The sequence below is a fragment of the Isoptericola sp. NPDC056578 genome, from assembly GCF_042793275.1.
GTDB lineage: Bacteria > Actinomycetota > Actinomycetes > Actinomycetales > Cellulomonadaceae > Isoptericola.
The window spans coordinates 1-55,970 of sequence record NZ_JBHTVC010000020.1; the positions used below are offsets into that span (position 1 = coordinate 1).

Below are 55,970 nucleotides of genomic sequence, written 5' to 3' on the forward strand. Positions count from 1 at the left end.
CGCACGTTCTGAGCGTTCAGAACGTGCGCAACCGCATGGTCGGCGGGTCTTGGCGCCGGGGGTGACGGAATAGACGTCGACCCGGGCGACGGTCCCGTGCCACCATGGAGGGGCCGGTCGTGCCCTCGGGGGCGCGAGCGGACCACGACTTTTCACACGAGCGAGGAGACAGCGATGCCGGGCGTCGCAGGGAGCGGGGTGGGCCACCAGGCCTGCTCGGGCAGTCCCGCCTGCCCCGGCACCGCCTCCGTCTGAGCCCCCGCAGGGGCCGGCAGGTGAGGCGGTGCGGGGCTTTGTCCTGCCCACCCTCGCTCACCTGAAAGCCGATCCCTCATGACCCCGCTCACCGAGCAGCAGCTCCGTGCCTCCCTCGTCAACGCCACCCGCAGCGAGCGGCAGCGCATGATCGTCCCCGACCTCGCCGACGTCGACTGGGACCGCCTCGACTACCTGGGCTGGCGCGACCGCAAGCAGCCCCTGTCCGCGTACGTCGTCATGACGCTCGACGACGCGCCCGACGCCGAGCCCGTCGGCGTCCTCCTGCGTGCCGCCGAGCGCACCGGCCCGCGCCGCGCCGCCATGTGCGCGTGGTGCGAGGACGTCGTCGAGACCCGCGACGTGCAGCTCTTCGTCGCCAAGCGCGGCGGCGCCGCCGGCCGCAAGGGCGACACCATCGGCACGCTCGTCTGCGGCGACTTCCGCTGCTCCCGCAACGCGCGCCGTCGTCCCACCCTCGCCGAGGCGGGGCGCGACGACCCCGGCGTCCGCGAGGCGATCGTCGAGCGGCGCGTCGCCGCCCTGCGCGAGCACACCCGCAAGTTCCTCGACGAGGTGCGCCGCACCGTCTGACCGGTGCGGGCCCCGGCGTTCGCCGACGGCGATCACCAGGATCTGGCACTCTCCTTCGGCGAGTGCTAAAACACCAGGTGTAGCCACGGCGGACGCCGGAGGGCCCGGCCCGCCGTCTCGCGACCGAGGCCGCGGGCGCGGCCTCACGACGAGGAGGTGATGCGCGATGGCTACCTACCGAGACCCGTTCCAGGAGATGGACCGGCTGTTCGGTTCGCTCGCCCTGAACGGTCGGAGCGCTCCGGGCATGCCGATGGATCTGTTCCGCGAGGGCGACCACTACGTCCTGGCGGTCGACCTGCCCGGGATCGACCCCGGCAGCATCGACGTCTCGTGCGAGGACCGGACGCTGACCATCCGGGCAGAGCGCACGCCGCGCTCCGCCGAGGGGCAGTGGCTGCTGCGGGAGCGTGCCACCGGCACCGTCGCCCGGCAGCTCACGCTCGGGCGCGGGCTGGCGCTGGATCAGATCTCCGCGTCGTACGCCGACGGTGTGCTCACGCTGACCATCCCCGTCGCCGAGGACGCCAAGCCGCGCCGCATCGAGGTGACCCGCTCCGCCGCCCCCACGGCGATCGAGGCCGGCTCCTGACCGCACGCCGCGGGCCCGGCCCCTGGTGCGCCGGGCCCGCGGCGAGTCACCGGTAGAAGCCCTCGCGGAGATTGATGCCGTGCTCGACCCACGCCTTGAGCGCGGCGAGCATGCCGGTCCAGCCCTCGCAGTTGCCGAACGCGTTCTTCGCGCCGTCCGGCGTGAGGGCCCACGAGGACTCGGTGATGGTGACGAGGGTGCGGGTGTCGTCGTCGAGCGGCTCGAGCTCGAACGTGGTCGTGGTCTCGGCGGAGCCGTCGGCGGTGTCGGTGCCCTCCCACCGGACGACGATGCGGCGGGGCGGGGCGGCCTCGACGACGGTGACGGGGAAACGGCCGGGGAAGTCCGCGAAGTCCCAGGACACGTCGACCCCGGGCTCCAGGCGCCCTCGGGCGCCGCCGGTCGTGAAGTACTGGGACAGCTGTGCGGGGTCCGCGATGGCCTCGTAGACGTCACGACAGGGTCGCGAGACGCGGCCCGAGACCGTGAAGGTGAGCTCGGAGAGTGCCTGCTTCTCGTTCATGTTGTATTTTTATCACATGAACTCCTCGCCGCCCAGGGATGACGACGACCCGGCCGACGACGACGCCGTGTTCAAGGCCCTCGCGACGCCGGTGCGCCGGCGCATGCTGGACGCGCTCAAGGAGTCCACGCGCACCACCGGCGAGCTGTGCGCGCTGTTCCCCGAGCTCGACCGCACCACCGTGCTGCAGCACCTGCGCGTGCTCGAACGGGCCGAGCTCGTCACCGGCCGCAAGGTCGGGCGCGAGCGCCACCTCGCGCTCGCGCCCCTGCCCATCAAGCGCCTCCACGACCGGTGGATCGGCGAGTACGCCCGCGCCGCCGTCGACCTGCTCGGGCGGCTGGACGACGACGCCTGAACGCCGCCTCGCGCGTCAGGTGGCGGCAGGCAGCACCAGCGTCGCGGAGCTGACGACGCCCACGACCGCCGCCGCGACCGCACCGGCCGCCTCCCGCACCGTGCTCCCCCGCCACCACGTCGCCGCCAGCTCCCGCATCCGGGCGTCCGCCTCGCGACGGCGGTCGCGCGGCACGGGCGGCCGGAGCCAGCCGGAGCCCTCGGCGAGGGTGAGGAGCGCAGCGGTGCGGTCGCCGGGCACCGCGCCGTCGAGCAGGACGCCGTGCACGCGGCGGCGCAGGGCGGCGACCGCCGGCCCGTCGACCGTGCGCCACCGGGTGCTGCGGAGCACGCCCCAGACGGCACGGTCCTTGCGCCGGAGCAGGCCCTGCGCGACGAGCCCGTCCAGCAGCGGCCGCTCGACGCGGCGGGCCAGCACGTCGACGAGCTCCGTCGCGCGCCGGGGTGCCGAGGCGGCGAGGTCGAGGACGTCGTCGAGCTCCCGGCGCCCCGTCGGCGCGCGGTCGAGGACCACGACCGGCCCGTCGTCGCCGGGCACCGGGGGCAGGGCGGCCCGGCCCGCGATCACCAGCTCGACGAGCAGCGCACCGGCCAGCCGGTAGGGCGCGTCGTCGAACAGCGACGGACCGGTGCGCAGGTCGTCGTGGGCCAGGAGCAGCAGCTCTTCGGCGATGAGCACGTGGTCGGTCCTCCCGTGAAGCGCCTGGTCGTGGCCTCGCTGCCTACCAGTGCGCCGACTCTGCCACACCCGACCGCGCCTGCGGGACCCCCCACGGGTTACCGTCCTGCAACGGCGCGGGGAGCGCGGCCTGCGGGGCGTCCTGGAAGGCGATCCCGCGCAGGAACCGGCCGATCGCGGCGGTGCCCACGGACGTCGCGTCGCTCGTCGTGGCCGGCCACGGGCCGCCGTGCTGCATCGCCGGCGTGACGGCCACGCCGGTGGGCCAGCCGTCGACGAGCACCCGGCCGGCGTGCCGGCCCAGCGTCGCCAGGAGCCCGGCGACCTCGGCGTCCTCGTCCGGCCCGCGGTGCACGGTCGCGGTGAGCTCGCCGGGGAAGAGCTCCGCGACGACGGCCCCCAGGTCGGTCCCCTCCGGGTAGGTGACGAGCACGGCGAACGGCCCGAACACCTCCTCCAGCAGGGTCCCCCGGTGCTCGCGGAGCGAGGCCAGGTCCGTCTCGACGAACGTCGGCGTCGCGCTCACGACGCCGTCCTCCCCGGTCCGCGCGGACCCCTCGGCCAGGACGACGACGCCAGGGGCGCCCAGGACGGCTGACCGACCGGCGACGTACCCCGCGCCGACGCGGGGGTTGAGCAGCGCGTGCTCGGGCACCGCGGCCGCCGCCTCGGCGACGACCGGCCCGAGGTCGTGCCCCTCGGGGACGAGCAGGAAGCCGGGCTTGGTGCAGAGCTGACCGGCCGAGCCGCTCACGGACCCGACCCAGCCGCGGGCGATCTCCTCGCCGCGGTCGGCGAGGGCGGCGGGACGCACGAGCACCGGGTTGAGCGAGCCGAGCTCGCCGTAGAACGGGATCGGGTCGGGGCGGGCCGCCGCGGCGTCGGCGAGCAGCCGGCCCACGCGCGTGGAGCCGGTGAACGCGGCCGCCCGGACCGCGGGATGCTCCAGCAGGTCACGACCGGCCTCGTCGCCCTCCACCAGCGCGAACGTGCCGTCCGGCAGCCCGGTGCCGGCGAGGGCCTCGGCCATGAGGTCGGCGACGCGGCGGGACAGCCCGACGTGCCCGGGGTGCGCCTTGACGATCACGGGGCAGCCGGCGCCGAGCGCGGCCGCGGTGTCGCCGCCGGGCACGGAGAACGCGAACGGGAAGTTGCTCGCCGCGAAGACGAGCACGGGCCCGACCGGCCACAGCGTGCGGCGCAGGTCGGGGCGGGGGCCGAGCACGAAGTCCGGGTCGGCGGCGTCGAGCCGGACGTCGAGGTAGGCGCCGGACTCGACCACCCGGGCGAACAGCCGCAGCTGCACGCGGGTGCGCTTCAGCTCGCCGCGCAGCCGCGCCTCGGCCAGCCGGGTCTCGGCCGCGGCGAGCGCGACCAGCTCGTCGTCGTGCGCGCCGAGGACGTCGGCGACGGCGCGCAGCGCGTCGGCCCGCGTCGACGGCGGGAGGTCCGCGAGGAGGGGCGCGGCCGCGGCGGCGGCGCGGGCCGCCTCGTCCGCCTGCGCGGGAGCGGTCGTCGTCGGGGCACCTGTCGGGGTCGTCATCGTCTGCACCTCAGAACTGGAAGCCGGTGGGGAACGGGTCGCTCGGGTCGAGCAGGTAGGTGCCCAGGCCGGTGACCCAGGCGCGGCCGGTGATGATGGGCACCACGGCGGGGATCCCGGCGACCTCGGTCTCCCCCACCAACCGGCCCACGAAGCGCGAGCCGATGAAGGACTCGTTGACGAAGTCCGTGTCGAGGGCGAGCTCGCCCCGCGCCCACAGCTCCGCCATCCGGGCGGACGTGCCGGTGCCGCAGGGCGACCGGTCGAACCACCCGGGGTGGATCGCCATCGCGTGCCGGGAGTGCTCCGCGGTGGAGCCCGGCGCGATGAACTCGACGTGGTGGCAGTGGTCCACGCCCGCGATCGTGGGGTGCGACGGCGGGGCCGTCGTGTTGATCGCGTCCATGATCGCGAGCCCGGCGGCGAGGATGTCCTGCTGCCGGGCGCGGTCGAACGGGAGCTTCACGGCGTCGAGGTCGACCATCGCGTAGAAGTTGCCGCCGAACGCCAGCGAGTAGGGGACGGTGCCGATCCCGGGCACGTCGACCTCGTCGTCGAGCCGCACGACGAAGCTGGGCACGTTCTCGATCGTCACCGACTCGGCGTGCCCGTCGCGCACCTCCACCCGGCCGACGACCACCCCGGCCGGCGTGTCCAGCCGGATGGTGGTCGTCGGCTCGGTGACGGTCACCATGCCCGTCTCCACCAGCACGGTGGCGACGCCGATCGTGCCGTGCCCGCACATCGGCAGGCAGCCGGAGACCTCGATGTACACGACGCCCCAGTCGCAGTCGTCGCGCGTCGAGGGCTGCAGGATCGCGCCGCTCATCGCGGCGTGCCCCCGCGGCTCGTTGACGAGCAGCTTCCGCACGTCGTCGAGGTGCTCGATGAAGTGCAGCCGCTTGTCGTTCATCGTCGCGCCGGGGATGACCCCCAGCCCGGACGTGACGACGCGGGTGGGCATCCCCTCGGTGTGCGAGTCGACGGCGGTGAAGGTGCGGGACGATCGCATGGTCGGCCTCTCTGGGTGACGGGCCCGGTGCCGGGCTCAGGGCGATGTACAGGCTCAGCGCTGGGCGATGTACGCGAGGGCCTTCTCGGTGTCGGCGCGCACGGCGGCCTCCTGCTCCGGGGACAGCGGTCCGCGCGGCGGGCGGGTCTCGATGCCGAACGGGCGCCCCGCGATCTGCGTGGACAGCTTGATGGCCTGCACGAACTCGGTGCGCGAGTCCCAGCGGAACATGGCGACGACGTTCTCGTACAGGTCCCGCGCGTCGGTGATCTTCCCGGCCCGCACCAGCTCGTACAGCTCGACGGCGACCTCGGGGATCGCGTTCGGGTAGCCGGCGAACCAGCCCGTCGCGCCCATGACGAGCGACTCGAACAGCAGGTCGTCGGCGCCGGCGATGACGTCGATGTCGGCCACCTCGCGCAGCTCGGAGATCCGGCGCACGTCGCCCGAGAACTCCTTGATGGCCACCACGTTCTCGAGCTGCGCCAGCTCGGCCACGAGATCGGGCGTGAGGTCGACCTTGGTGTCGAACGGGTTGTTGTAGACCATGATCGGCAGGCCCACCTCGTTCACGCGGCTGTAGTGCTCGACGATCTCGCGCCGGTTGGCGCGGTAGATCGTGGGCGGCAGCAGCAGGACGGCGTCGGCGCCGTCCTCCTGGGCGAGCTCGGCCCAGTGCTGGGCCTGGTGCCAGCCCACACCGTGCACGCCCGCGATGACGATGCCCCGGCCCGCGACGGCCTCCACGGCGGTCTGCACGACCTTGCGGCGCTCCTCGTCCGTGAGGGACGAGTACTCCCCGAGCGAGCCGTTCGGCCCGACGCCGCGGCAGCCGGCGTTCATGAGGTGGTCGACGTGCGCGGCGTAGCCCGCGTAGTCGACGGCGAGCCCGGCGGGCGCCGCGTCGTCGGGGGTGAACGGGAGCGTCGTCGCGACGACGACGCCGCCCAGGTCGATCTTCTGGGAGCTCATGCGGTGTCCTCTCGGTTCACGCGCCTCCGGACTCGGGGCGCGAGGGTCGGTGTCGGGATGAGGTCGGTGTCGGGATGAGGGTCGGAGTCAGGGGGTGTCGGCCGCCGGGTCGTCGGGCAGGGTGGCGAGGTCGCCGAGCCGCACGGGCACGACGAGCGGCCGCCGGTCGGGCACCGCGGGCGCCGCCCCCGTGCCCTCGCCGGCCGCGGGATCCGCGACCCCGACGAGCTCCGCGACCGTGCGGCCGCAGATCCTCGCCTGGCAGGGGCCGAGCCCGGCGCGGCTCGTGAGGCGCACGGAGCGCAGGTCGGTCGACGCGGTGGCGCAGGCGGCCGCGCGCAGCGTGCCGGCGTCGACCTCCTCGCAGCGGCAGACGAGCGTGTCGTCGCGCAGCCACGACGTCCAGCCGCTGCGGATGCCGTGCGCGGCCTCGAGCCGGCGCGCGAAGTCGGCGGACCGGCCGCGACGGCGCACCGCGCGGGCGAGCGCAGCGTCCTCGGGCACGGCCTCGTCGGAGGGGGCGGACGGGCCGGTCGCGGCGTGGTGCCCGGCCACCCAGCCCTCGGCGAGCGCGGCCTCGGCCCCGCCGATGCCGGTCAGCTCGCCGGCGGCCCACACGCCGGGCGCCGTCGTGCGCTGCCGGTCGTCGACGACGACGAAGCGGTCGGGCGAGATCGCGCACGCGGCCGCGACCGCGAGCTCCAGCCGCGGCGTGAACCCGTGCGAGACGCACACCGCGTCCGCCGCGACGGTGCGCTCGGTGCCCGGCAGGGGTGCCCAGCGGTCGTCCACGCGCGCGACCGTCACCTCCTCGACCCGGCCGTCCCCGCGGGCGGCGACCACGGCCTCGCCGAGGCGGTAGGCCACCCGGTGGCGGGCGAGCGTCCCGACGTACCCGCCGAGCTCGCCGGTCTTGTGCGCCGCGCCCAGCAGCCCGGCCGGCCGCGCGCCCCAGCCGCGGGCCAGCGACGCCGGGGTCGCGGCCTCGTGCACCGACAGCACGCGGGCGCCGATGCGCAGCAGCGACGTGGCCACGGGCAGCAGGAACGGGCCCGCCCCCGCGACGACGACACGGTCCCCCACGGCCACACGCTCGGCCTTGGCGAGGGCCTGGGCCGCGCCGGCCGTCGTGACGCCGGGCAGCTGCCAGCCCGGGAAGGGCAGCGTGCGGTCGTGCGCGCCCGTCGCGAGCACCAGGGCGTCGGGGGTCAGGGTGAGGTGCTCGCGCCCGGCGGCGTCGGGGGGCCCGACCAGCACGCGCAGGCGTACTCCGTCGTCGAGCCGCTCGAGCGCCCACACCTGGGCCGAGGTCAGCAGCGCGATCCGCGGGTGCGACGCCACGACGTCGCGCAGGGCCGTGAACGTGCCCCAGCCGTGGTGGAAGGAGGCCTCGTCGGGCGCCGTGCCGCCGCCCGGGAGCACCCGGTGCCGCCAGAACTGGCCGCCCACCTGGTCCGACGCGTCGAGCAGCGTCACCTCCGCGCCCGCGCGGGCCGCGGCGCGCGCGGCGGACAGGCCCGCCGGCCCGGCGCCGACGACGACCACCGTCCGGCGGCTCACGACGCCACCCCCGGCAGCGGGTCGTGCTGCGTCTCGACGACGTCCCCGTCGGCCGCGCGGCGCAGGCACGCCCGCACGTCGCGCGCGCCGTTGACGGTGACGAGGCAGTCGAAGCACACCCCGATGCCGCAGAACACGCCGCGCGGGGCGGCCTCGACGCTGGTGGTGCGCCACGACCGCCGCCGGGCGGCCAGCAGCATCCCCGCGATCGTCTGCCCCTCGGTGCCCGCGAAGGGCTCGCCGTCGAGCGTGATGGTCAGCGCGCGCGGTCCGGCGTCCGGCCGGTGGGTGGTCATGAGGCCTCCCCTGAATTCTCGATGGACGAGCCGGCGGCGAGCACCGCCGGCCGGTCGACGCGGAACGGCGCGGGGTCGACCTCGGGCTCCGCGCCGGTGAACAGGTCGGCGAGCAGCTCGCCGCTGACAGGCCCCAGCCCGATGCCGGCGCCCTCGTGCCCGGTCGCGACCCAGAGGCCGGGGGTCCTGGGGTCCGGCCCGACGATCGGCAGGTGGTCGGGCACGTACGGGCGGAAGCCGAGATAGGTGCGCATGACGCTCGCGTCGGCGAGGAACGGGAACAGGCGCACGGCGCGGGCGGCCATCTCGCGCAGCACGACGGCGCGCAGCCGGTCGTCGAAGCCGACCTGCTCGCGGCTCGAGCCGATGAGGACGGTCCCGGCGGCGGTCGACTCGACCACGCTCGACGTCTGGAGCGCCGCGTCGCCGGACTGCGTGGCGCCCACGTAGTCGCCGTCGTAGACCTTGTGCCGCACGACGTGCGGCATCCGGGTGGTCACCAGCACCATCCCGCGGCGCGGGCGCACGGGCAGCGCGGCCCCGAGCCGGGCGGCGACGACGCCGGACCACGGTCCCGCGGCGAGCACGACGGCGCCCGCGGGCACGTCGCCGGCGGTGGTGCGGACCCCGACGAGACGGTCGCCGTCGCGCAGCGCCCCCACCACCTCGACACCGGTGCGCACCCGCGCCCCCGCGCGCCGGGCGGACGCGAGCAGCGCTTCCGCCGCCGCGACGGGCTGCACCTGCGCGTCCTCCGGGTACCAGACCGCGGCGGTGAGGCCGGGGTTGAGCGCCGGCTCGAGCTCGAGCGCGCGGGTGACGTCGACCTCCCGTGCGTCCACCCCGGCGCCCCGCTGCCGAGCGGCGAAGTCCCGCAACGGCTGGGCGCCCTCGGGGGTGGTCGCGGCGACGAGGCCGCCCTTCGGGTCGTACTCGACGGCGGGGAAGCGGGGGCCGAGCTCGTCGGACAGCTCCGCGACGAGGGACGGCCAGCGGCGGGCCGCGTGCTGCGCGAGCACCAGCTCGGGGCCGGGCTCTTTGTCGGAGACGAGCAGGTTGCCCTCGCCGTGGGCGGTGGTGCCCGACGCCGCGCCGCCGCGGTCGAGGACGGTCACGGCGAGCCCGCGCCGGGCGAGCGCGCGGGCGCACGCGGCGCCCACGATGCCCGCTCCCACGACCACGACGTCGTCGGTCATCGGCTGCTCCTTGGGTAGATGGCCAGTAATATGTCACATACCAAGACAGGTGAGGGGCCGGCCACGTCGCCCACCCCGGCGGGTCAGTCCTCCTCGGGGCGCCCCGCCCACCAGCCGGTGGTGTGGCCGATGTGGCGGCGCATGAGATCCCGTGCGCCGACGGCGTCGCCGGCGGCGAGCAGGTCGAGCAGCTCGTGGTGCTCGGCCGCCGACTGCTCCAGGTGGTCGGTGGCGACCATCTGGGACAGGCCGAGCAGCCGCGCACGGCTGCGCAGGTCGGCCACCACGTCCACCAGCAGGGGGTTGCCCGCCAGCGTCGTGAGCCGCAGGTGGAAGTCGCGGTCCGCCTCGAGGTAGGTCACCAGGTCGCCCGAGCGCGCGCCCGTGACGATGGCGTCGGCCTGCTCGCGCAGGGCCGGCAGCGCACCCTGCGGGAAGCGCCCCGCCAGCTTCTCCATCGCCGGCGGCTCGAGGAGCTGGCGCACCTCGGCGATGTGGCTCAGCATCTCCGGCGACACCTCGGTGACCCGGAAGCCCTTGTTGCGGACCGCCGTGACGAACCCGCGCTTCTCGAGGTCCAGCATCGCCTCGCGCACGGGCGTCGCCGACACGGCGAAGCGCGCGGTGAGCGACGGCACGGAGACCAGCGTGCCCGGGGCGAGATCGCCCGAGACGATCGCGGCGGTGAGGGCCCGCGACACGGTCTCGCGCAGGCTCACCGGCGCCTCGATGCGGCGGAACGACGCTACGGCTTCCGACATGAGCACTTCCTCACGGGGGCTGATCCGGGGGTGGTGGACATCACAGTAGTGCATGATATGTTACCGCCCACATCGGCTGGCAGGTCAAGGCGACCCGCCCGGCGACGGGCACAGGGACCGCGACCCGGCACCCGGCCCACCTGCAGGAACGGCGCGGTTCCGGGCATGATCCGGGGCCGAGGTCGACCCGCCGGACGCGAGGACGCGGACGGCGGCAGCGGTACCGGACGACGACGTCACGCCGGCTCGCCCTGGGCGACGTGGGCGTCCATGTGCAATGTGATATACCACCGAGGAGATTTCGTGGCCGTCACCCCGAACCTGGCTCCCCTCCCGACCCGCGCCCCCGCCGTCGCTGCGGCCGGCCGCGCCGGCACCCCGCTCGGCACGGACCGCGTGCGCCTGACCGGCGGCCTGCTCCACGACTGGCAGCGGCGCAACCGCCTCGTCACCGTGCCGCACGTCGTCCGCGAGGTCCGGCAGGCCGGGAACCTCGACAACTTCCGCCGGCTCCTCGACCCGACGGTCGGCGACTACCGCGGGCGCTACCCGTTCCTCGACACCGACGTGTACAAGACGCTCGAGGGGATCGCCTACGAGCTCGGCCGCGACCCGGCCGACGACGGCGAGGCGGCGGCGCTGGAGGCGGCCCGCGACTTCTTCGAGGAGGCCGTGGCGCTGATCGAGCGGGCCCAGCGCCCCGACGGCTACCTCGGCACCTTCTACCAGTCGCCGCAGAGCCCCAAGGAGCGCTGGCAGGACCTGTCGTGGGGGCACGAGATGTACAACCTCGGCCACCTCGCCCAGGCCGCCGTCGCCGCCACCCGCCAGCTCGGCGACCGCCGCCTGCTCGACGTCGCCACGCGGTTCGCGGACCTCGTCGTGGAGCGGTACGGCCCCGACGGCGAGGCGGCGTACTGCGGCCACCCCGAGGTGGAGATGGCCCTCGTGGAGCTCGCCCGCGAGACGGGCGACCGCCGCTACCTGGAGCAGGCCCGCCTGTTCGTCGAGCGCCGGGGCGCCGGCACGCTCGCGCACACGATCTTCGCGGCGGACTACTTCCAGGACGCCGTGCCGCTGCGCGAGCTGGGCTCCGTCACCGGGCACGCCGTGCGCATGGTCTACCTCGCGGCCGGGGCCACCGACGTCGCGCTCGAGACGGACGACGACGGGCTCCTCGCCCACCTCGAGCACCTGTGGGACGACATGGTCGCCCGCAAGTCCTACCTCACCGGCGGCATCGGCTCCCGGCACTCCGACGAGGCGTTCGGCGACCGGTTCGAGCTGCCCGCCGAGCGCGCGTACGCCGAGACGTGCGCTGCGATCGGGACGGCGCAGTGGGGCTGGCGGCTCTTCCTCGCCACGGGCCGCGCCGACGTCCTCGACCACGTCGAGCGGGTGCTGCACAACGCGTACGCCGTGGGGCTGTCGGAGGACGGCGCCGCCTTCTTCTACGACAACCCGTTGCAGCGCCGCCCGGACCACGAGCAGCGCAGCGGCGCGGAGAAGGACGGCGAGCTGCTGCGCCGGGCCTGGTTCGGCTGCCCCTGCTGCCCGCCCAACGTGGTCCGCTGGATGTCGGAGCTCCAGGACCACCTGGCCGTGGCCGACGACGACACCCTCACCCTGGCCCTGTACGCGAGCGCCGCGATCGACTCCCCCGCGCTCGACGTCGACGTGACGACGGACCTGCCGTGGGACGGCCGCGTCACCGTGCGGGTGCGCCGGGCCTCGGACGGCCCCGCGACCCTCGCGCTGCGCGTGCCCGCGTGGGCCGAGGGCGCCACCGCCGCGGTGGACGACGAACAGGTCGCCGAGCTCCCGGTCGACGGCTGGCTCCGCCTGACCCGCGCCTGGACGGCCGGGCAGACGGTCGTGCTCGACCTGCCGATGCCGGTGCGGGCGGTCACCGCCCACCCGCACCTGGACGCCGCGCGCGGCAGCGCCGCCGTCCTGCGCGGGCCGCTCGTGTACTGCGTCGAGCAGCAGGACTCGCCCGCCCCGGTGGACGACCTGCTCCTCGGGGCCGACGACGTGGCGCGCCTGGCCGTCGACGACGCCCACCCGTGGCGCGTGCTGCGCGGCGACCTCGCCGTCGCACCCCCGACGGACGACGACCCGTACCCCCCGCTGGGCGCCACGGCGCCCACCACGCACCGCGCGCCGGTGGCCTTCGTGCCCTACGCGCTCTGGGGCAACCGCGAGGTGGGCGCCATGCGCGTCTTCCTCCGGACGTCCTGACCCGCACCACCGCACCCGCACCACCGCACGTCCCGACCGACCCGTCGCACCATCCCCACCCTGGGAGGTTTTCCATGACACGACGAGTGACCAGACCAGCCCTCCGTGCCGCAGCGTTCGGCGTCGCGGCCCTCCTCGCGCTCGGCGCGTGCTCGTCCGGGGGCGGAGGCGGCGGCTCGACGGCGAGCACCGCCGGCGGCCTCGAGGGCCAGCCCGCCGAGGGCGGCGTCGTCCAGGTGCTGCAGAACGCCGACTTCTCCTACCTCGACCCGGCCAAGGGCTGGGACGGCGGCGTCAACAACTTCTACCGCCTCGTGTACCGCACCCTCACGACACCGGCGTCCGGCAGCGCCGAGGACCCGAACGAGATCGTGCCCGACCTCGCCACGGACACCGGCACGGTGTCGGACGACGGCCTCACCTGGACGTTCACGCTCAAGGACGGGCTGAAGTTCGACGACGGCACGCCCATCACGTCCGCCGAGGTGAAGTTCGGCGTCTCGCGGGCCTGGGACCCGGAGATCGGCATCGGCTCCCCGTACGCCAAGCAGGTCATCGACGCGCCGGAGGACTACGAGGGGCCGTACAAGTCCGGCGACCTGAAGACCATCGAGACGCCCGACGACACCACGATCGTCTTCCACCTCAAGGCGCCGTTCCCCGACTTCCCGGCCGTCGCGTCGCAGCCCAACTTCGCGCCGTTCCCCGTGGGCTCCGGCGCCGGCGACGAGTTCCTCAACGACCTCGTCGCGTCCGGCCCGTACACGCTCGACGAGTACACCCCCGGCAGCGTCATCAAGCTCGTGCGCAACGAGAACTGGGACGCGGCCACCGACGAGGTGCGCACCGCCAAGCCGGACGGCTGGAACTTCCAGCTCGGCCTGGACCCGGCCACCATCGACGAGCGCCTGCTCGCCGGCCAGGGCACCGACGTCAACGCCATCGGCGGCAACCTGCAGCCCGCCACGCTCGCGCGCCTGCAGGACCCCAAGTACAAGGACCGGCTGGTCGACTGGCCGGGCGTCTGCACGACCTACATGGGCCTGAACACCACCAAGAAGCCCTTCGACGACGTCAAGGTACGTCAGGCGATCTCGTACGCGGTGGACAAGGCGGCCGTGCAGAACGGCACCGGCGGCACGATGCTCGCCGACATCGCCAGCACGACGATCCCGCAGTCGGTGGCCGGGTTCAAGGACTTCGACCTGTACCCCAGCGAGGGGAACACCGGCGACGTCGACAAGGCCAAGGAGCTGCTCGCCGAGGCCGGCTACGCCGACGGGTTCGAGATGACGCTCGACATGCGCACGCAGCCCAAGCTGCAGGCGCAGGCCGAGGCCGTGCAGCAGTCGCTGTCCCGCGTGGGCATCAAGGTCACGTTCAACCCGATCGACACCTCGAAGTTCTACGAGACGATCGGCACGCCCAAGCTGCAGAACGATGCCGCGATCACGGGCTGGTGCCCGGACTGGGCGTCGTCGGCGAGCACCGTGATCCCGCCGCTGTTCGACGGGCGCCGCATCACGGACAAGGGCAACTCGAACCTCGCCCAGATCGACGACCCGGCGATCAACTCCGCCATCGACGACGCGCTCGCCGTCACGGACCCGACGGCGGCGAACGAGGCGTGGGGCAACCTCGACGAGCAGGTCCTCACCGAGGCGCCGATCGTGCCGCTGCTGGTGGAGAAGGTCGTGCTGCTGCCCGGGGAGAACGTCACCGGGGTGTACTCCAGCCCCGGCGTCGCGACCGGTGGGCTCGACTACACCGGCGTCGGGCTCAAGGACCCGAGCAAGGGCTGAGCCATGACCCTCAGCATGACCACGCTCGAGACCGAGGCCGGGGGCGCGCCGTCCGTCGGCGCCGCGCCCCCGGCGCGCCGGCAGGGGGTCTGGCACCACCTGCTCCGCCACCGCGGGGCGGTGCTCGCCCTGTCGTACATCGCGCTCGTCGCGCTCCTGGCCGTCGCCGCGCCGCTCGTCGTCCAGCTCTCGGGCTGGGGCCCGTACGAGTTCGACCAGACCGCCATCGACCCGAACCTCGGCGGCCTGCCGATCGGACCGCTCGGCGGGATCAGCGCCGAGCACTGGTTCGGCGTCGAGCCCGGCACGGGCCGCGACCTGTTCGCGCGCATCGTCTACGGCGCGCGCACCTCCATGCTCATCGCGCTGGCCGCCACCGCCCTCACCACCCTGCTCGGCGTCCTCTTCGGGCTCCTCGCCGGGTACCACGGGGGCAAGGTCGACCAGGTCGTCTCGCGCGTCATGGACTTCCTCATGGCGTTCCCCGCGCTGATCTTCATGATCGCGATCCTGTCGGCGCTCCCCGCGAGCAACCGGGCGCCGTTGCTGGTGCTGGTCATCTCCGTGTTCGGGTGGCCGTACCTGGCGCGCGTCGTACGGGGGCAGACGATGACGATCACCCAGCGCGAGTTCGTCGAGGCGGCCCGGGCGTCCGGGGCGTCGGGCTGGCGGATCGTGCTGCTGGAGATCCTGCCGAACCTGCGCTCCACGATCATCGTCATGACGACGCTCGCCGTGCCCGGGTACATCGGCACGGAGGCGGGGCTGAGCTTCCTCGGCGTGGGCGTGGTCCCGCCGACCCCGTCCTGGGGGCAGATGATCGCGCAGTCGATGAGCTGGTACGCCGTCGACCCCATGTACTTCCTGATCCCCGGAACCTTCCTGTTCCTGCTCGTGCTGTCCTTCACGGTCCTCGGCGACCGGCTCAAGGACGTCGTCGACGCGGGGGAGAGGCGCTGATGGTCCGCTTTCTCGTGACGAGGCTCGCCGGCATGGTGGGCGTGCTGTTCCTCGTCGTCCTGTTCACGTACGCGATCTTCTTCGCGCTCTCCCCCGACCCTGCCGTGCAGATCTGCGGCAAGAACTGCACGCCCGAGCTGATCGACCAGATCCGCACCAACCTGGGCCTCGACCGGCCGTTCTACGAGCAGTTCTTCGGCTTCCTGTCCGGGCTGTTCGTCGGCACCACCTACGGCACGGGCGCCAACGCGATCGACTGCGCCGCGCCCTGCCTGGGCTACTCCTTCCAGACCGGGCAGCCCGTGCTCGAGATGTTCGAGCAGCGCTTCGGCGTCTCGGCCACGCTCGCCGTGGGCGCCGCCGTGCTGTGGCTGCTCATGGGCGTCTCGGGCGGCATGATCGCGGCGATCAAGAAGGGCACCTGGTTCGACCGGGCGGCGACCGGCGCCGCGCTGGGCGGCGTCTCCATCCCCAACTACGTGCTCGCCCTGGTGCTCCAGTACGTGCTGGTGGTCAGGCTCGGGTGGCTGCCGTTCCCCCAGGCGGTGCCGTTCGCCGCCGACCCCGGGCAGTGGTTCCTCAACTTCGTCATGCCGTGGCTGGTGCTCGCGTTCACCTACGCGTCGATGTACCAGCGGCTCACGCGGGCGAACGTGCTCGACACCCTGGACGAGAACTTCGTGCGCACGGCGCGCGCCAAGGGGCTCGCGCCCCGGCTGGTGTGGCGGCGGCACGCGCTGCGGCCCGCGCTGACGCCGGTCGTGACGCTGTTCGGCATGGACTTCGCCGGCCTGCTGGGCGGCGCGATCATCATCGAGACCGTCTTCGGCCTCAACGGCATCGGCAAGATGGCGTCCGACTCGATCACCAAGAACGACCAGCCGGTCATCATGGGCGTCACGCTCGTCGCGGCGTTCCTGGTGATCGTCGGGAACGTGATCGTCGACATCGTCTACACCACCATCGACCCGCGCGTCCGGGTCGGGGCCAGGGCATGAGGGGGCCGGCATGAGCACGCTGCTCGAGGTCGAGGACCTCACCATCACCTTCCGGACGGCGCACGGGCCGGTCGACGTCGTGGACGGGCTCTCGTTCACGCTGGAGCAGGGCGCGTCGCTGGGGATCGTCGGCGAGTCGGGCTCCGGCAAGTCGATGACGTCGCTGGCCGTCATGGGGCTGCTGCCGCCCACGGCGAGCCTGCGCGGCCGGGTGTCCCTGGACGGCGCGGACCTGACGTCGCTGCCCGAGTCGAAGGTGCGGCGCCTGCGCGGCGACCGCATGTCGATGATCTTCCAGGACCCGCTGTCGTCCCTGAACCCGTACTACTCCGTGGGGATGCAGATCGAGGAGGCCTACCGGGCGCACCGGCCCGGGGTCACCCGGCGCCAGGCGCGCAAGGTCGCGGTCGAGGCGATGGAGCGCGTGCACATCGCGGACGCCGCCCGGCGGGTGGACCACTACCCGCACCAGTTCTCCGGCGGGATGCGCCAGCGCGTGATGATCGCGATGGCGCTGTCCACCGAGCCGGACCTGCTCATCGCCGACGAGCCCACCACGGCCCTTGACGTCACCGTGCAGGCCCAGATCCTCGACCTGCTCCAGGAGGTGCGGCGGGAGACGGGGACGGCGCTCATCCTCATCTCGCACGACCTCGCCGTCGTGTCCGAGATCGCCGAGGACGTCGTCGTCATGCGGCACGGCGTGGCCGTGGAGCAGGCACCGGCCGAGCGGCTGTTCTCCGACCCGCAGCACCCGTACACGCGGGCGCTGCTCGGCGCCGTCCCCCGGATCGACGACGAGATCGGCGAGCTGCGCGGCATCGACAGCACCGCCGGCACCGCCGGCGTGGGAGGGAAGCCATGAGCACGACGAGCACCGGGCAGAGCACCGGGGCCGACGCCGTCGCCCCCGCGAGCGCACCGGCGTCGGCGACGTCGCACGACGCCGGGCCGCTGCTGCGCGCCACCGACCTGGTCAAGGAGTTCGCGGTGCCCGGCACCGGCGGGCTGCTGGGCCGCGCGGACACGTTCCGGGCGGTCGACGGGGTGAGCCTCGAGGTGCACGCGCGGGAGACGCTGGCCCTGGTCGGCGAGTCGGGGTCCGGCAAGTCGACGACGGCGCGGATCGTCGCGCGGCTGACGGACGCGACGTCGGGCGAGGTCGTCTTCGACGGCGAGCCCGTGACGCACGCGAAGGGCGACCGGCTGCGGCGGTTCCGCAGCGACGTGCAGGTGGTCTTCCAGGACCCGTACTCGTCGCTCAACCCACGGCACACCGTGGAGCGCATCGTCACCGCGCCCCTGGTCTACCAGGGGCGCGAGGTGCCGGGCGGCGCGCGGGCGTTCACGCAGCAGCTCATGGAGCGGGTGGGCCTGGACCCCGACCACCACCGTCGCTACCCGTCGCAGTTCTCCGGCGGCCAGGCGCAGCGCATCGGCATCGCCCGCGCGCTCGCGGTGTCGCCGCGGCTGGTGGTCTGCGACGAGGCGGTCTCCGCGCTCGACGTGTCCGTGCAGGCGCAGATCATCAACCTGCTGCGCCGGCTGCAGCGCGAGGAGGGGTTCAGCTACCTCTTCATCGCGCACGACCTCGCGGTGGTGCGGCAGATCGCCGACCGCGTCGCGGTGATGTCGCAGGGCCGCATCGTCGAGCAGGGCGAGCGCGACGCCGTCTTCGACGACCCGCAGCACGAGTACACCCGGACCCTGCTGGCCGCCGTGCCGCGCATCCGGCCCGAGTGGGAGCGGGCGCGCCGCGAGGCGGCCGAGGCACGGGCCGCGGCGACGCCCGAGGCCACCGCCACCGCCACCGCCACCGAGGAGGAGACGACCGCGTGACCACCTATCACCTGCCGGGCCTGCACGTCACCGAGCACAGCGCCACCGTCCCTCTCGACTGGTCGCGGCTCGACGGCGAGCAGATCGAGGTCTTCTGGCGCGAGCTGGTCGACCCGGACCGGCGCGGCGACGACCTGCCCCTGCTCGTGTACCTGCAGGGCGGGCCGGGCGGTGCGTCGCCCCGCCCCCTCAAGCGCGACGGCTGGATCGACGAGGCCCTGACGACGTACCGCGTGATCCTGCCGGACCAGCGCGGCACCGGCCGCAGCACGCCGTTGGACGGCGAGGCCGTCGCGGCGCGCGGGGACGCCGTCGCGGCCGCCGACTACCTCGCGTGCTTCCGCGCCGACTCGATCGTGGCCGACCTCGAGCACGTGCGCCGCACGCACTACGACGGCCGCCGGTGGGCGAGCCTGGGCCAGTCGTTCGGCGGCTGGATCACGCTCGCCTACCTCTCGACCGCGCCGGAGGGTCTGGCGGCCTGCTACGTCACGGGCGGCATCCCCGGCACGCCCGCGAGCGCCGACGAGGTCTACCGGCGCACGTTCGCGCGCGCCGAGGCCAAGACGCGCCGCTACTACGACCTGTACCCGCAGGACGTCGACGCCGTGGCCGCGATCGCCGACCGGCTCGCCGAGGGCGACGTGCGCCTGCCCGACGGCGACACCCTCACGGTGCACCGGTTCCAGTCCCTGGGGATCGACCTGGGGATGAAGCCCGGCTCGGAGCGCCTGCACTGGCTGGTCGACGAGGCGTTCGTGCGCCCCGGCAGGCTGTCGCACGCGTTCCTGGAGCAGGTGCTGGTGCGCTCGTCCTCGGCGTCGAACCCCCTGTTCTGGACGCTCCAGGAGTCCATCTACGGCGACGGCGCGAACGGCCCGACGGCGTGGGCGGCGCAGCGCGCCCGCGACGAGCGGCCGCAGTTCGGGCCCGACGAGCGACCGCTGCTGCTCACGGGCGAGATGGCGTTCCCGTGGATGTTCGACGAGGTGCGGCTGCTGAGGCCCTTCGCACCGGCGGTGCACGAGCTCGCCGCGCGCCGGGAGTGGAGCCCGCTGTACGACGTCGAGCGGCTCGCCGCGAACGACGTGCCGCTGGCCGCCGCCGTGTACTTCGACGACATGTACGTGGACTCGGGCCTGCAGCTCGACACCCTGTCCAGGCTGGGGAGCTCCCACGCCTGGGTGACCAACGAGTACGAGCACGACGGACTCGGCGACCCCCGGGTGCTGCGGCGCCTGCGGGAGCTGGTCCGGGACGCAGGAGGAGAACGATGACGCAGCACCACGACCACCGCCCCCCGCACTCGGGGAACCGGACCCCGCGCCTCACGGAGGTGCCGGCCTTCACCGAGATGATCGCCCAGGGCTGGTCCGCCGACGTCGTGCCCGCCCGGGTGCCCGCCGGCGCCGCCGAGGCCGCGGCCGCCCATCGCGCCCGGCTGGCCGAGCGGCTCGCCGGGAGGACCGTCGTCGTCGGCGCAGGGCGAGCCCCGGTGCGCAGCAACGACACGTCGTACGACTTCCGCGCCGACAGCGACTTCGTGTGGCTCACCGGCTGCCAGCTCGAGGACGCCGTGGTCGTGCTGCACGGGGTGGACGCCGTGCTCTACGCGCCGCCGCCGGCCCGGCCGGGCGACCCGGCGTTCTTCTCCGACGCGATGCACGGCGAGCTGTGGGTGGGCGCCTCCCCCGGGCTCGGCGAGTGGGAGCAGGCGCTGGGCGTCCCGGTGCGCCCGCTGGCGGAGCTCGACGACGCGCTCGCGCACGGCTCCGGCTGGTGGGCCGGCCGCGCGGTCCCGGCCGACGTCGTGGCGCGGCACGGCCTCGAGCTCTCGCCCGAGCTCGCCCGCGCGTGCGCGGACCTGCGCATGGTCAAGGACGCGTGGGAGGTGGCGCAGCTGCGCGCCGCCGTCGACCACACGGTGACGGGCTTCGAGGCCGTGGCCCGGGAGATCCCCGCGGCGGTGCGGTCCGGCGGCGAGCGCTGGCTGCAGGGCACGTTCGACCGGCACGCCCGCACCACCGGCAACGGGCCGGGCTACGCCACGATCGTCGGCAGCGGCCCGCACGCGCCCACCCTGCACTGGGTGCGCTGCGACGGCCCCGTGCTGCCCGACGCGGCCCTGCTGCTCGACATGGGCGTCGAGACCGACACCCTGTACACCGCCGACGTCACGCGCACCGTGCCGCCGTCGGGCCGGTTCAGCGCCGAGCAGCGCGCCGTGCACGACCTGGTCGAGAAGAGCCATCGCGCGGGGATGGCGCACGTGAAGCCCGGGGTGAACTACCTCGACTTCCACTACGCGGCGATGGAGGTCATCGCCCAGGGCCTGCACGACTGGGGCCTGCTGCCCGTGTCCGTCGACGAGGCGCTGTCCCCGCAGGGCCAGCACCACCGCCGCTGGCTGGTGTGCGGGATCGGCCACCACCTGGGGCTCGACGTGCACGACTGCGCGCACAGCGACTGGAAGGACTACATGGGCGCCGACCTGGAGCCGGGCGTCGTCATGACCGTCGAGCCGGGCCTGTACTTCCACGCCCACGACCTCACCGTGCCGCCGGAGCTGCGCGGCATCGGCGTGCGGCTGGAGGACGACCTGCTCGTCACGGACGACGGGCACGAGGTGCTCTCCGACGCCCTGCCCATCGACGCCGCCGGCGTCGAGGCCTGGACGTCGGCCCTGCTGAGCCCCTGACCGCCCCCGCAGGACGACGAACAGGCGGTTGACACCGTGATCGAGCGAACTGGCGCTCGATCACGGTGCCAACCGCCTGTTCGGCAGTGCGGTGAGGCGGGGTCAGCCGCGCTCGTGCGCGCCGATCATCGGCAGGCCGAAGGCCAGCGAGACGGCGAGGATGCCGCCGACGACGAAGTAGGGGTCCAGGGTCGGGTTCCCGCCGGAGACGCCGGAGCCGAACAGCACGAGGCCGCCCAGGAAGAGCACGAACGCGCCGAGGAAGCGCCCGAGGACGGCACCGGTGGGCTCGGACTTGACGCGCGGGTTGACCTGGAAGTCGCTCATGCTCCGAGGATAGGCCGACCGCGGCGGGCGGGGCGAACGCCTGCCGCGGTCGGCGCCGGCGTGCTCAGCGGCGCACGCGGACCGTCAGCTCCTTGCTGCGGGTCTCGCCCGCGGCGTTGGTGAGCACGGCGACGTACCGGTAGGTGCCCGGCTCCCGGCCCGTCACGGCGGTGGTGGCGTGCTGCGCCTCTCCCCCGGCGCCGGGCACGAGCTCCTGTCGGTCGATCTCGACGCCGTCCTCGTACAGCACGTATCCGGTGGCCTGCGTGCCCCACCACTTGGTGGTGGTGACGGCGTAGTCCCCGTCCCCGTCGTGGTTGTCGTGGGAGAGCACCGGCGTGCCCGGGTTCGCGTCCACGACGCGCACGGTGTGCGGGCCGGCGCACGGCGTGGTCCCCGCGGCGTTGACCAGCTCGCACGTGTACACGTACTCGCCGTTCGGCCTGCCCGTCACCGGGACGGCGACCCGCTGCGCGTCGGTGCCGCCGTGCGTCAGCCTCTCCGTGTGGATGAGCTCGCCGTCCTCGTAGAGCCGGAGGCTCGTGGCGTTCTCGCCCCACCACAGGTCGACGAGCACGCGGTAGTCGCCGTCGCGCAGGCCGGTGTCCCAGCCGTTGTCGTCGCTGATCCGCGCCTGGCCGGGCGCCCCTGCGGGGACCAGCACCTCGCGCGTCCCGACGACGCCGTTCACCTCGACCTGGACGGTCGCGCGGCCGGGGGCGACGGCGGTCGCCTCGTGGGTGACCGGGTCGAGGGCGAGGACGGTGCCGCGAGGGGCGTCGTCGGCCGACCCGACGAACACCCGGTCACCGCCCCAGAGCGAGGAGACCGGCCACGCGACCGGCACCTCGCGGGTGCCGTCCTGCGTGAGCAGGGCGCTGACCTGGCCGGACGTACCGACCGCGAGCTCGTCGGGCCCGCTCACCGCGACGCTCGCGGCGCGGGCGTTGACCTCCCAGGAGAACCAGCCGCCGTCGCCGGTGCCCTCGGCCGCCGGGTCGATCCCGATCATCGACCAGCCGGTGAACCCGCCGTCCGCGGGCGTGCTGGCCGGGCTCTTGCCGGAGTTGCCGTTGACGACGTACGGGATGCCGTCGGCGGTGGCGGCGTGGAAGACGCCCACGTGCGACCCGACGGAGGCGACCTGCTTGCCCGACGTCTCGCGGAAGTCCTCGAACCAGCCGCGCAGCGTCTCGGCCTCCACACGGTCGACGAGCTGGCTGGCCTGGGTCGGCAGCGGGTCGTCGAGCGGGTGGTGGAAGAGGGTCACGACGCCGGTCACGGCGTCGTCCGTGGCCGCGCCGTCGAGCGCGTCCCGCAGGGCGCGGAGCTGGGCGAAGTCGCTGCCCAGCCGCCCGCTGGACGAGTCGAGCATGACGAGGCGGGTGGTGCCGCCGTCACCGCGCGGGTCGGGCACGTCGACGACGTGCGTCCGCTCGCCGAACTCGTCCTCGAAGTTCTCGATCGAGCCGCCCATGACCTCGTGGTTGCCCGGCAGGTAGTACCAGGGGAAGTCCGCGTCGGCGAGGCCCTCGTCGAGCACCTCCCGGGCCAGGTCGAAGTCGGCGGGCGACGCCTCGTCCACCAGGTCGCCGTTGATGACGAGCAGGTCCGGGTCGGCAGCGACGATCTCCGCCAGCGCCTGCCGCGCGCCCTGCACCGCCCCGGACTCCGGGTCGCGGGCGACGAACTGCGCGTCGGACAGGACGGCCACGCGCAGCGGCGCGTCGTCCGTGGCCCCCTCCGCAACCACCACGGGGTCCTCGACGCGCTCGGCCTGCGGCGCGTCGACGTCCGGCGGCACCTGCGCCCGCACGTCCGAGATCGTGAGCGCGCCCTTGTACTGCGTGGCCGCGCGGGTCTCCAGCACCCGCACGCGCTGCAGCGTGAGCGGGTACGCGACACCCTCCGGCACGGCGAGCTCGACCTGGCGCCACCCCTTCCAGGAGACGGTCGGGCCGTCCAGGTTGGTGACGACGCCGTCTCCCTGGCGCACCTGGAGGCGCAGCCAGGCGCCCTGCTCGTCGCCGTCGACCCACATCGTCACCGTGCGCGGCTGGCCCGTGACGACGACCCCGCCGTCCGGGGCCACGGCGTACTGGCCGCGCGTGGCGGTGGACTGCGTGAAGTCGTAGGTGAGCTTCAGCCCGGCCGCGCCGTCGTGCCCGGCGGCGGGGACGACCGAGCCTCCGGGGGCCCGGTCGTGCGCGGAGGTCCAGCGGGCGACGTCGGCCAGGTCGGCGACGACGACGTCCTCGAGCGAGACCGCGACGGCGACCTCCACCTGCTCGTCCCCGACGGCGAGCGTGAAGCTCGCGGCGCCGGAGTCCTGCAACGCCCGCACCGTGAACGACCCGTCGGCCGCGGGCTCCAGCGCGGCGACGCCGTCGCCGCCCGAGACCTCGACGTCGCGCGCCTCGATCGGCGCGGAGTACCCGTCGGCGTCGTGCCCGACGACGATGAGGGACGCCGTCGCCTCGTCGTCGGGGAGCGTCACCACGGGTTCGGGGACGGTGAGCCGCACCGGCGCGCCCAGCACCGTGAGGTCGGCGGAGCCCGTCGCGACGCCGTCCGACGCGGGGGTCGCGGCGCGGACGGTCGTCGTGCCGGCCGCGACGCCGGTGACGACGCCCGCGCCGTCCTCGCCGGTCGCGACGGTGGCCGCGCCGGCGTCGCTCGTCGTCCAGGAGTCGGGCCGGGTGTCGACCGGCGCGCGGGTCTCGTCGAACCCGGCCGCCGTCAGCGTGCGGTGCAGGCCGGGGAAGACCCGCAGCGCGTCGGTCGCGGGGGCGTCGCCCGTCGGGACGGCAGCGCGCACGTCGAACGCGTGCACCTCGCCCGAGCCCTCCGGGGTGAAGAGCCCGAGACCGTTGGCGTCCAGCCGCTCCGTGCCGTCGGACGGGCTGTTGAGCACGCTGGTGCCGGCGTCGCCGGGCAGCCGCGCCACCATCGTCGTGGAGCCGCCGCCGTCGAGGTTGATCGCGTCGTCCGCGCCGAGCTGGCCGAGGAGCCGGGCCAGCTCCGGCAGCGACGCGCCGATGCTCTGTGCCTGCCGGCCGTCCACGACCACGAGGTACGCCGTCGTGCCGTCCGCGCTGAGGCCCACCGCCGTGCGCGGGTGCCGGAGCGTCGCGAAGTCGCTGGTGGACGACGTGACCTCGCCGTCCTCGAGCAGCCAGTCGTCCGGGTCACCGCCGATGGCGGTGCGGAGCTCGCCGAGGTCGTCGCGCAGCCCGTACGCGAGGGACACCTCGTCGCCGGGGGCGAGCGCCTTCAGCGCGTCGGCCGCGGCCCCCGGGCGGGCGACGACGGCCCGCACGTCCGCGGGCAGGCGGCCCTCGCCGGGCGAGCCCACCGCGACGACCGTCCCCGCGGCGGCGCCGCCGGTCGTGCGGACCTGCACCTCCACGCCCTGCTCCCCCGCGCCGAGCGGGCGGGTGCGCGCGGCGTCGCCCCAGGACGCGTCGAAGACGGCGACGCCGCCCGCCGGGACGGCGGTGACGTTGAGTCCCGCGACGGGCAGGTCGTGCCGGTCCGCCCCGGCGCCGAAGGACACCGTGCCCTCCAGGAACACCTCCGCGAGGCGCGCGACGCCGGACGCGTCGACCGTGAGCGCCTTCTCGCGGCCCGGCGTCGCGGACTTGAGCAGCTCGCCGTCGTCCACGGCCGCGCCGAGCGCGGCGCCGGAGTTGTTGATGTCGAAGAAGTCGCCGTTGATCGCGGCGACGGCGCCCCGGTCGGCGGCCATCTCGCTCACGGTCGCGTTCCCGGCCACGGCGTCCGGGCCGAGGTAGCCAAGTCGCGGGCCGTCGTCCTGGCCGAGGTGCGCGACGAGCACCTCCCCGCTCAGCCAGCCCTCGGCGGAGACGCGCGCGAACTCGGTGAGCTCCAGCCCCGGGGCGATCAGCCGCTCGGTGCGCTCGGTGACGATCGCGGCGCCGCCGTCGTCCAGCGGCAGGTCGGCGACCTCGTCGGTGCGGGTCGTCACCTCGGCGGGGGCGGTGCCGGCGGTCGCGACCGGCAGGTCGCGCGGGTCGGCCGGCGCGGCGGCCGCGGCGGAGCCCGCGGGCACCGCCATCGCCAGGCCGAGCAGGAGGCCGACCCCGACAGGGACGGTACGTCGGGCAGGGGGCAGAGCTCGGATCGGTGCTCGGCTCATCGGGGATCCTCCGCTGGTCGGGCCGGGACGTGCGCCGTCGCAGCGTCCCGCGACCAGGTTGCCATCAACTTTCACGATGTCAACCGACAGGGAAACTCTTCTACCTCCTCGGGCCACCGCCCGGTTGTCCCTCAGACGCACACGGCTGTCCCCGGCACGCAGACGGCCCCGTCGAGGGCGGCCCACCCGTGGTGTGGTGATCCACCGGCATCGGCAATCGGTCCCGGAAGCAGACCGCGCACCGATCCCGCCGGAACGCGCATGGCCAGGAGGTGCCCGTGGATCCCCGTCGCATGCCGACCGACCCGCCCCAGCCCACCTCTCCGCCCGCGCCGGCGGACGACGGTTCCACCCTGGAGCACGCGCTCGACATCCCGCCGGCGCCGCTCACCGGCTCCTACCGCTGCCTGCTCCCGGCTGAGACCTGGTGGTGGTCGGAGGGGATGTACCTCGTCCACGGGTTCGAGCCGGGCGAGGTGGTGCCGTCCACCGCTCTCGTCCTGGCCCACAAGCACCCCGACGACCGCGAGCGGGTGCGGCGGCTGCTCGCCGCGGCGCAGCGCACCGGGACCCCCTTCGCCAGCGTGCACCGCATCATGGACGCGCGCGGTCGCGAACGTACCGTCGTGCTCTCCGGCCAGGTCCGGCCCGCCGCGGAGGACCCCGCCATGGCCGTGCTCCAGGGCTTCGTGACCGACGTGACGGCCGAGGTCAGCGAAGACGCGGCCCGGATGGCCTCGCGGCAGGTGGCCGCGTCGGCGCAGAGCCGGTCCGCGATCGACCAGGCCAAGGGGGTGCTGATGCTGCTCTACGGCCTCGCGGCCGAGGACGCCTTCACCGTCCTGCGCAGCGCCTCCAACACGCACAACGTCAAGGTGCGGGACCTCGCCGCGGCCGTGCTGGCCGCCGCGCGCACGCACGGGACGGCGGCGCGGCCCGTCGTCGAGGACCTGCTGCGCCAGGCGCTCCTCGCGACCGGACGGTCCGTCACGACGCCCTGACGTCCGGCGCTCACCGGCGCAGGGTCTGCGACGGCAGTTCGTCGTGCGCCCGGCGGTAGGCGGCGGCGAAGTGGCCGAGGTGCAAGAAACCCCACCGGCGCGCCACGGCCGCGACCGTGACCACCTCCGGGTCACCGTCCAGGAGCTCGCGCCGCGCCCCGTCCAGCCGGGCCCGGCGCAGCGCGTCCCCCGGGGTGGCGCCCAGCGAGCGCCGGAACGCCGCCTGCAGTCCGCGGGTGGAGACGTGCACCGCGGCCGCGACGTCGTCGACCGTGATCGCCTCGTGCGCGTGCTCGTCGATGTACGCCGACGCCCTGCGGACGACCGGCGGCAGCACGCGCTCGGCCGCTCGCCCCTGGTCGTCGAGGGCGACGTTCGGGAAGGCGTGCAGCAGGGAGAGGGCGACGTGGTGCGCCAGCGAGCTCTGCAGCACCGCCGACGACAGCGCCTCGGCGTCGCGGGTCAACGACTGCGCGGCGTACCGTGTCGTCGCCTTCCAGGCGCGCGCCGCCGCCGGGTCTCGCGGGGACCCTGACCGGAACAGGTGGGTCGGCTGGTCGCGCCCGGTCAGCCGCGCGGCCACCGCGCGCACGTAGCCGCGGTCGAGGGTGAGACCGCTGGTCCGGGCGGTCTCCCAGGTCGCCGTCGCGCGGTCCGGCGCGTCGAGCAGCACCGGGCCAGGGCCGAAGGCCTCCCCCGCGTGCTGCAGCTCGATCTCCCCCCGCAGCTGGAGCACGACGATCGGTTCGGGCTCGTCCAGAGCCGAGCGCCCCGGCATGGGGAGCGTGTGGTCCGTCCAGGCCAGGCGCGCGATCGCGGCGGAGCGGATGGAGAACTCGAAGGCCTGCTTCGGCGCGCGCAGGTGGACCCGGGGAAAGATCCTCTCGAGCGCCTGCTCGGCCTCCTGGGCGTCGGAGGTCCGCAGCTCGAAGCCCGCGACCGGTGTCGTCATCCGCCTACCGTCGCGACCCCGCGGGCGCAGCGCAACAGACCAGGTCAGGAGTTCGGGACACGGGCCGGGTCGCCCCGCCCCGCCGCGTTCGGCGGGCGTCCGACGTCGTTCTCCGCCACTGTGGGAGAAGCGCCTCGGGACCCGCCCGCCACAGGAGACCCCATGGACCACCGTCTGGACCACCGCCGCTCCAGCTCACGCCCCCGCCGCACCCGCGTGCTGGCCGCCCTGGGCGCGGCGGTGCTGACCGCGACGACCGCCGTCGTCGGCACCACCGCCGCGTCCACCGCGAGCGCCCACCCGCACGGTGGCGGGCACGGTGACGTGAAGGTGCCCACCGCGGTCGGGTACGGCGGCGCCGTCAGCACGGTGGACCCGGAGGCGAGCCGGGTCGGCCTGGACGTGCTGCGCAAGGGCGGCAACGCGGTCGACGCGGCGGTGGCGGCGGCCGCCGCGCTGGGGGTGACCGAGCCGTACAGCGCCGGGATCGGCGGCGGCGGGTACTTCGTCTACTACGACGCCGACACCGGCGAGGTGCAGACGATCGACGGCCGGGAGACGGCGCCGGCGGAGATGCCGAACAACGCGTTCATCGACCCGGCGACCGGCAAGCCGTACCCGTTCACGCCGGACCTGGTGACGAGCGGCGTCTCGGTGGGCACGCCGGGTACGCCCGCCACCTGGCAGACGGCGCTCGACGAGTGGGGCACCTACTCCCTGAAGAAGGCGCTGAAGCCGGCGACGCAGCTGGCGCGGCGGGGCTTCGTCGTCGATCAGACGTTCCACGACCAGACGGCGGACAACGCCGAGCGGTTCGCGGCGTTCCCCGCCACGGCGGAACTGTACCTGCCGGGCGGGGCGCCGCCCGCCGTCGGCAGCGTGTTCCGCAACCGCGACCTCGCCGCCACCTACGACCTGCTGGCGAAGCGCGGGACCGACGCGTTCTACGGCGGACGGCTCGCGGCGGAGATGGTCGACGTCGTGCAGCACCCGCAGACCTCCCCCGACACGGACCTGCCCGTGCCCCCGGGCTACCTCGACCTCGACGACCTGGCCGGGTACGAGGCGCTGGTGCAGGACCCGACCGTGTCCGACTACCGCGACTACGACGTCTACGGCATGGCGCCGTCGTCCAGCGGCGGGTCCACGGTGGGCGAGGCGCTGAACATCCTCGAGACGTTCGACCTGTCCGGGATGGACGACGCGGCCTACCTGCACCACTACCTGGAGGCGAGCGCCCTGGCGTTCGCCGACCGCGGCGCGTACCTGGGCGACCCGGCGTTCGTCGACGTCCCCCTCGACACCCTGCTGTCGGACGACTTCGCGGCCGAGCGCGCGTGCCTGCTCGACCCGGAGGCGGCGGCGACCAAGCCCGTGGCACCCGGGGACGTCGACGCCGACGACGCGGCGTGCGGCGAGACGATCGCCCCCGCCGACTCGGACACGGAGAACGTCTCGACGACGAACCTCACCGTGGTGGACGAGGACGGGAACGTCGTCGAGTACACCCTCACGATCGAGCAGACCGGCGGCTCGGGGATGCTCGTGCCGGGCCGCGGCTTCCTGCTGAACAACGAGCTCACCGACTTCTCCACCGTGTGGGCGGCCGACGACCCGAACCGCATCGAGCCGGGCAAGCGACCACGGTCGTCGATGGCGCCGACGATCGTGCTGCGCGACGGCGAGCCCGTCCTGGCCCTCGGCTCTCCCGGCGGCTCCACGATCATCACGACCGTGCTGCAGACGCTCACCAACCACCTCGACCGCGGCATGCCGATCGGCGACGCGCTCGCGGCCCCGCGCGCCGCTCAGCGCAACACGGCGTCCGTCACCGCGGAGCCGGAGTTCATCGAGGCCTACGGCCCGGAGCTGGAGGCGTACGGGCACACGCTCGTGCCGGCCGGAGACGCGTTCACGTCCGCCGCGGAGATCGGCGCCGCGACGGCGGTGCAGATCGGCGACGACGGCCTGCTCACCGCCGTCTCCGAGCCGCGCCGCCGCGGCGGCGGCGCCGCGATGGTGGTGCATCCCACCGACGGGTGAGCGCCCGCACCGGCCCGCGTCACCGCAGGTGCGGCGGCTGCTTGTCCTGCCCGAGGAGGGAGCGACGGTCGAACTGCGGCGCCGGTCCGCTCTCACCGGCACCGTCGGGCCTGACGCGGTCGCGCGTGCGCTGCCGGCGCCCCATCGAGCGCGCCGTGCCCCAGCACAGGACGACGACGACCACGATCCACACGCCCTGCAGGGCGAGCTCGACGCCCTCGGGGAGCCGGACCGTGAACAGCACGACCGTGGCGGCGACGAGCACGGCCAGCCCGACGCCGGCCAGCACCCCGGGCCGGATCCTCATGCCAGCGAGCGTAGCGACCTCCGGCGTCAGCCGGTGACGAGCTTGCGGAGCAGGCCCTCGAGCTGTGCGCGCTCCTGGCGCGAGAGGGGCGCCAGCAGCCCGTCCTCGAGCTCGAGGTGCGCGGGGTAGGCCTCGTCGATGAGCCGGCGTCCCTGCGGCGACAGCGTGACGACGCGCCCGCGACCGTCGTCGGCACGGCCCTGCCGGACCACCAGGCCCGCGGCCTCCAGCCGGTCGACCCGCTTGGACGTCGCGCCGGCCGTCACCATGGTGTGCTCCGCGAGCTCGCCCGGGTTCAGCGCGAACGGGGCGCCCGCGCGCCGCAGCGCGCACAGGACGTCGAACTCGCCCTCCCCGATCCCGAACCGCCGGTAGTTCGCCACGAGCGCGGCGGTGAAGTCGTCGGAGATCCGTCGCATCCGCCCGATCACCGCCATCGGGCTCGGGTCGAGGTCGGGGCGTTCCCGCCGCCACTGCTCGACGAACGTGGCGACGCGATCGGTCTCGGTCATGACCCCATCCTACTTTCCACGGAAAGTATGATGGTTTCCATGGAAACTTCTTCGCCGGCGCGCCGGGCGCTGGCCCGCGTCCGCTGGCCCCTCGTCGCCGCCGTCGGGCCGGTCGCGTTCGGGTCCACGTACTTCGTGACCCATCACTTCCTCCCCGGGGACGCCCCGCTGTGGGGGTCGGCCCTCCGCGCGCTGCCGGCGGGCGTCGTCCTCCTGCTGGTCGCGCGCCGGCTGCCTCGCGGCTCCTGGTGGTGGCGGTCGGTCGTGCTCGGCACCCTCAACATGGGGATCTTCTTCTGCCTCGTGTACGTCGCGGCCCAGCTGCTCCCGTCGAGCGTCGCCGCCTCGCTGATGTCGCTCAGCCCGCTCGCGATCGCGGGCGCGGCCTGGCTCCTGCTCCGCGAACGGCCCACCCCGCGCGTGGTCGTCGGGGCCGCCGTGGGCGGGGCGGGCGTCCTGCTGATCGTCGGCACGGCGACCGGCGCGCTCGACGGCTGGGGCATCGCGGCGTCCGTCGCCTCGATGGCCCTCTCGTCCGTCGGGGCGGTCCTCACCAAGCGGTGGCAGGACGGGACGCCCGTGCTCACGGTCACCGCGTGGCAGCTCGTCGTCGGCGGGGTCGAGCTGCTCGTCGCCGCGGCGCTCGTCGAGGGCGCGCCCCCCGCGCTGTCGGGCACCGAGGTCCTCGCGTTCGCGTACGTGAGCCTCGTCGCGACGGCGCTCGGGTTCGTCTGCTGGTTCAGCGGGTTCCGCCACCTCCCGGCCGGGGCCGTGGGCGTGATCGGCCTGCTGAACCCCGTCACCGGAGTCACCCTCGGCGTCGCGGTCGGGGGCGAGGTGCTCACCGGGTCCCAGGCGCTCGGGATCGCCCTGGTGCTCGCGAGCATCGTGCTCGTCAACCTGCCGGGCGGGACGCGTCGTCGCGGGGAGCAGCCGGACCTGGAGGTCGAGCCCGCTCAGCGCGTCGCCGCCTCCAGCAGCTCGAGCACGTGCACGTAGTCGCGCCCGGTGGCGCGCGCCATGCCCATCTCGCAGGTGCGGTTGTTCGAGACGTACGCGTCGTAGCGGCCCCCGGGCAGCTCCCGCTCCCCCGCCGCGACGTCGGCCGCCTCGGCGTGCGTGGCGGCGGCGGTGAGCTCGGGGTGCAGCATGCCGCGGTCGCCGGCGAAGCCGCAGCAGCCCCAGGCCGCGGGCACGACGGCGTCGTCGGCGACGGCGGCCGCGACGGCGCGCAGGTCGTCCACGGCGCCCAGGTGCACGGTCGCGCAGGTCGGGTGCACGACGACCCTCCCCTGGCGCTCGACGTCAACCCCGCGGTCCGCGAGCGCCGGCAGCACGTCGGTGCGCACGAACGTCACGGCGTCGACGATGCGCAGCCGGGCGAACCTCTCGGCGTCCTCACCGGAGAGGTGGTGCGGCGTCTCGACCAGGCCGTGCGTGCAGCTCGACGCGTCGCACACGACCGGTAGCTCTCCCCCGCGGCTCGCCGTCCACAGGGCGTCGAGCACCTGCCGCGCCATCCGCGCCGCGCCACCCGGCAGGCCCTTGCTCACCCACGGCGTGCCGCAGCACAGCCCGCCGATGCCCTCCGGCACCGCGAGCCCGATCCCGGCGCGCTCGCACAGCACGCGGAAGGCGTACTCGGCGCCCACCGCGCTGCCGTCGAAGTCCGGCAGGCCCCGGGGCGCGGGGGCGAACAGCTCGCCCATGCACGACGAGAACAGGACGGCCCGGGGCGCACCACCGTCCGCGGCCGGGAGGTCGGCGGCCTCGCGCCGGAGTCCCGGGCCGGGCAGGTCGGCGTCGACCCGCGGCACGACGTCGGTGCCGACGACGCCGCGCGCGACCTCCGAGGCGACCCGCACCACGGGCGTCGGCACCTTCGCCGCGACGCCCAGCGCGCCGCGCAGCACGTCCACGACCGGCCCCCACGACCCGGCGAGCGCCTCCCCGCCCTTCTGCACGACGGGCGGGTTCGACCGCGCCCGGTGCCCCTTCATCACGACGCCCGTGTCGATGCCGACGGGGCACGCCTCCACGCACATGGAGTCGGCGGCGCAGGTCTGCACGCCCCAGTACCGGTACGCCTGCTGCAGCTCCTCCCGCTCGCCCTCGGGCGCGACGGCGAGCTCCTTGAGCAGCGCGATCCGCTGGCGCGGCGTCGTCGTGACGGTGCGCGAGGGACAGCCGGGCTCGCAGTAGCCGCACTCCACGCAGCGGTCGACGAGCGGCGCGTCCTCGCCGCCGGCGGACGCCTCGACCTTGAGGTCGCGCAGGTGCTCGTGCGGGTCGTCCGTGATGACGACGCCCGGGTTGAGCAGGCCCCGCGGGTCGAACAGGTCCTTGACGCGGCGCATGACGGCGTACAGGTCGTCGCCGTACTGGCGGCGCACGAACGGCGCCATGATGCGGCCCGTGCCGTGCTCGGCCTTGAGCGAGCCGCCGTGGCCGAGGACCAGGTCGACGAGGTCGTCGCTGAACGCCGCGTACCGGTCCAGCTCGGCGGCGTCGCCCAGTCGCGGCGTGATCATGAAGTGCAGGTTGCCGTCCTTCGCGTGCCCGAAGGTGACGGCGTCGTCGTAGCCGTGGCGGGCGAACAGGCCGCCCAGGTCGCGCACGGTGGCGGTGAGGTCCGGCACCGGGACGACGACGTCCTCCAGCAGCGCCGTCGCACCCGCGGGGCGGGCGCCCGCGACCGCGGTGTACAGGCCCTTGCGCACGCGCCAGAGGCGCTCGCGCGTGGCGGTGTCGGTGGTCAGCGCGGCGGGCAGCTCGAGCCTGAGGCCGTCGACGACGGCGCGCGCGGCGTCCTGCAGCGGGGCGAGCGCGTCGTCCGTCCCGGCGCGGTACTCCACCAGCAACGCCGTCTGGCCGGTGATGCCGGCGCCCTCCGCGAGGGACCGCATCGACGCGTCGGCCTTCGGGTCGGCCGCCGCGACCCGCAGCGACGCGGCGTCCATGAGCTCGATCGCCTCCGGCCCGGAGGCGCCCAGCGGCACCAGCGCGTCCGTGGCGCGCTCGAGGGAGTCGAAGACGAGCAGCGTCGTCGCGACCTTCGTGAGCAGCGGCACCGTGCGGAAGGTGACGTCCGCGACCCAGCCCAGCGTGCCCTCGGACCCGATCATCAGGTGCTCGAGGATCTTCACCGGGCTGTCGTGGTCGAGCAGCGCGTTCACCGAGTAGCCCATGGTGTTCTTCATCGCGAACTGCCGCTGCACCTCGGCGCGCATCGTCGCGCTGCCGCGCACCCGGTCGCGGAGCTCCGCGAGGCCGCGGTGCAGGTCCGGCTCCAGGACGGCGAGGCGCGCGTCGGCGTCCGGCGCCCCCGTGTCGACGACGGTTCCGCCGGGCAGCACGACCGTCATCGCCTCGACCGTCCGGTACGCGGTACGGGTGGTGCCCGACGACATCCCGGAGGAGTTGTTGGCCACCACTCCCCCGACGGTGCACGCGATCTCGCTCGCGGGGTCCGGGCCCAGCCGCCGCCCGTGCCGCGCCAGGTGCCCGTTGACCAGGCGCAGCGTGGCGCCGGGCTGGCAGCGCACCCGTTCCCCGCCGTCGAACACCTCGACGCGCGCGAACCGCGTGCGCGTGTCGACCAGCATCCCCGCGCCCGACGCCTGCCCCGACAGGCTCGTGCCGCCGGAGCGGAACGTCACCGCCAGGCCGCGGCGGCTCGCCTCCCGCATCGCGGCGACCACGCCGTCGACGTCGTGCGCACGCACCACCACCTCCGGGCGCAGCAGGTAGTGCGACGCGTCGTGCGCGTGCGCCACCCGCGTCAGCAGGTCCGTCCGCAGCTCGTAGCCGTCCGCGCGGGCCGCCCCGCGCGTCGTGTCCCGTCCCGTCATCGCCCCTCCTGCGTGCCGAGCCCTGCGGCGAGCGCCGCCAACCGTCGACGCCGCGCCACGACGCTCGACGCCCGCCCACCGTGGACACGGTTCGTCAGCAGCACCGCCGTCGCTCCCGTGGCGAGGTCGACGACGAACGATGTCCCCGTGAACCCCGCGTGCCCCACCTGGTCTCCCGACACCATGAACCCGGGGTCGCCGCGCCGCAGCCCGAGCGCCTGCCCCCACGGCGCGCCGGCGCGGCGGGTGACGTCGTCCGGCTCGACCAGCGCGCGCCACGACGCCTCGCTCACGACCTGCCGGCCGCCCGCGGCCCCGCGGTCGGCGACCAGCGCCGCCAGCCGTGCGACGTCGTCGAGCGTGCCGAACAGCCCGGCGTTCCCCACCGGACGGGCGGTCGCCGCGGCCAGCTCGTCGTGCACGCGACCCGTCGGCGTGCCCGGCTCGGTCGGTGCGACGTCGGCGGCGTCGACGACGTCGACGGGCGACCACCGCAGCCCCGCCGCCCCGAGCGGCGCACCGACGCGCCGCGCGACCACGCGGTCGAGCCGCTCGCCGGCGAGCTCCTCCAGGACCCGGCCGAGCGCGATGAAGCTCAGGCAGGAGTAGGCGTGCGCCGTCCCCGGCGGCGCGACCGGCGGCCCCAGGGCGTCGGCGAGCACGGCGTCCGGGTCGGCCGTGGTGCGCCAGGCGAGGGCCGTGGGACGCAGCCCGGCGGTGTGCGTGAGCAGGTGACGCGCGGTCGCGCCGGACGACGTCGCGGGCACGTCGAGCACCTCGCGGGCCGGGGCGTCGAGGTCGAGCAGGCCGTCGTCGACCAGCGTCGCCGCGGCGAGCGCCACGAAGGCCTTGGTCACCGACGCGAGGTCGAACCGGGTCTGCCCGCCCGTCGTCGCCCCCACGTCCCCCGGCCCGTCCGCGAACGCGCTCACCGTGCCCGCCGACGACGCGACGAGGGCCGCTGCGGAGGACCAGCCCTCGTCGGCGGCGCGCCCGTCGAGGAGACCGGCGGGCTGCGCGGGGTGCGGCACGGTGCGCTCCGTCCTCCGGGGTCGGCGCCGATCCCGGTCCTGGCAGATTTCTCCCTACCGTACTAGTGGTCCGGCACATGTCTTCAGGCCGGTGGCGGTGTCCGCGCCGCGACCGCGTTCCGTACTCTCGGCGGGTGCCCCACGACGCCCCCGCTCCCCCGCCCGCCGTCACGGCCCGCCGGATCCTGGTGGCGGGCACGTCCGGAGCGGGCAAGACGACGCTCGCCGGTCGGGCGTCGGCCGTCCTCGGCCTGCCGTACACGGAGCTGGACGGCCTGTACCACGGCACCGGGTGGACACCTCGCCCGGAGTTCGAGGACGACGTGCGCGCCGTCGTCGCGCAGGACGCCTGGGTGAGCGAGTGGCAGTACACGGCCGTGCGGCCCCTGCTGCTGGAGCGTGCCGAGCTGCTGGTCTGGCTCGACCCGCCGGTCCCCGTCGTGCTGTGGCAGGTCGGGACCCGCACGGTCCGGCGCCGGCTGCGCAGGACGGAGCTGTGGCACGGGAACGTCGAGCCGCCCCTGCGCACCGTGCTCCGGGACCGCGACCACATCCTGCGGTGGGCGTGGCGCACGCGGCACAAGCTCCGCGGCCTCGACGAGCGGCTGGCCCGCGAGGCGCCGCACGTGCGGGTCGTGCGGCTGCGCAGCCGCCGTGCCGTCGAGCGCTGGGTGCGCTCCCTGGCGTGACCCCGGGCGGCGCCGTCAGGAGCCGAACGTCTCCAGCCGGGTCGCGTGCTCCGCCTCCGTGAGGTCGGTGGTACCGCGCGCCGAACCGGAGGGCCGCGGCTACGTTCGCCCCTGTGACGACCGACCAGTCCGCCGCGACCGCGCCGCTGACCACCGCCCGCCTCGCGGCGCTCGCCGTCCCCGCCGCCGTGGTCGGCGTCCTGTCCGCCCTCGGCCTGGTGCTGGTGTCGTGGCTCGCGGGCCGGCTGCAGGGCTGGCTGTGGGGCGCCCTGCCCGAGGCGCTCGGGGCACGCGCCGACTCCCCCTGGTGGATCGTCGCGGTGCTCACCGCGACCGGCCTCGCCGTGGGCGCCGTCGTGCGCTGGGCGCCGGGGCACGCCGGCGACGACCCCGCGACCACCGGGCTGGTCGCCGCCCCGCTCCCGGTCGGCACGGTCCCCGGCCTGGCGGCCGCCCTGGTCCTCGGTCTCGCGGGCGGGGTGAGCCTGGGCCCGGAGAACCCGATCATCGCCGTGAACGTCGCGCTCGCCGTCTGGCTCGTGACGCGGTCGCGCGTCGGCGTTCCCGTGCCCGCAGTGACGCTCATGGCGTCGGCTGGCACCATCGGCGCGATGTTCGGCACCCCCGTCGGCGCGGCGCTCGTCATGACCGAGTCGCTCGGCGGGCAGGGCCGCGGGCCGCTGTTCGACCGCCTGTTCGGCCCCCTCGTCGCCGCCGGCACCGGGTCGCTGACGATGTCGCTGATCGGGTCGCCCCAGCTGTCGGTGGACGTGCCCGGCTACACCGACCCCGCGTGGGGCGACCTCGTCGCCGCGCCCGCCGTGGCCGCCGCCGCTGCCCTGGTCTGCCTCCTCGGGGTGTGGGCGTTCCCCCACGTGCACGCAGCTTTCCACCGGATCGGCCACCCCGTGCTCATGCTCGGCGCCGGCGGCCTCGTGCTCGGCGTCCTCGGCGCGGTCGGCGGCCCGCTCACCCTCTTCAAAGGGCTCGACGAGATGCAGGAGCTCACCGCCGACGCCGCCGGCTACGGCGCCTGGGCGCTGCTCGGCCTCGCCGTCGTGAAGATGGCGGCGCTCGTCGTCGCGTCGAGCGCCGGCTTCCGCGGCGGCCGGATCTTCCCCGCCGTGTTCGTCGGGGTGGCCGTGGCGCTGTCCGCGCACGCCGTGGTGCCCGACGTGCACGTCGGGCTCGCCGTCGCCGCCGGGGTGATGGGCGCGACGCTCGTCGTCGCCCGCGACGGCTGGCTCGCCCTGTTCATGGGCGTCGCCATGGTGGCCGACGTCGCCGTCCTGCCCGTCCTGTGCCTCGCCGTCCTGCCGCTGTGGCTCCTGGTGCGCGGCCGGCCGCCGATGCTCGTCACAGCGCCGTGATGCCGTCGCCGATCATCTTGGCGCCGATGACGAGCAGCAGGACCGCCATGATCACGGCGTTGTTCTGGACCATCCAGGTCTTCAGGCCGTCGAGGACGGCGGCGGCGCGGTCGCCCGTCGCCAGGTAGATCACCAGCGGGGTCACGACGCCGACGCTGGCGACGAGGGCGAAGACGACGGCGGCCACGACCTGGGCGTTCGTGTCGCCCGGCGCGGCCGCGGCGATCGCGGCGCCGCCGGAGACGACCAGCAGCAGGTTCTTCGGGTTGACCGCGGACAGCAGGACGGCGAGCCCGAGGGCCTTGCCCGGCGTGAACTGGTCGATGGCCGCCATCCACTTCGGCGTCTCGGGCTCGACGCCCTCGCGCGGCCGCCCGCGCCACTGCCGCACCGCGAGCAGCAGGAGCAGGACGCCGAGCACGATCTTGACGACGCCCGCCCAGGCGGGCGGGCCGTCGTCGTCCGGCGCGGACGACCCGGCCAGCACGGCGACCAGCGCGACGACGACCAGGACGGCGACGAACCAGCCGATCAGGAAGGCGGCGGCGTTGGCCTTCGCCCGCCGGCTGACGAGCATGAGCACCACCGCCACGATCGGCAGCGGGCTGATGAGCACGCCCACCGCGACGGGAAGTGACTGGCCGATCGCTGCGCCCACCTGTGCTCCTCCGTCCGGTGACGGTCCGACCGTAGGCGTGGCGCGACGATGTCGCGCGCCCAGGCGTCAGCGCGAGGTGTCGACGCGGTCGTGCAGGACGGCGTCGAGCTGCTCGACGATCCGGACGTCGCCGTCCAGCCAGTCGACGTCGAGCAGCGACGTCCGGTCCAGCCAGCGCAGGTCGTCGTGCTCGACGAGAGGCCGCGGGTCGCCGTCGGTGACGGCCGCCAGCCAGAGGCGCAGCACGTGCCGGTCGGTGATGATCCAGGCGCCGTCGTCGGGGCCGGGCAGCTCGTCGCCGAGCTGGACCCGCACCCCCAGCTCCTCCATGAGCTCCCGGTGCAGCGCCTCGACCGGCGTCTCCCCCGGGTCCACCTTGCCGCCGGGGAACTCCCACCGGCCCACGAGGTGCTCGGGCCGGCTCCGCCGCGCCGCGAGCAGGCGCGCCGGGCGGTCGAGGTCGTCGACGATCGCGGCGGCGACCACGAGGCGGCGTGCTGTCATGACCGCGAGTCTGCCATCCGGACCCCCGGCGGGCCGTGCCGTGCCCGGTGCCCGGACGTGCGAGAGCCCCGCGCCGACGACCTCCCCTGTCGTCGGGCGGGGCTCGCACCTCCCCGCTGTCAGCTGACCCCCAGGCCGGCCTGTCGCGCCCATGCGACGGCCTCGGCCCGGTTGGAGACACCGATCTTGCGATACACGCTGCGCACCTGCGACTTCACCGTGTTCCGGGTGACGAACAGCTTGGTCGCGATCTGCTCGAGGGTGACGTCCTCGGACAGGTTGGACAGGACCACCCGCTCGCGCCGCGTCAGCAGACGGTTAGTCACCGGGGCCATTTCGATCGTGCTCATCGTTCTTCCTCCGTCGACGGCCGTCGACCGAAGGTCGACCAGGGGAAGCCGTCATGGATGAAGATGGGAAGGGGCCCCTGTCATGACGCGGAATGTCGCGGGTTGTTGCCGTGCCGGGACGACGACGGCCGGTCGCTCCCCGTCGGAGGGTGCGGCCGGCCGTGTCGTCGCAGGTCAGCGCGGTTATCCCAGGCAATCAACGCAATTCGGGCCCGATGGTCACGATTCGGTCACGGGTTTCGGGAAAGCGTCAGCCCGCCTGGGCGGCGTACTCCTCGGCCGTCAGCAGCGTCCCGCGGGAGGTCACGTCGACCTTGAAGAGCCAGCCCGCGCCGAAGGGGTCGGAGTTCACGACGGCCGGGTCGTCCACGGCCGACTGGTTGACCTCCACCACGGTGCCGCTCACCGGCGAGTACAGCTCCGAGACGGACTTGGTGGACTCGATCTCGCCGACGACGGCGCCGGCCTCGATCGTCGCGCCCACCTCGGGCAGCTCGAGGTAGACGACGTCGCCCAGCGCGTCGGCGGCGACGGACGTGACGCCGATCGTGGCGGGCGACGCGTCGTCCACCCACTCGTGCTCGGCGGAGTAGCGGAGGTTCTCGGGGAAGTCGGCCATGGGGTCAGCTCCTTCGGGGTTCACGGCAGAAAGGTCGGGACCGGGTGGTTCAGGACGATCGTCCTACGCCCGCCGGTAGAAGGGCAGCGGGACGACGACGAACGGCTCGGCGCGGCCACGCACGTCGACGGCGAGGGCGGTGCCCTCGGCGGACACCTCGGGCGTCACGTACGCCATCGCCACCGGGTAGCCGAGCGTCGGCGACGGCGCGCCGGACGTCACGTGACCGACGACGGCGCCCACGGCGCCGTCGAGACCGCGCTGCACGACGTCGTACCCCGCACGGGCGGGACGGCGCCCCTCGCCCCGCAGCCCGACGAGGACGCGTGCCGGTGCGCTCTCGGCGCGCGCCGCGAGGGCGTCGCGGCCCACGAACGGCAGCGGCTCACCGTCGGCACTGGTCTTGTCGAGCTTCACGACCCGGCCGAGGCCCGCCTCGTACGGCGTGGTCGTCTCGTCGAGCTCGTGCCCGTACAGCGGCATGCCCGCCTCGAGCCGCAGCGAGTCGCGGGCCGACAGCCCGGCCGGGACGATGCCGCGCCCCTCCCCCGCCGCGAGCAGCGCACGCCAGAGCTCCACCGCCCGGTCCGAGGGCACGAACAGCTCGAAGCCGTCCTCCCCCGTGTACCCGGTGCGCGCCACGAGCACCCCGATCCCGGCGACGGTGGCCTCGGCCGACGCGTAGTACCTCATGCCACGGACCGTGTCGACGTCGCCGTCCGCCGTGAGCGACGCGACGATCTCCTCCGCCTGCGGGCCCTGGACCGCGACCAGTGCCGTCTCGGTCGACCGGTCGGTGACGACCGTGTCGAACGCGGCGGCACGCGCGACCAGCTCGGCGGCGACCCGCGGCGCGTTGCCGGCGTTCGCGACGACGAGGAAGTGCTCGTCGGCCAGGCGGTAGACGATGAGGTCGTCCAGCACCGAGCCGTCGTCCGCGCAGATCATCGAGTACCGCGCCCGGCCGACGCCGATCGCGCTCGCGTTGCCCACGAGCGCCTGGTCCAGCGCGGCGCCGGACTGCGCGCCCTCGAGGTGGATCTCCCCCATGTGCGACAGGTCGAACAGCCCCGCGGCCTCACGCACCGCGCGGTGCTCCGCGAGGTCGGAGGTGTACCGCAGCGGCATCAGCCAGCCGCCGAAGCCGGTGAGGCTGGCGCCCAGCGCGACGTGCTCGTCGTGCAGCGGCGTGGTCTTGTCCTGCTGGTCCTCGGCCATCGAGGCTCCCTTCGGTGTGGTGGGCGCTCGGGCTCAGTGAGCGGTCGGCTCGGCGTAGGACTCGAGCGGCGGGCAGGCGCAGACGAGGTTGCGGTCGCCCTTGGCCCCGTCGATCCGGCGCACGGGCGACCAGTACTTCGCCCCCCGCAGGCTGGCCAGCGGGAAGGCTGCGAGCTCGCGGGAGTACGGGTGCGTCCACTCGTCGGCGACGACGCTCGCCGCCGTGTGCGGCGCGTGCCGCAGCGGCGAGTCCTCGGCGCTCCACTCCCCCGCCCCGACGCGGTCGATCTCGCCGCGGATGGCGATCATCGCGTCGACGAAGCGGTCCAGCTCGGCCAGGTCCTCGCTCTCGGTGGGCTCCACCATGAGCGTGCCTGCCACCGGGAACGACATCGTCGGCGCGTGGAAGCCGTAGTCGATGAGGCGCTTCGCCACGTCCTCGGCCGTCACGCCGGTCTCGGCGGTCATCGGCCGCAGGTCGAGGATGCACTCGTGCGCCACCAGGCCGTTCTCGCCCGTGTAGAGCACCGGGAAGTACGGGTCCAGGCGCTTGGCCACGTAGTTGGCGGTCAGGACGGCGGCCTTCGACGCCTCCGTCAGCCCGTCCGGGCCCATCAGGGCGAGGTACGCGTACGAGATCGGCAGGATGCCCGCCGACCCGTGCGGCGCCGCGCTCACCGGCGCGATGCCGTCCTGCGCGTCGATCCCCGGCGTCGGGTCCGCCGGGAGGAACGGCACCAGGTGCGCGGCCACCGCGACCGGGCCCACGCCCGGGCCGCCGCCGCCGTGCGGGATGCAGAACGTCTTGTGCAGGTTGAGGTGCGAGACGTCGCCGCCGAACTCCCCCGGCCGGGCCAGCCCGACCAGCGCGTTGAGGTTCGCGCCGTCGATGTACACCTGTCCACCAGCGTTGTGTACAAGGCCGCAGACCTCGCGGACGTGCTCCTCGTAGACGCCGTGCGTCGACGGGTACGTGATCATGATCCCGGCCACCTGCGGACCGTGCTGCTCCAGCTTCGCCCGCAGGTCGCCGAGCTGGATCTCGCCGTCGTCCGCCGTCGCCACGACCACCACGCGCAGGCCCGCCAGCGCCGCCGACGCCGCGTTCGTGCCGTGCGCCGACGCCGGGATCAGCACGATGTCGCGGTGCTCCTCGCCCCGCGACCGGTGGTAGCCCTTGATCGCCAGCAGCCCCGCGAACTCGCCCTGCGAGCCCGCGTTCGGCTGCACCGACACGCCCGCGTACCCGGTGATCTCCGCGAGCTGCGCCTCCAGCGTCGACACCAGCTCCGCGTAGCCCAGCGCCTGGTCAGCCGGCACGTACGGGTGGATGTCCGCGAAGCCCGGCCAGCTGATGGCCTCCATCTCCGCCGTCGCGTTGAGCTTCATCGTGCACGAGCCCAGCGGGATCATCGTGCGGTCCAGCGCCAGGTCCTTGTCGCTCAGCGACCGCAGGTACCGGAGCATCGACGTCTCGCTGCGGTGGACATGGAAGATGGGGTGCTGCAGGTACTGGGTCGTTCGGGTCACGGCCGCGGGGAGGTCGGAAACCCCTCGCGCGGACGCGTTCACGGGCGCCTGGGCGCCCTCCACTTCGGGAAGGTCTACGTCCGCGCGAGGGGTTTCCGACCTCCCCACGTGCTGCACCGCGTCACCGTTCCTCAGCACGGCGGCGAAGGCGGAGAGGACGGCGGTCACGTCCGCGGAGGTGGTGGTCTCGTCGCAGGCGATCTGTACATGGTCGGCGTCCGCCTTGTACAGGTTATAGCCGGCGTCCGCTGCGGCGGTCACTACCTGCTGGGCCTGGCCGGGGACGACGGCGCGGACGGTGTCGAAGAAGACGTCGTGCTCGACGGTGACGCCCGCCGCGCGGAGGCCCGCCGCGACGGCGGCGGCGCGGGCGTGGGTGCGCTCGGCGATCGCGCGCAGGCCGTCGGGGCCGTGGTACACGGCGTACATCGAGGCCACGATGGCGAGCAGCGCCTGGGCGGTGCAGATGTTGCTCGTCGCCTTCTCGCGGCGGATGTGCTGCTCGCGGGTGGCGAGGGCCAGGCGCAGGCCCGTGGCGCCGTCGGCGTCGGTCGAGACGCCGACCAGGCGGCCGGGGAGCTGGCGCTCCAGGCCCTTGCGGACCGCCATGAAGGCGGCGTGCGGGCCGCCGTAGAACAGCGGGACACCGAAGCGCTGCGCCGAGCCGACCGAGAGGTCCGCGCCGAGCTCGCCGGGGGAGGTCAGCAGCGTGAGGGCCAGCAGGTCGGCGGCCACGGTCACCAGCGCGCCGCGCTCCTTGGCCTCCGCGACGACGCCGCGCGCGTCGAGCACCCTGCCCGAGGCGCCCGCCTGCTGCACGACGACGCCCACCAGGTCGCCGTCGGGCAGCGCGCCGCCCGCCGCGACGAACGCGTCGAGGCCTGCCGCCAGGCCGCCGTCGAGCCCCACCACGACCACCGGCAGCCCGATGGCCTCCGCACGACCGCGCGTGACCGACAGGCTCTGCGGGAACAGGTCCGCGTCGAGGACGACGTACCCGCTCTTCGCGCGCGAGGCGCGCCACATCAGCGCGACGGCCTCGGCGACGGCGGTAGCCTCGTCGAGGAGGGACGCGCCCGCGATCCCCAGGCCGGTGAGGTCCTCCACGGCCTGCTGGAAGTTGAGCAGCGCCTCGAGGCGGCCCTGCGAGATCTCCGGCTGGTACGGCGTGTACGCCGTGTACCAGGCGGGGGACTCGAGCACGTTGCGGCGGATCACCGGGGGAGTGGCGGTGCCGTAGTAGCCCAGCCCGATCATCTGGCGCTTGACCTGGTTCTTCCCCGCGAGGTCCCGCAGGTGCGCGAGCACCTCGGCCTCCGAGCGGGCAGCCGGCAGGTCCAGCGGGCGGTCGGTGCGGATCGACGCGGGGACGGCGGCGTCCACCAGCGCGTCGAGGCTCGCGTGGCCGAGGGTGTCGAGCATCGCGGCGACCTCGCGGCCGCGGGGGCCCACGTGCCGGTCGGCGAAGACGTCGGGGTCGGCGCCGGTGAGGACGTCGTCCGGGATGGTGGTCACGTCGGAGCTCCGTAGGTCGGTCCGGGCAGGCGGGGACTGGCGGGTCCTCCCCGCTCTGTCATCGGACGCGCACGCGTCGACCTGAGAGTTTTGCCGGTCCGCCATCGCGTCGTCGCAGACGTGACCTACGACGTCGACGGGGCGCGCCGACTTGCACCGTCGGTGGGCCCGCACCGTCGCGAGGACGGGCAGGGCCGCTTTCCAGAGTTGCCTCGCCGTGACGGTACGGATGCCTGAGAGATTCCCGGGGAGGGTTGCTCCTTCGGCGCCGGCCGGCCACCTTGCGGGGCACGGCGCGAGCTCTCCCGTCGCGGTTCGAGCGGCTATGTGGCAACCGCACCTGAGGTACGGCCGCGTTGTGGGGGCAGCCGGGGCTGCGGTGTGACGCTGCCGATCCTACCCGGCCGCGGCGCCGTCCCGGGCCTTGCGGGCGTCGCGGGCCCGGGTGCCGGTGGCGAACGCGCCCACGACCAGCACGGCGCCGGCGAGCACCAGGTAGAGCGCCAGGAGCTGCGCCGACGTGGCGACGTCCGCGCCGGGCCGCAGCAGCATGACGAGGCCGAGCACGATCCACAGCACCGCGTTGACGAGCTGCCAGTCCCACGACGTCGTGCGCAGCGCGCGCCCGCGCAGCGCGCCGATGACGCCGACCACGCCGGCCGCGCACGCCCACACCGCCACGACCAGGTACATCACCGGGCCGGTCATCGACGGCCACACGATGATGAGGACCCCCGCGAGCAGGCTGACCACGCCCGCGATGAGGCGCCAGCTGATCTCGTCGCCGGCGCCCTGCGGGCGGCCCGACCGCTTGGTCGGGGCGCCCTCGACGGTGAGCAGCACGCCCTGCACGACGATCAGCGCCCCGACGAGCCATCGCACCCACACGAGGCCGCGGTCGGGGTTCGCGAACAGGACGATCCCCGCCGCCAGGTACAGCAAGGCGCGCAGGTAGACCAGTCCCCAGAGGCGGCGCGCGACGCCGAAGGTCCGGTCGGACAGGGGAGCGGCACCCGCGTCCGACGACCCGGCCGGCCCCGACGTCGTTCCGCTCATGCTGGTGATGCTAGGAGCGGTCCCGCCAGGTCGCGCGCCGGGGACCTGCGACGTCGCGGGCAGGACGAGCGTCAGCCGAGCTCGAGGTCGCGCGTCACCTCGACCATGGCGTCGACGACGGCGCGCACGGCGGGGCCGGGCTCGTGCCGCGTGGCGCGGTGCCGCGCCACGATGCGGCGGGTGCCGAGGCCGGCGAGGCGCGCGACCTCGACGCCCTCCGGCACGTCCCCGCCCTGGAGCGCGAGCGCCGGCAGCATGGCCACGCCCTGGTTCGCCGCGACGAGCGAGAGCGCGGTGTCGAAGTCGAAGAAGGCGTGCCGCTGGCTGACCGTCGTCCCCAGGGTGCGGGCCAGGCGGCGCAGGGCGCGGTCGGAGGCGGTGTCCGCCTCCGCGCCGACCCACTGCAGGTTCGCCAGGTCGTCGAGGCGCTCGGGCATGGGCAGGCCGGCGGGCACGACGACGCACCAGGGCTCGTCGAGCAGCGGGACGTCGTGCACGCCGCGGGGTGCGGGGGAGTCCATGTCGGCGTCGCGCTCGAGCAGGATGACGTCGAGGTCGCCGGCGCGCAGCATGCGGATCGCCTCGGCCGGCTCGTGCTCGCGCACGTCCACCTCGACGGCGGGGTACTGCTCGGCCAGGTCGAGCAGCATGGGCGCCACGACGGCGCGGATCCCCGTCTGGAAGGCGCCCAGCACGACCTTGCCGCTCACCCCCTCGCCGAGCCCGGCGATCGCCTGCCGGGCCTCGAGCAGCTCGGCCTCGATCCGCTCGCCCGCCTCGGCCAGCACCCGGCCCGCCGGGGTGAGGGTGACGCCGCGCGGCCCGCGGTCGAGGACGGCGATGCCCTCCTCGGCCTCGAGACGGGCGATCTGCTGGGACACCGCGGACGGGGTGACATGCAGAAGATCTGCTGCCGCGAGCACGCCCCCGGCGCGGTGCACGGCAAGGAGGAAGGCAAGTCTCCGTGGGTCTGTGGCCATGTAGGGATACTAACTGCCGGTCGGAGAAGGATTTGATTGTGCTGAACGCAGATCGTGTTGCAGAATCGTTTCGACGCCAGCCGGACCACTCCGGTTCCCGGTTCTCGGGGCGGCGTCCCACATCCCTCAGATCTTCCTTCCCGTGGCACACCTGTGCCACGCCGACCCCCCGGAGGTGCCCGTCATGACGATCTCCCTGCTGACCGTGATTACTGCCCTCGGGTGGGTCGGCGCCGTCGCCGTCGTCCTCGCCTACGGCATGGTGAGCAAGGGCCGCTGGACCGCCGACTCGCTCCCGTTCCAGCTGTCCAACTTCGCCGGCGCGGCCGTGATGCTCGTCATCGCGATCACGAACGGCATCTGGCCGTCCGCCCTGTCCAACGTCGCCGCGGTCATCATCGGCGCCGCCGCGATGCGCACGATGGCCCGCGCCCGCCGCGCCGAGCGCGCCGCCGCCGCGCAGCTCGCCGCCGTCCAGGCGACGGGCGAGCCGCACGCCGTCGCCGTCGTCGACGGGTCCGCCGACCCGACCGCCGGCGCCCTCGTCACCGAGACCTCGGCCGACGCCGCGTCCGTGTCCGACGTCGCGGAGCTGCCGCGCCAGGAGCGCGTCGACCTCGCCGCCTGACGGCGACGACCGGGACGGTCCGGCGCTGGTGACGCCGTCGCGTCACTCCCGTCGGTGGCGCACGAACGCGGGCACCACCGCCCACAGGCCGAGCAGCACGACGGCCGACCCGGCGCCCACGACGATCCCCGCCGTGCGGCCCAGGACGACGTCGAACACGAGCTCCGCCGTGCCCGCCAGCGCGACCGCGAGGAGCACGAGCCCGGCGCGCGCCATCAGGTCGCCCCCGGTCACCACCGAGCGCTTGAGGTGCTTGCGGAACAGCGCCCGGTGCAGAGCGACCGGGGCCACCAGGAGCCCCGTCGTCGCCACGCACACGAGCACGAGGGTGAGGTACACCGCGCGCTGGAAGTCGTCCAGGTCCGCGAAGCGGCTCTGGAACGGCAGGATCAGCAGGAAGCCGGTGAGGATCTGCACGCCCGTCTGCATGACGCGCAGCTCCTGCAGCAGCTCGTTCCAGTTGCGGTCCGAGCGCTGCTCCGGCGTCTCCGGGCGGCCGTGGGCGCGGTCGGGCACGCCGCCCGTGGGCCCGTCCGTCATCCCGCGTCCTCACCGAGCGCGACGTCGACCACGACGGCGCGGTGGTCGCTGACGCCGAGGTCCACGGCCCGCGCGGCGGCGGCCGCGGTGACCGGACCGTCGGCGAGCGCGTGGTCGATCCTGAGCCAGGGCCTCGTGCGCGGATAGGTCGGCACGTGCACGAGCTCGCGCCAGCCCGTGCGCCGGGCGGGCAGGTCACCCCGGGTGTTGAGATCGCCCAGCAGCACCAGCGGGCGCGGCGCGTGCCGCAGCCGGCGCCGCAGCCGCCGCAGCTGCGCGCCCTTCCACGGCTCGCTCTTCGACAGGTGCGTGGCGACGACGGTCAGCGGGCCGTCGGGGGTCGCCACCGCGGCCGCGACGGCGACGCGCGGCTCGTCCACGCCGAGCGGCGGCACCCCCGGCACGTTGAGGCCGGGCAGCCGCATGGCGTGCCAGGCACGCACCGGGTGCCGGCTGAGCAGCGCGATGCCGTAGCCGGCCGGGGCGGGCAGGCGGCCGTCGTCGCCCTCGGTCGTCCGGGGCGCTCGTCGTCGGCGCCACGCCGGGTCGAGCGACCCGCGGACCGCGGGGACGAAGCGGTGCTCCGGCATCCCGAGCGCCGCGGCGAGGCGGTACGCCTGCGCCTCGCCGTCGGACCGCGCCTGGCCGTGGTCCACCTCCTGCAGCGCGACGACGTCGGCGTCCAGCGCCTCCAGCGCCGCGGCGAGCCGGTCGAGGTCCACCTGCCGTCCGTCCACCAGCGCGTGCTGGACGTTCGCCGTCACCAGCCGGATCATCCGCCCTCCGTCCGCGAGGTAGTCCGGGGCCTGCCGAGGTAGTTCAGTGCTCGTCGAGGTAGTTCAGCGCTCGCCGAGGTAGTTCAGCGCTCGCCGAGGTAGTTCAGCGCTCGCCGAGGTAGTTCGAGTCATCGCGAGGTAGTTCGAGTCATCGCGAGGTAGTGAGAGCCTCCCGCACGACGCCGCGTCTCGCACCCACGGCCGGTCCGAGCTACCTCGCGGAGATTCCGACTACCTCGGCGAGGGGCGAACTACCTCGGCATCAGAGGGTGCGGTGCCAGGCGACGATGCGGTCGACGGCCCGGGAGACGACGTCGGGCGCGGCGGCGAAGGAGAGGCGTACCCAGTCGCCCCCGCCCACGACGTCGAAGTCCGCGCCCGGGGTGATCGCGACGTCGGCCTCGGCGAGCAGCCGGCGGCAGTACGTCACGGAGTCGCCGCCGACGGCGTCGCGGAAGCCGGTGACGTTCCCGTACAGGTAGAACGCACCGTCGGCGGGGGCGACGGGGCGCCACCCGAGCTCGTCCACGCGGTCGAGCAGGGCCTCGCGCGAGGCCGCGTACCGGGCCACGTTCTCGGCCGCTGCGGCGTACCCGGCGGGGGAGAACGCCGCGACGCCCGCGTGCTGCGCCAGCGCCGGGGGCGACAGGGCCACGTTGCCCGCGAGCGCGTCGACGGGACCGACCAGCTCGTCGGGCAGCACGAGCCAGCCCAGCCGCCAGCCGGTCATGGCCCAGTACTTGGAGAACGAGTTCACGACGACCGCGCCGGAGCCCGTGTACATCGCCGCGGTGGCCTGCTGTACATCGCTGGAGTACGCGATGCCGTGGTAGATCTCGTCGCTGATCAGGCGCACGTCGTGCTCGTCGCACCAGCGGGCGAGGGCGGCCAGCTCGGCGGGCGGCAGCATCGTGCCGGTCGGGTTCGCGGGGGAGGCCACGACCAGACCGTCCAGGCCGCCCTCGTAGTACGCCTCCATGAGCTGGGACACCGTGGGCTGGTACCGGGTGTCGGGGCCGCAGTCGAGCTCCACCACCTCGCAGCCCAGCGCGGCGAGGATGTTCTTGTACGCCGGGTAGCCCGGGCGGGCCAGCGCGACCCGGTCCCCGACGTCGAACGCGGCGAGGAACGCGAGCAGGAACCCGCCGCTCGACCCGGTCGTCACGGCGATGCGCGCCGGGTCGACGTCGACGTCGTACCAGCGGCGGTAGTGCCCGGCGATCTCGCGCCGCAGCGCGGGCACGCCCATCGACTCCGTGTAGCCGAGGTCGGCGGTGCGCAGCAGCTCCGCCGCCTTCTCCCGGACGACGTCCGACGCGCCCGTGGACGGCTCGCCCGCGCACAGGTTGAGCACGTCGTGGCCGGCGGCGCGGCGCTCGTTGGCCGTGGCCAGCACCTGCATCACGGCGAACGGCGGCACGTGGCTACGGCGCGAGACCTTCATACGGCCATCATGCCGGGTCGCCCGCGACCGCCGCCGCCGGGTTCGCGCCTAGTCTGGGAGCAGACGAACCGGAGGGATGCCGATGTTCCGACGCCGCCGTGCCGACCAGGGCGACCCCGCGCGCCGGGCCGCGCAGTACCAGGTGGACCGCGAGGTCGCCGCGGAGGCCGCGGACCCGGACGCCGAGGCCGGCGACACGGACCGCGTCGCCGCGCAGCCCCGCCGCCGCATGGACGACCGCGCCCTGTGGGTGGACACCGTCGTCGACCAGGCGATCCGGCGCGGCGAGTTCGACGACCTGCCGCTGGCCGGCAAGCCCATCCCCGGGCTGCGCGGCACCCACGACCCCGACTGGTGGCTCAAGAACCTCGTCGAGCGGGAGCAGATCACCGGCGTCCTGCCGGCCGCGCAGCTGCGGCGCGACGACGCCGAGCTGGACGAGACGCTCGACCGGGAGCCCGAGGAGAAGCGGGTCCGCGAGGTCGTCGAGGAGTTCAACGCGCGGGTGGTCGACGCCCGCCGGCAGCTGCTCGGCGGCCCGCCGGTCGTGACGCCGACGCGCGACGTCGAGCGCGAGGTGCAGCGGTGGCGCGAGCGCCGTCGCGCCCGCGGGATCTTCTGAGGCCGCCGTGGGCGACGTCGTCGTGGTGACGGGACCGCCGGGATCGGGGAAGTCCGCCGTCGGGTCGGCCCTGGCCGACCTGCTCGACCCCTCCGTGCTCGTCGAGGCGGACTGGTTCTTCGGCCGGTGGCGGCGCGGCGCCGTCGACCCCTGGCTCCCGGAGGCGGCGGCCCAGACCGCGCCCGCCGGCCGGGCCGCGCTCGCCGCGACCGTGGAGTTCGCCCGCTCCGACGCCTGGGTGGTCTACGACGGCGTGCTGCACCAGGAGGCCGCCCGGGACCTCGCGGTCCGCGCCGCGGACGCGGGCGCCGCCGTGCACCGCGCCGTCCTGCTGCCGCCGGTCGACGTGTGCCTCGCCCGCGTGGCCGCGCGCACGGGTCACGGCTTCGACGACCCCGCCGCCACCCGGGCCATGCACGCGGCGTTCGCGGCGGAGGTCGACGGCGCGGAGGCCGACCCGGCGGCGGAGCACGCCGTCCTGCGCGACGACGCCGCGTCGCCGGCCGGCCTCGCGACGCGGGTCCGCGACCTGCTGCTCGCCGGGGCGCTGCGGGCACCCGGGCCGGTCGCGACCGGGGGAGCGCGGCCGTGACCCGGCACGCGGTCCTGCTCGACCTCCAGGGCACGGTCCACGAGGGCGACGGCCTGGTCCCCGGCGCCGACGCCGCGGTCGCCGCGCTGCGCGACGCCGGCCACGCCGTCCGCTTCGTCACCAACACGGACTCGCAGGACTCGGCGTCGATCGTCGCGCGGCTGCGGGGGATGGGGCTCGGCCTGGACGCGGACGAGCTGTTCACCCCGGTGGACGCCGCGGTCGCGGACCTCGAGGGGACCGGCGCGCGGGTGCACGTGCTCGCCACCGCCGCCGTCCGCGACCAGCTCGCCGCGCGCCTCGACGTCGTCGGGCCGGAGGACGACCCCACGCACGTGCTCGTGGGCGACGTGCACGACGTGCTCGACTACCCCGCCCTCGACGCGGCGTTCCGCGGCGTGCTCGGCGGGGCGGAGCTGCTGGCGCTGCAGCACGGCCGCTGGTTCCTGCGCGACGGCCGGCCGGCGCTCGACACGGGGTCCGTGGTCGCCGCGATCGAGCACGGCGCCGAGGTGACGGCCCGCACGCTGGGCAAGCCGAGCACGGAGTTCCTGCGGCTCGCGCTGAGCACCGTCAGCCCGGCGCCGGAGCCCGACCGCACGTGGGTGGTGGGCGACGACCGCTCGTCGGACGTCGCGATGGGCCGGGCCGCCGGCGTCCGCACGGTGCTGGTGCGCACGGGCAAGTTCGCCCGTCAGGCCGCCGACGACTCCCTGCCACGCCCCGAGCACGTGCTGGACGACGTCACCGCGCTGCCGGAGCTGCTCCGCCGGGGGTGAGGGCGTCGGGGACTGCGGTTACCGTGACGCCGTGACGACGCGCCCGCACGACCCCACCCTCACCGCCGCGTGCCTGGTGTCCCGCGCCGCGGCGGCGCTGGCGGTGACGCCGCGGCCCACGACGGTCGACGGCCTCGTGGCCGGCGACCCCGGCGCGGTGGTGCGCGGCGTCGCGGTGACCACGCTGGCCACGCTCGAGGTGCTGGAGCTCGCGGTCGCGGCCGGGGCGAACGTCGTCGTCACGCACGAGCCGCCCGACTACGACCACACGGGCGCCGCGGTGCCCGACCTGGAGGCCGAGGGCGACCCCGTGCTCGCCGCCAAGCGCGCGTTCGTCGCCGACCACGGCCTCGTCGTGTGGCGCGCGCACGACGCCTGGCACGACCGCCGGCCGGACGGCGTCGACGAGGGCGCGGCCCGCGCGCTGGGCTGGCCGCTCGACCCCGCCGCGGACGGCGCGTCGGTGTGCGACGTCGGCCCGACGACGCTGGGCGCGCTGGCCGCGCACGTCGCGACGGCGCTCGGGTCCCGCACGGCCCGCTTCGTGGGCGACCCCGCCCAGCCGGTGCGCCGCGTCGGCCTGGACCTCGGGTTCCGCGGCTTCGCGCGCAACCGCGCGCTGCTGCGCCGCGCCGACGTGGACGCCGTCGTCGTGGGGGAGGCGCACGAGTGGGAGACCCAGTCCTACGCCCTGGACGCCGCGCACCTCGGCACGACCGGCCGGGGCGCGCCGAAGGGGCTGGTCGTGGCCGGGCACGTGCCGGCCGAGCAGGCGGGCATGAGGCACTTCGCCGACTGGCTGCGCGACGTCGTGCCCGAGGTGCCGGTGACCTTCCTGCCCACGCCGGACCTCGCCCGCCCGGCGACGACTCACTCCACGTAGGCGAGCGCGTCGATCTCGACGAGCATCTCCTCGCGCGGCAGCCCGACCATGACGGTGGTGCGCGACGGCAGCACGGCGTCCGGGCCGAGCCGCTCCGTGAGGAACGCGCCGTACGCGTCGTTCATGGCGGCGAAGTCGTCGCGCGTCGTGAGGTAGACGCGCAGCATGACGACGTCCGCCATCGTGCCGCCGCCGGCCTGGACGATCGCCTCGACGTTCTGGAGCGTGCGCGTGGTCTGCGCGGCGACGTCGCCGGGGTAGAGGTACTCGTTGGTCGCCGGGTCCACGGGGCCCTGACCGGAGACCTGCAGCAGGTTGCCGACGCGTACGCCCTGGTGGAACGTGTGCGCCGGGGCGGGGGCCTGGTCGGTGGAGATCGCGGTCTTCGAGGTCTGCTCAGCCATGTGCTGGTCCTTTCGGGGGGTGGTGCGGCCGCTCTGGACCCGGCGTGCATTTCGGCGGCCGGTGCGGCATCGTCGCACCGTCGACGGGGAACGAGGAGGGCCTGACGATGGACGGTACCGGAGCCGAGGACACCTGTCGGATCGACCGCGAGAAGGTCGCCGCCCGGGAGGGCGAGCGCGTCGGCTGGCGGCACAAGGCGATCCCGCCCGAGCTGTGGGGGCTGACCGTCGCGGAGGTCCGCGGGCGCCGCCCCCGCCTGTCGCAGCTCCCCACCCCGCTGCTCACGCTGTCCCGCTCGGCGCTCGACACCAACCTGCGCGTGATGGCCGACTGGTGCGCCGAGCGCGGCCTCGACCTCGCCCCGCACGGCAAGACGACGATGGCGCCGCAGCTGTGGGCCGAGCAGGTCGACGCCGGGGCGTGGGCGATCACGGTCGCGAACCCGTTCCAGCTGGGCGTGGCCCTCGAGTTCGGCGTGAGCCGCGTGATGGTCGCGAACAGCGTGGTCTCGCCGCTCGCGCTGCGCTGGATCGCCGACGAGCTGGCCGCCGACCGGGACCTCCGGGTGCTGGTCTGGGCGGACTCGCCGGTCACGGTCGACCTCATGCACGACGCCCTGGCCGCGCACGTCGCCGCGTCCGGCTCGCGCCCGCCGATCGACGTGCTCGTCGAGCGCGGCGGCGCCGGGGGCCGCACGGGTGCCCGCGACCTGGGCACGGCGCTGGCGGCGGCGGAGCGGGTCGTCGCGTCGCCGCACCTGCGCCTGGCGGGCGTCGGCGGGTACGAGGGTGCGCTGGCGCACGACTCGGACGCCCGCAGCCGGGACGTGGTGCGCGGCTACCTGCGCGACATGGTCGAGGTGCACGAGCACCTCGCGGCCGACGGGCGCTACGAGGTGGACGTCCCGGTCGTGACGGCGGGCGGCAGCGCCTACTTCGACGTCGTCGACGAGGTCATGTCGCCGCTGGTCGCGACGGGGACGCGCGTGGTGCTGCGCAGCGGCGCGTACGTGGTGCACGACGACGGCTTCTACCGGCACATCTCCCCGCTGGGCGAGGAGCCGCGCAGCGGCGGCCCCGGGTTCCGCAGCGCGATGCACGGATGGGTGCGCGTGAGCTCGCAGCCCGAGCCGGGGCTCGCGCTGTTCGACGCCGGCAAGCGCGACCTGCCGTTCGACGAGGGCCTGCCCGAGGTGCAGCTCCGGCGCCCGCGCGCGGCGGGCGAGGAGCCCGCCGCCGTCCCCGGCGTCCAGGTCACCGCCCTCAACGACCAGCACGGCTTCCTGCGCTGGGACGCCGCGGACGCCCAGGTCGACCTGCGCATCGGCGACGAGCTGCGGCTGGGCCTGTCGCACCCGTGCACGGCGATGGACAAGTGGTCGCTCGTGCCGGTGGTCGACGACGCCGACGCAGCCGACCCGGTCGTCGTCGACCTCGTGCGGACCTGGTTCTGAGGGGGCGGGCATGACCGCCGACCTGCTGGTCCGCGACGCGCTGGTGCTCGACGGGACCGGCGCGCCGGGCGTCGTCGCCGACGTCGCCGTCACCGACGGGCGCATCACCGCCGTCGACGAGGGCCGCTCCGACGCGCGCGCCGCCGGAGCCGGGCGGACCGTGGACGCCGAGGGCCGCGCGCTGACCCCCGGGTTCATCGACATGCACGCGCACTCCGACGTGCAGATCCTCGCGAACCCGGACCACACGGCGAAGGTGAGCCAGGGCGTCACGCTGGAGGTGCTGGGCCAGGACGGCCTGTCGTTCGCCCCGGTCGACGAGCGCACCCGCACGGCGATCCGCGCGCAGATCGCCGGTTGGAACGACGACCCGCCCGGCTTCGCCTGGGACTGGGAGTCCGTGGCGGGCTACCTGGACCGCCTCGACCGCGGGATCGCGTGCCACGCCGCCTACCTCGTGCCGCAGGGCACGCTGCGCCACCTCGTCGTCGGGCCGGACGAGCGCCCGGCCACGCCCGCGGAGGTCGCCCGGATGGGCGAGCTGCTCGCCCAGGGGATGCGGGAGGGCGCGCTCGGCATGAGCAGCGGGCTCACCTACACGCCCGGCATGTACGCCGACGACGACGAGCTCGCCGCGCTGCTGCGCGTCGTCGCGGCCCACGACGGCTACTACAGCCCGCACCACCGGTCGTACGGCAAGGGCGCGCTCGAGGCGTACGCCGAGATGATCGACCTCGCCCGCGCCACGGGCTGCGCGCTGCACCTCACGCACGCGACGATGAACTTCAAGCCCAACAAGGGCCGCGCGGGCGAGCTGCTCGCCCTGATCGACACCGCGCTGGACGACGGCGTCGACATCACGCTCGACACCTACCCGTACCTGCCCGGCTCGACGACGCTCAGCGCGATCCTGCCGAGCTGGTCGTTCTCGGGCGGCACGGACGCGCTGCTCGCACGGCTGGCCGACCCCGCCGACCGCGAGCGCATCGTCGACGAGCTGGAGCACGTCGGCACCGACGGCTGCCACGGCTGCGTGGCCGAGTGGGACACCATCGAGATCAGCGGCGTGCAGAACCCGGCGCTGGCCGGCCGCGTGGGCCGCACGGTCGAGGCGATCGCCCGCGACGAGGGCCGCGCGCCCGGCGACGTGTTCGTGGAGCAGCTCGTGGCCGACCGGCTCGGCACGACGATCCTGCAGCACGTGGGGCACGAGGAGAACGTGCGCGCGATCATGCAGCACCGCACGCACTGCGGCGGCTCGGACGCGATCCTCGTGGGCGGACGCCCGCACCCGCGCGCCTGGGGCACGTTCCCGCGCTACCTCGCGCGGTACGTGCGCGAGCTCGGCGTCCTCACCCTCGAGGACTGCGTGCACCACCTCACCGGGCGGCCCGCCGCCCGCCTGAAGCTCGTCGACCGCGGCCTGGTCCGCCCCGGCTACGCCGCGGACCTCGTGCTGCTCGACCCCGACACCGTCCAGGACACCGCCACGTTCGAGGACCCGCGCCAGCAGGCCGCGGGCATCGACCTGGTCCTGGTCGACGGCGTCGCCGTCATCGACGACGGCGCACGCACCGACGCCCTCCCCGGGCACGCGCTGCGACGCACGGGGAGCGGCACCCGCTGAGACAGGAGGAACCCGGGATGCGCATGCTGCTGCACGCCGCGGGGGACGACGACAACACCCTCGAGCTGATCAACCAGCCGTGGTCGGAGCACGACACGCAGGTGCTGGTGGTCACCGCCATCGGCATCGCCGTCGTGGTGCTGCTCATCACGATGCTCAAGATGCACGGCTTCCTCGCCCTGACCATCGGGTCGTTGTTCGTGGCGATCGGGTCCGGCATCCCGCTCGGCGACGTCGCCGGGGTGTTCGAGACCGGCGTCGGGGACGTGCTGGGCACCGTCGGCGTGCTGGTGGTGCTGGGCGCCATGCTCGGCAAGCTGCTCGCGGACTCCGGGGGAGCCGACGAGATCGTCGACAAGATCTTCCGCGGCAGCACGGGGAGCCTGCCCTGGCGGATGGCGCTCATCGCGTTCCTCATCGGCATCCCGATGTTCTTCGAGGTCGGGCTGGTGCTGCTGATCCCGGTGATCATGCTGGCCGTGCGCCGCTCCGGCCTGCCCGCGATGCTGCTGGCCATGCCGGCGCTGGCCGGCCTGTCGGTGCTGCACGGCTTCGTCCCCCCGCACCCCGGGCCGCTGGCGGCCATCGGCAACCTGGGCGCGGACGTCGGCATCACCATGGCGCTCGGCCTGGTCATCGCGGTGCCCACCGTGATCATCGCCGGCCCGGTG

At 74.8% G+C, this 55,970-nt stretch carries 52 protein-coding genes and 1 riboswitch (1 of these 53 running past the window's edge); of the genes, 24 read left to right on the top strand and 28 right to left on the bottom strand.

Features of this window, described 5'->3' with window-relative positions; genetic code table 11:
- The first annotated feature begins 333 nt into the window (after positions 1–333).
- A complete protein-coding gene (locus tag ACFQ80_RS09980; protein ID WP_430563538.1) occupies positions 334–849 on the top strand; it encodes an FBP domain-containing protein in 516 nt (171 codons plus the stop codon).
- 166 nt (positions 850–1,015) lie between these two features.
- On the top strand, positions 1,016–1,441 hold the full coding sequence (locus ACFQ80_RS09985; protein ID WP_430563539.1) for an Hsp20/alpha crystallin family protein: 426 nt from the start codon (positions 1,016–1,018) through the stop codon (positions 1,439–1,441).
- A gap of 46 nt (positions 1,442–1,487) precedes the next feature.
- Here the strand turns inward: ACFQ80_RS09985 and ACFQ80_RS09990 are convergent, their stop codons facing one another.
- A complete protein-coding gene (locus ACFQ80_RS09990) occupies positions 1,488–1,964 on the bottom strand; it encodes an SRPBCC domain-containing protein (protein WP_430550802.1) in 477 nt (158 codons plus the stop codon).
- Between the two features lie 16 nt (positions 1,965–1,980).
- Between ACFQ80_RS09990 and ACFQ80_RS09995 the strand changes: the two genes are divergently transcribed.
- The gene (locus tag ACFQ80_RS09995; RefSeq protein WP_430563540.1) at positions 1,981–2,322 is read left to right on the top strand and encodes an ArsR/SmtB family transcription factor; all 342 of its coding nucleotides are present in this window, start codon (positions 1,981–1,983) and stop codon (positions 2,320–2,322) included.
- Positions 2,323–2,337: 15 nt separating this feature from the next.
- On the opposite strand, the gene ACFQ80_RS10000 is transcribed toward ACFQ80_RS09995, so the two are convergent.
- The 8 genes from ACFQ80_RS10000 to ACFQ80_RS10035 all read right to left on the bottom strand — a co-directional run bounded on the left by ACFQ80_RS10000 (position 2,338) and on the right by ACFQ80_RS10035 (position 10,340).
- The gene (locus tag ACFQ80_RS10000; RefSeq protein WP_430563541.1) at positions 2,338–3,000 is read right to left on the bottom strand and encodes a GPP34 family phosphoprotein; all 663 of its coding nucleotides are present in this window, start codon (positions 2,998–3,000) and stop codon (positions 2,338–2,340) included.
- Positions 3,001–3,043: 43 nt separating this feature from the next.
- Positions 3,044–4,543 carry an aldehyde dehydrogenase family protein gene (locus ACFQ80_RS10005; RefSeq protein ID WP_430563542.1) on the bottom strand — a complete coding sequence of 500 codons (1,500 nt, stop codon included), beginning with the start codon at positions 4,541–4,543 and terminating at the stop codon, positions 3,044–3,046.
- A gap of 10 nt (positions 4,544–4,553) precedes the next feature.
- The gene (locus ACFQ80_RS10010) at positions 4,554–5,555 is read right to left on the bottom strand and encodes a proline racemase family protein (RefSeq protein ID WP_430563543.1); all 1,002 of its coding nucleotides are present in this window, start codon (positions 5,553–5,555) and stop codon (positions 4,554–4,556) included.
- Between the two features lie 54 nt (positions 5,556–5,609).
- Positions 5,610–6,527 carry a dihydrodipicolinate synthase family protein gene (locus ACFQ80_RS10015; RefSeq protein WP_430563544.1) on the bottom strand — a complete coding sequence of 306 codons (918 nt, stop codon included), beginning with the start codon at positions 6,525–6,527 and terminating at the stop codon, positions 5,610–5,612.
- A gap of 87 nt (positions 6,528–6,614) precedes the next feature.
- Complete coding sequence (locus ACFQ80_RS10020) at positions 6,615–8,087, bottom strand: NAD(P)/FAD-dependent oxidoreductase (RefSeq protein WP_430563545.1); 1,473 nt, start codon at positions 8,085–8,087, stop codon at positions 6,615–6,617.
- A complete protein-coding gene (locus ACFQ80_RS10025) occupies positions 8,084–8,383 on the bottom strand; it encodes a (2Fe-2S)-binding protein (RefSeq protein WP_430550795.1) in 300 nt (99 codons plus the stop codon). The genes ACFQ80_RS10020 and ACFQ80_RS10025 overlap by 4 nt, the downstream gene beginning before the upstream one ends.
- Positions 8,380–9,579 (bottom strand): NAD(P)/FAD-dependent oxidoreductase, encoded by a 1,200-nt coding sequence (locus ACFQ80_RS10030; RefSeq protein ID WP_430563546.1) that lies wholly within the window; start codon positions 9,577–9,579, stop codon positions 8,380–8,382. The genes ACFQ80_RS10025 and ACFQ80_RS10030 overlap by 4 nt, the downstream gene beginning before the upstream one ends.
- Positions 9,580–9,662: 83 nt before the next feature.
- Positions 9,663–10,340, bottom strand: coding sequence for a GntR family transcriptional regulator (locus tag ACFQ80_RS10035; RefSeq protein WP_430563547.1), 678 nt, complete (start codon positions 10,338–10,340; stop codon positions 9,663–9,665).
- Positions 10,341–10,643: 303 nt separating this feature from the next.
- Here ACFQ80_RS10035 and ACFQ80_RS10040 point away from each other — a divergent pair, with 303 nt between their 5' ends.
- The 8 genes from ACFQ80_RS10040 (at position 10,644) to ACFQ80_RS10075 (ending at position 20,878) form a co-directional block, all read left to right on the top strand.
- Positions 10,644–12,581, top strand: coding sequence for a glycoside hydrolase family 127 protein (locus ACFQ80_RS10040; protein WP_430563548.1), 1,938 nt, complete (start codon positions 10,644–10,646; stop codon positions 12,579–12,581).
- A 74-nt stretch (positions 12,582–12,655) separates the two neighbouring features.
- Positions 12,656–14,383 carry an ABC transporter substrate-binding protein gene (locus ACFQ80_RS10045; RefSeq protein ID WP_430563549.1) on the top strand — a complete coding sequence of 576 codons (1,728 nt, stop codon included), beginning with the start codon at positions 12,656–12,658 and terminating at the stop codon, positions 14,381–14,383.
- A gap of 3 nt (positions 14,384–14,386) precedes the next feature.
- Positions 14,387–15,343, top strand: a complete 957-nt coding sequence (locus tag ACFQ80_RS10050) for an ABC transporter permease (protein ID WP_430563550.1) — start codon at positions 14,387–14,389, stop codon at positions 15,341–15,343.
- Complete coding sequence (locus ACFQ80_RS10055) at positions 15,343–16,341, top strand: ABC transporter permease (protein ID WP_430550789.1); 999 nt, start codon at positions 15,343–15,345, stop codon at positions 16,339–16,341. Before ACFQ80_RS10050 ends, ACFQ80_RS10055 begins: the two co-directional genes overlap by 1 nt.
- A 10-nt stretch (positions 16,342–16,351) precedes the next feature.
- The gene (locus ACFQ80_RS10060; RefSeq protein WP_430563551.1) at positions 16,352–17,206 is read left to right on the top strand and encodes an ABC transporter ATP-binding protein; all 855 of its coding nucleotides are present in this window, start codon (positions 16,352–16,354) and stop codon (positions 17,204–17,206) included.
- Positions 17,203–18,180, top strand: coding sequence for an ATP-binding cassette domain-containing protein (locus tag ACFQ80_RS10065; RefSeq protein ID WP_430563552.1), 978 nt, complete (start codon positions 17,203–17,205; stop codon positions 18,178–18,180). Before ACFQ80_RS10060 ends, ACFQ80_RS10065 begins: the two co-directional genes overlap by 4 nt.
- Positions 18,177–19,457 carry an alpha/beta fold hydrolase gene (locus ACFQ80_RS10070; protein WP_430563553.1) on the top strand — a complete coding sequence of 427 codons (1,281 nt, stop codon included), beginning with the start codon at positions 18,177–18,179 and terminating at the stop codon, positions 19,455–19,457. The genes ACFQ80_RS10065 and ACFQ80_RS10070 overlap by 4 nt, the downstream gene beginning before the upstream one ends.
- Positions 19,454–20,878: an aminopeptidase P family protein gene (locus tag ACFQ80_RS10075; protein WP_430563554.1), complete on the top strand. Its 1,425-nt coding sequence runs from the start codon at positions 19,454–19,456 to the stop codon at positions 20,876–20,878. The genes ACFQ80_RS10070 and ACFQ80_RS10075 overlap by 4 nt, the downstream gene beginning before the upstream one ends.
- A 102-nt stretch (positions 20,879–20,980) precedes the next feature.
- Here ACFQ80_RS10075 and ACFQ80_RS10080 read toward each other — a convergent pair whose 3' ends face one another.
- Together ACFQ80_RS10080 and ACFQ80_RS10085 are read right to left on the bottom strand one after the other, a co-directional pair.
- Positions 20,981–21,205, bottom strand: a complete 225-nt coding sequence (locus ACFQ80_RS10080; RefSeq protein ID WP_430550784.1) for a hypothetical protein — start codon at positions 21,203–21,205, stop codon at positions 20,981–20,983.
- 64 nt (positions 21,206–21,269) lie between these two features.
- Positions 21,270–25,364, bottom strand: coding sequence for a phosphodiester glycosidase family protein (locus ACFQ80_RS10085; protein ID WP_430563555.1), 4,095 nt, complete (start codon positions 25,362–25,364; stop codon positions 21,270–21,272).
- 278 nt (positions 25,365–25,642) lie between these two features.
- Between ACFQ80_RS10085 and ACFQ80_RS10090 the strand changes: the two genes are divergently transcribed.
- The gene (locus tag ACFQ80_RS10090) at positions 25,643–26,365 is read left to right on the top strand and encodes a PAS and ANTAR domain-containing protein (RefSeq protein WP_430563556.1); all 723 of its coding nucleotides are present in this window, start codon (positions 25,643–25,645) and stop codon (positions 26,363–26,365) included.
- Between the two features lie 10 nt (positions 26,366–26,375).
- Here the strand turns inward: ACFQ80_RS10090 and ACFQ80_RS10095 are convergent, their stop codons facing one another.
- Positions 26,376–27,317: a helix-turn-helix transcriptional regulator gene (locus ACFQ80_RS10095; RefSeq protein WP_430563557.1), complete on the bottom strand. Its 942-nt coding sequence runs from the start codon at positions 27,315–27,317 to the stop codon at positions 26,376–26,378.
- Positions 27,318–27,479: 162 nt separating this feature from the next.
- Between ACFQ80_RS10095 and ggt the strand changes: the two genes are divergently transcribed.
- Positions 27,480–29,360, top strand: a complete 1,881-nt coding sequence (ggt, locus tag ACFQ80_RS10100; RefSeq protein ID WP_430563558.1) for a gamma-glutamyltransferase — start codon at positions 27,480–27,482, stop codon at positions 29,358–29,360.
- A gap of 19 nt (positions 29,361–29,379) precedes the next feature.
- Here the strand turns inward: ggt and ACFQ80_RS10105 are convergent, their stop codons facing one another.
- Positions 29,380–29,667, bottom strand: coding sequence for a hypothetical protein (locus tag ACFQ80_RS10105; RefSeq protein WP_430563559.1), 288 nt, complete (start codon positions 29,665–29,667; stop codon positions 29,380–29,382).
- Positions 29,668–29,693: 26 nt separating this feature from the next.
- On the bottom strand, positions 29,694–30,179 hold the full coding sequence (locus tag ACFQ80_RS10110; protein WP_430563560.1) for a MarR family winged helix-turn-helix transcriptional regulator: 486 nt from the start codon (positions 30,177–30,179) through the stop codon (positions 29,694–29,696).
- Between the two features lie 39 nt (positions 30,180–30,218).
- On the opposite strand from ACFQ80_RS10110, the gene ACFQ80_RS10115 reads away from it, so the two are divergent.
- On the top strand, positions 30,219–31,178 hold the full coding sequence (locus ACFQ80_RS10115) for a DMT family transporter (RefSeq protein WP_430563561.1): 960 nt from the start codon (positions 30,219–30,221) through the stop codon (positions 31,176–31,178).
- Here ACFQ80_RS10115 and ACFQ80_RS10120 read toward each other — a convergent pair.
- Both ACFQ80_RS10120 and ACFQ80_RS10125 read right to left on the bottom strand, forming a co-directional pair.
- Positions 31,136–34,030 (bottom strand): FAD-binding and (Fe-S)-binding domain-containing protein, encoded by a 2,895-nt coding sequence (locus ACFQ80_RS10120; protein WP_430563562.1) that lies wholly within the window; start codon positions 34,028–34,030, stop codon positions 31,136–31,138. The genes ACFQ80_RS10115 and ACFQ80_RS10120 overlap by 43 nt on opposite strands.
- Positions 34,027–35,061: a serine hydrolase domain-containing protein gene (locus tag ACFQ80_RS10125; protein WP_430563563.1), complete on the bottom strand. Its 1,035-nt coding sequence runs from the start codon at positions 35,059–35,061 to the stop codon at positions 34,027–34,029. Before ACFQ80_RS10125 ends, ACFQ80_RS10120 begins: the two co-directional genes overlap by 4 nt.
- Positions 35,062–35,195: 134 nt before the next feature.
- On the opposite strand from ACFQ80_RS10125, the gene ACFQ80_RS10130 reads away from it, so the two are divergent.
- Complete coding sequence (locus ACFQ80_RS10130) at positions 35,196–35,750, top strand: AAA family ATPase (RefSeq protein ID WP_430563564.1); 555 nt, start codon at positions 35,196–35,198, stop codon at positions 35,748–35,750.
- Positions 35,751–35,863: 113 nt separating this feature from the next.
- Positions 35,864–37,120 carry an ion channel protein gene (locus tag ACFQ80_RS10135; RefSeq protein ID WP_430563565.1) on the top strand — a complete coding sequence of 419 codons (1,257 nt, stop codon included), beginning with the start codon at positions 35,864–35,866 and terminating at the stop codon, positions 37,118–37,120.
- Here the strand turns inward: ACFQ80_RS10135 and ACFQ80_RS10140 are convergent.
- The 8 genes from ACFQ80_RS10140 to ACFQ80_RS10175 form a co-directional block, all read right to left on the bottom strand.
- Positions 37,107–37,778, bottom strand: coding sequence for a GAP family protein (locus ACFQ80_RS10140; protein ID WP_430549475.1), 672 nt, complete (start codon positions 37,776–37,778; stop codon positions 37,107–37,109). The genes ACFQ80_RS10135 and ACFQ80_RS10140 overlap by 14 nt on opposite strands.
- Before the next feature lie 66 nt (positions 37,779–37,844).
- Entirely contained in the window at positions 37,845–38,282 is a 438-nt protein-coding gene (locus tag ACFQ80_RS10145) for a (deoxy)nucleoside triphosphate pyrophosphohydrolase (protein ID WP_430549474.1), read from the bottom strand.
- Between the two features lie 119 nt (positions 38,283–38,401).
- Entirely contained in the window at positions 38,402–38,632 is a 231-nt protein-coding gene (locus ACFQ80_RS10150) for a LuxR C-terminal-related transcriptional regulator (RefSeq protein ID WP_430549473.1), read from the bottom strand.
- Between the two features lie 250 nt (positions 38,633–38,882).
- Positions 38,883–39,251, bottom strand: a complete 369-nt coding sequence (gcvH, locus tag ACFQ80_RS10155; protein WP_430563566.1) for a glycine cleavage system protein GcvH — start codon at positions 39,249–39,251, stop codon at positions 38,883–38,885.
- Positions 39,252–39,314: 63 nt separating this feature from the next.
- Positions 39,315–40,469, bottom strand: a complete 1,155-nt coding sequence (gene gcvT, locus ACFQ80_RS10160; RefSeq protein WP_430563567.1) for a glycine cleavage system aminomethyltransferase GcvT — start codon at positions 40,467–40,469, stop codon at positions 39,315–39,317.
- A 33-nt stretch (positions 40,470–40,502) separates the two neighbouring features.
- On the bottom strand, positions 40,503–43,421 hold the full coding sequence (gene gcvP / locus ACFQ80_RS10165) for an aminomethyl-transferring glycine dehydrogenase (RefSeq protein WP_430563591.1): 2,919 nt from the start codon (positions 43,419–43,421) through the stop codon (positions 40,503–40,505).
- Positions 43,422–43,725: 304 nt separating this feature from the next.
- A riboswitch (glycine riboswitch) is annotated at positions 43,726–43,832 on the bottom strand.
- A 78-nt stretch (positions 43,833–43,910) separates the two neighbouring features.
- The gene (locus tag ACFQ80_RS10170; RefSeq protein WP_430549470.1) at positions 43,911–44,570 is read right to left on the bottom strand and encodes an HdeD family acid-resistance protein; all 660 of its coding nucleotides are present in this window, start codon (positions 44,568–44,570) and stop codon (positions 43,911–43,913) included.
- Positions 44,571–44,641: 71 nt separating this feature from the next.
- Positions 44,642–45,550 carry a LysR family transcriptional regulator gene (locus ACFQ80_RS10175; RefSeq protein ID WP_430549469.1) on the bottom strand — a complete coding sequence of 303 codons (909 nt, stop codon included), beginning with the start codon at positions 45,548–45,550 and terminating at the stop codon, positions 44,642–44,644.
- Between the two features lie 184 nt (positions 45,551–45,734).
- On the opposite strand from ACFQ80_RS10175, the gene ACFQ80_RS10180 reads away from it, so the two are divergent.
- Positions 45,735–46,178, top strand: coding sequence for a hypothetical protein (locus ACFQ80_RS10180; RefSeq protein ID WP_430563568.1), 444 nt, complete (start codon positions 45,735–45,737; stop codon positions 46,176–46,178).
- 42 nt (positions 46,179–46,220) lie between these two features.
- Here ACFQ80_RS10180 and ACFQ80_RS10185 read toward each other — a convergent pair whose 3' ends face one another.
- From ACFQ80_RS10185 to ACFQ80_RS10195, 3 genes are all read right to left on the bottom strand, one after another.
- Positions 46,221–46,718: a DUF6328 family protein gene (locus ACFQ80_RS10185; RefSeq protein ID WP_430563569.1), complete on the bottom strand. Its 498-nt coding sequence runs from the start codon at positions 46,716–46,718 to the stop codon at positions 46,221–46,223.
- Positions 46,715–47,482 (bottom strand): endonuclease/exonuclease/phosphatase family protein, encoded by a 768-nt coding sequence (locus tag ACFQ80_RS10190; protein ID WP_430563570.1) that lies wholly within the window; start codon positions 47,480–47,482, stop codon positions 46,715–46,717. The genes ACFQ80_RS10185 and ACFQ80_RS10190 overlap by 4 nt, the downstream gene beginning before the upstream one ends.
- Positions 47,483–47,756: 274 nt before the next feature.
- Entirely contained in the window at positions 47,757–48,938 is a 1,182-nt protein-coding gene (locus tag ACFQ80_RS10195) for an aminotransferase class I/II-fold pyridoxal phosphate-dependent enzyme (RefSeq protein WP_430563571.1), read from the bottom strand.
- An 82-nt stretch (positions 48,939–49,020) separates the two neighbouring features.
- Here ACFQ80_RS10195 and ACFQ80_RS10200 point away from each other — a divergent pair, with 82 nt between their 5' ends.
- The 4 genes from ACFQ80_RS10200 to ACFQ80_RS10215 are packed head-to-tail and all read left to right on the top strand — an operon-like array spanning position 49,021 to position 51,814.
- Positions 49,021–49,560 (top strand): DUF1992 domain-containing protein, encoded by a 540-nt coding sequence (locus tag ACFQ80_RS10200; RefSeq protein ID WP_430563572.1) that lies wholly within the window; start codon positions 49,021–49,023, stop codon positions 49,558–49,560.
- Positions 49,561–49,567: 7 nt separating this feature from the next.
- A complete protein-coding gene (locus tag ACFQ80_RS10205; protein WP_430563573.1) occupies positions 49,568–50,152 on the top strand; it encodes an AAA family ATPase in 585 nt (194 codons plus the stop codon).
- Entirely contained in the window at positions 50,149–50,931 is a 783-nt protein-coding gene (locus ACFQ80_RS10210; protein ID WP_430563574.1) for an HAD-IIA family hydrolase, read from the top strand. The genes ACFQ80_RS10205 and ACFQ80_RS10210 overlap by 4 nt, the downstream gene beginning before the upstream one ends.
- Positions 50,932–50,962: 31 nt before the next feature.
- A complete protein-coding gene (locus ACFQ80_RS10215; RefSeq protein WP_430563575.1) occupies positions 50,963–51,814 on the top strand; it encodes a Nif3-like dinuclear metal center hexameric protein in 852 nt (283 codons plus the stop codon).
- Here the strand turns inward: ACFQ80_RS10215 and ACFQ80_RS10220 are convergent.
- Positions 51,802–52,218, bottom strand: a complete 417-nt coding sequence (locus ACFQ80_RS10220; RefSeq protein ID WP_430563576.1) for a RidA family protein — start codon at positions 52,216–52,218, stop codon at positions 51,802–51,804. The two genes, ACFQ80_RS10215 and ACFQ80_RS10220, sit on opposite strands and share 13 nt — an antisense overlap.
- Before the next feature lie 107 nt (positions 52,219–52,325).
- Here ACFQ80_RS10220 and ACFQ80_RS10225 point away from each other — a divergent pair, with 107 nt between their 5' ends.
- The 3 genes in view from ACFQ80_RS10225 to ACFQ80_RS10235 are tightly spaced (at most 17 nt apart) and all read left to right on the top strand, a layout consistent with a single transcriptional unit that may run on beyond the window.
- A complete protein-coding gene (locus ACFQ80_RS10225; protein WP_430563577.1) occupies positions 52,326–53,672 on the top strand; it encodes an amino acid deaminase in 1,347 nt (448 codons plus the stop codon).
- Between the two features lie 10 nt (positions 53,673–53,682).
- Positions 53,683–55,299, top strand: coding sequence for an amidohydrolase family protein (locus ACFQ80_RS10230; protein ID WP_430563578.1), 1,617 nt, complete (start codon positions 53,683–53,685; stop codon positions 55,297–55,299).
- Positions 55,300–55,316: 17 nt separating this feature from the next.
- Positions 55,317–55,970 carry the start of a gluconate:H+ symporter gene (locus ACFQ80_RS10235; RefSeq protein ID WP_430549457.1) on the top strand. The gene runs 789 nt beyond the window's last position, so only the first 654 of its 1,443 coding nucleotides appear in the window; its start codon is at positions 55,317–55,319; the stop codon falls past the right edge of the window.

Coding starts and splice junctions, on each gene's coding strand:
- ACFQ80_RS10025 (WP_430550795.1), bottom strand. CDS start 8,383: ATGACCACCCACCGGCCGGACGCCGGACCGCGCGCGCTGACCATCACG.
- ACFQ80_RS10120 (WP_430563562.1), bottom strand. CDS start 34,030: ATGACGGGACGGGACACGACGCGCGGGGCGGCCCGCGCGGACGGCTAC.
- ACFQ80_RS10195 (WP_430563571.1), bottom strand. CDS start 48,938: ATGAAGGTCTCGCGCCGTAGCCACGTGCCGCCGTTCGCCGTGATGCAG.
- ACFQ80_RS10115 (WP_430563561.1), top strand. CDS start 30,219: ATGGAAACTTCTTCGCCGGCGCGCCGGGCGCTGGCCCGCGTCCGCTGG.
- ACFQ80_RS10035 (WP_430563547.1), bottom strand. CDS start 10,340: ATGTCGGAAGCCGTAGCGTCGTTCCGCCGCATCGAGGCGCCGGTGAGC.
- ACFQ80_RS10055 (WP_430550789.1), top strand. CDS start 15,343: ATGGTCCGCTTTCTCGTGACGAGGCTCGCCGGCATGGTGGGCGTGCTG.
- ACFQ80_RS10080 (WP_430550784.1), bottom strand. CDS start 21,205: ATGAGCGACTTCCAGGTCAACCCGCGCGTCAAGTCCGAGCCCACCGGT.
- ACFQ80_RS10105 (WP_430563559.1), bottom strand. CDS start 29,667: ATGAGGATCCGGCCCGGGGTGCTGGCCGGCGTCGGGCTGGCCGTGCTC.
- ACFQ80_RS10175 (WP_430549469.1), bottom strand. CDS start 45,550: ATGGCCACAGACCCACGGAGACTTGCCTTCCTCCTTGCCGTGCACCGC.
- gcvP (WP_430563591.1), bottom strand. CDS start 43,421: ATGCTCGACACCCTCGGCCACGCGAGCCTCGACGCGCTGGTGGACGCC.
- ggt (WP_430563558.1), top strand. CDS start 27,480: ATGGACCACCGTCTGGACCACCGCCGCTCCAGCTCACGCCCCCGCCGC.
- gcvT (WP_430563567.1), bottom strand. CDS start 40,469: ATGGCCGAGGACCAGCAGGACAAGACCACGCCGCTGCACGACGAGCAC.
- ACFQ80_RS10030 (WP_430563546.1), bottom strand. CDS start 9,579: ATGACCGACGACGTCGTGGTCGTGGGAGCGGGCATCGTGGGCGCCGCG.
- ACFQ80_RS09995 (WP_430563540.1), top strand. CDS start 1,981: ATGAACTCCTCGCCGCCCAGGGATGACGACGACCCGGCCGACGACGAC.
- ACFQ80_RS10185 (WP_430563569.1), bottom strand. CDS start 46,718: ATGACGGACGGGCCCACGGGCGGCGTGCCCGACCGCGCCCACGGCCGC.
- ACFQ80_RS10050 (WP_430563550.1), top strand. CDS start 14,387: ATGACCCTCAGCATGACCACGCTCGAGACCGAGGCCGGGGGCGCGCCG.
- gcvH (WP_430563566.1), bottom strand. CDS start 39,251: ATGGCCGACTTCCCCGAGAACCTCCGCTACTCCGCCGAGCACGAGTGG.
- ACFQ80_RS10200 (WP_430563572.1), top strand. CDS start 49,021: ATGTTCCGACGCCGCCGTGCCGACCAGGGCGACCCCGCGCGCCGGGCC.
- ACFQ80_RS10095 (WP_430563557.1), bottom strand. CDS start 27,317: ATGACGACACCGGTCGCGGGCTTCGAGCTGCGGACCTCCGACGCCCAG.
- ACFQ80_RS09990 (WP_430550802.1), bottom strand. CDS start 1,964: ATGAACGAGAAGCAGGCACTCTCCGAGCTCACCTTCACGGTCTCGGGC.
- ACFQ80_RS10065 (WP_430563552.1), top strand. CDS start 17,203: ATGAGCACGACGAGCACCGGGCAGAGCACCGGGGCCGACGCCGTCGCC.
- ACFQ80_RS10145 (WP_430549474.1), bottom strand. CDS start 38,282: ATGACAGCACGCCGCCTCGTGGTCGCCGCCGCGATCGTCGACGACCTC.
- ACFQ80_RS10225 (WP_430563577.1), top strand. CDS start 52,326: ATGGACGGTACCGGAGCCGAGGACACCTGTCGGATCGACCGCGAGAAG.
- ACFQ80_RS09985 (WP_430563539.1), top strand. CDS start 1,016: ATGGCTACCTACCGAGACCCGTTCCAGGAGATGGACCGGCTGTTCGGT.
- ACFQ80_RS10180 (WP_430563568.1), top strand. CDS start 45,735: ATGACGATCTCCCTGCTGACCGTGATTACTGCCCTCGGGTGGGTCGGC.
- ACFQ80_RS10005 (WP_430563542.1), bottom strand. CDS start 4,543: ATGACGACCCCGACAGGTGCCCCGACGACGACCGCTCCCGCGCAGGCG.
- ACFQ80_RS10075 (WP_430563554.1), top strand. CDS start 19,454: ATGACGCAGCACCACGACCACCGCCCCCCGCACTCGGGGAACCGGACC.
- ACFQ80_RS10150 (WP_430549473.1), bottom strand. CDS start 38,632: ATGAGCACGATCGAAATGGCCCCGGTGACTAACCGTCTGCTGACGCGG.
- ACFQ80_RS10230 (WP_430563578.1), top strand. CDS start 53,683: ATGACCGCCGACCTGCTGGTCCGCGACGCGCTGGTGCTCGACGGGACC.
- ACFQ80_RS10085 (WP_430563555.1), bottom strand. CDS start 25,364: ATGAGCCGAGCACCGATCCGAGCTCTGCCCCCTGCCCGACGTACCGTC.
- ACFQ80_RS10045 (WP_430563549.1), top strand. CDS start 12,656: ATGACACGACGAGTGACCAGACCAGCCCTCCGTGCCGCAGCGTTCGGC.
- ACFQ80_RS10110 (WP_430563560.1), bottom strand. CDS start 30,179: ATGACCGAGACCGATCGCGTCGCCACGTTCGTCGAGCAGTGGCGGCGG.
- ACFQ80_RS10015 (WP_430563544.1), bottom strand. CDS start 6,527: ATGAGCTCCCAGAAGATCGACCTGGGCGGCGTCGTCGTCGCGACGACG.
- ACFQ80_RS09980 (WP_430563538.1), top strand. CDS start 334: ATGACCCCGCTCACCGAGCAGCAGCTCCGTGCCTCCCTCGTCAACGCC.
- ACFQ80_RS10220 (WP_430563576.1), bottom strand. CDS start 52,218: ATGGCTGAGCAGACCTCGAAGACCGCGATCTCCACCGACCAGGCCCCC.
- ACFQ80_RS10170 (WP_430549470.1), bottom strand. CDS start 44,570: ATGAGCGGAACGACGTCGGGGCCGGCCGGGTCGTCGGACGCGGGTGCC.
- ACFQ80_RS10010 (WP_430563543.1), bottom strand. CDS start 5,555: ATGCGATCGTCCCGCACCTTCACCGCCGTCGACTCGCACACCGAGGGG.
- ACFQ80_RS10060 (WP_430563551.1), top strand. CDS start 16,352: ATGAGCACGCTGCTCGAGGTCGAGGACCTCACCATCACCTTCCGGACG.